The 57,671-nt window shown below is 38.0% G+C and carries 48 protein-coding genes and 2 pseudogenes (2 of these 50 only partly in view); 18 read left to right on the top strand and 32 right to left on the bottom strand.

What is annotated here, in order from left to right; genetic code table 11:
- Positions 1–305: the 3' portion of a hypothetical protein gene (locus CVS84_RS02035; RefSeq protein ID WP_021090968.1), read on the top strand. It extends 91 nt beyond the left edge of the window; only the last 305 of its 396 coding nucleotides appear in the window; its start codon lies beyond the left edge, outside the window; its stop codon occupies positions 303–305.
- 9 nt (positions 306–314) lie between these two features.
- Entirely contained in the window at positions 315–857 is a 543-nt protein-coding gene (locus CVS84_RS02030; RefSeq protein ID WP_107690950.1) for an SCO family protein, read from the top strand.
- A gap of 41 nt (positions 858–898) precedes the next feature.
- Here CVS84_RS02030 and CVS84_RS02025 read toward each other — a convergent pair whose 3' ends face one another.
- The 15 genes and pseudogenes from CVS84_RS02025 to CVS84_RS01955 form a co-directional block, all read right to left on the bottom strand.
- Positions 899–1,942, bottom strand: a complete 1,044-nt coding sequence (locus tag CVS84_RS02025; protein WP_107690949.1) for a TerB family tellurite resistance protein — start codon at positions 1,940–1,942, stop codon at positions 899–901.
- A gap of 218 nt (positions 1,943–2,160) precedes the next feature.
- Complete coding sequence (locus CVS84_RS02020; protein WP_107690948.1) at positions 2,161–2,502, bottom strand: chaperone NapD; 342 nt, start codon at positions 2,500–2,502, stop codon at positions 2,161–2,163.
- Positions 2,499–3,434, bottom strand: coding sequence for a WD40 repeat domain-containing protein (locus CVS84_RS02015; protein ID WP_107690947.1), 936 nt, complete (start codon positions 3,432–3,434; stop codon positions 2,499–2,501). The genes CVS84_RS02020 and CVS84_RS02015 overlap by 4 nt, the downstream gene beginning before the upstream one ends.
- Positions 3,431–3,898: a 4Fe-4S ferredoxin gene (locus tag CVS84_RS02010; RefSeq protein ID WP_107690946.1), complete on the bottom strand. Its 468-nt coding sequence runs from the start codon at positions 3,896–3,898 to the stop codon at positions 3,431–3,433. The genes CVS84_RS02015 and CVS84_RS02010 overlap by 4 nt, the downstream gene beginning before the upstream one ends.
- Positions 3,898–4,425, bottom strand: coding sequence for a nitrate reductase cytochrome c-type subunit (locus CVS84_RS02005; RefSeq protein WP_107690945.1), 528 nt, complete (start codon positions 4,423–4,425; stop codon positions 3,898–3,900). The genes CVS84_RS02010 and CVS84_RS02005 overlap by 1 nt, the downstream gene beginning before the upstream one ends.
- Positions 4,422–5,213, bottom strand: coding sequence for a quinol dehydrogenase ferredoxin subunit NapH (gene napH / locus CVS84_RS02000; RefSeq protein WP_107690944.1), 792 nt, complete (start codon positions 5,211–5,213; stop codon positions 4,422–4,424). Before napH ends, CVS84_RS02005 begins: the two co-directional genes overlap by 4 nt.
- Positions 5,210–5,968, bottom strand: coding sequence for a ferredoxin-type protein NapG (gene napG, locus CVS84_RS01995; protein WP_087586007.1), 759 nt, complete (start codon positions 5,966–5,968; stop codon positions 5,210–5,212). The genes napH and napG overlap by 4 nt, the downstream gene beginning before the upstream one ends.
- Before the next feature lie 9 nt (positions 5,969–5,977).
- Positions 5,978–8,758 (bottom strand): nitrate reductase catalytic subunit NapA, encoded by a 2,781-nt coding sequence (napA, locus tag CVS84_RS01990; protein ID WP_107690943.1) that lies wholly within the window; start codon positions 8,756–8,758, stop codon positions 5,978–5,980.
- A gap of 538 nt (positions 8,759–9,296) precedes the next feature.
- Positions 9,297–9,668, bottom strand: a pseudogene (locus CVS84_RS09785) (methyl-accepting chemotaxis protein); the annotation flags it as partial.
- An 816-nt stretch (positions 9,669–10,484) separates the two neighbouring features.
- Positions 10,485–11,237 (bottom strand): annotated as a pseudogene (locus tag CVS84_RS09780) (cache domain-containing protein); the annotation flags it as partial.
- Positions 11,238–11,658: 421 nt separating this feature from the next.
- The gene (locus CVS84_RS01975; RefSeq protein WP_107690940.1) at positions 11,659–14,226 is read right to left on the bottom strand and encodes a molybdopterin-dependent oxidoreductase; all 2,568 of its coding nucleotides are present in this window, start codon (positions 14,224–14,226) and stop codon (positions 11,659–11,661) included.
- A gap of 84 nt (positions 14,227–14,310) precedes the next feature.
- Positions 14,311–14,886 (bottom strand): cytochrome C, encoded by a 576-nt coding sequence (locus CVS84_RS01970; protein ID WP_107690939.1) that lies wholly within the window; start codon positions 14,884–14,886, stop codon positions 14,311–14,313.
- Positions 14,887–14,984: 98 nt separating this feature from the next.
- Positions 14,985–15,413 (bottom strand): EamA family transporter, encoded by a 429-nt coding sequence (locus tag CVS84_RS01965; protein WP_413784318.1) that lies wholly within the window; start codon positions 15,411–15,413, stop codon positions 14,985–14,987.
- A 39-nt stretch (positions 15,414–15,452) separates the two neighbouring features.
- Positions 15,453–16,376, bottom strand: a complete 924-nt coding sequence (locus CVS84_RS01960) for a Dyp-type peroxidase (protein ID WP_107690937.1) — start codon at positions 16,374–16,376, stop codon at positions 15,453–15,455.
- A gap of 20 nt (positions 16,377–16,396) precedes the next feature.
- Positions 16,397–17,092, bottom strand: coding sequence for a DUF4230 domain-containing protein (locus CVS84_RS01955; protein ID WP_107690936.1), 696 nt, complete (start codon positions 17,090–17,092; stop codon positions 16,397–16,399).
- A gap of 280 nt (positions 17,093–17,372) precedes the next feature.
- Between CVS84_RS01955 and CVS84_RS01950 the strand changes: the two genes are divergently transcribed.
- Complete coding sequence (locus tag CVS84_RS01950) at positions 17,373–20,564, top strand: S8 family serine peptidase (protein ID WP_107690935.1); 3,192 nt, start codon at positions 17,373–17,375, stop codon at positions 20,562–20,564.
- 45 nt (positions 20,565–20,609) lie between these two features.
- On the opposite strand, the gene ilvA is transcribed toward CVS84_RS01950, so the two are convergent.
- From ilvA to CVS84_RS01920, 6 genes are read right to left on the bottom strand one after another with little or no spacing between them, the layout of a single operon-like run.
- Positions 20,610–21,821, bottom strand: a complete 1,212-nt coding sequence (gene ilvA / locus CVS84_RS01945; RefSeq protein ID WP_107690934.1) for a threonine ammonia-lyase — start codon at positions 21,819–21,821, stop codon at positions 20,610–20,612.
- A gap of 22 nt (positions 21,822–21,843) precedes the next feature.
- Positions 21,844–22,947 carry a tRNA (uridine(54)-C5)-methyltransferase TrmA gene (gene trmA, locus CVS84_RS01940; protein ID WP_107690933.1) on the bottom strand — a complete coding sequence of 368 codons (1,104 nt, stop codon included), beginning with the start codon at positions 22,945–22,947 and terminating at the stop codon, positions 21,844–21,846.
- 2 nt (positions 22,948–22,949) lie between these two features.
- Complete coding sequence (locus CVS84_RS01935; protein ID WP_107690932.1) at positions 22,950–24,644, bottom strand: Na+/H+ antiporter NhaC family protein; 1,695 nt, start codon at positions 24,642–24,644, stop codon at positions 22,950–22,952.
- Positions 24,645–24,653: 9 nt separating this feature from the next.
- On the bottom strand, positions 24,654–25,400 hold the full coding sequence (locus CVS84_RS01930) for an SDR family NAD(P)-dependent oxidoreductase (RefSeq protein ID WP_072594826.1): 747 nt from the start codon (positions 25,398–25,400) through the stop codon (positions 24,654–24,656).
- A gap of 8 nt (positions 25,401–25,408) precedes the next feature.
- Complete coding sequence (locus CVS84_RS01925; RefSeq protein ID WP_107690931.1) at positions 25,409–26,620, bottom strand: ankyrin repeat domain-containing protein; 1,212 nt, start codon at positions 26,618–26,620, stop codon at positions 25,409–25,411.
- 36 nt (positions 26,621–26,656) lie between these two features.
- Positions 26,657–29,242 carry a bifunctional aconitate hydratase 2/2-methylisocitrate dehydratase gene (locus tag CVS84_RS01920; RefSeq protein WP_107690930.1) on the bottom strand — a complete coding sequence of 862 codons (2,586 nt, stop codon included), beginning with the start codon at positions 29,240–29,242 and terminating at the stop codon, positions 26,657–26,659.
- Between the two features lie 126 nt (positions 29,243–29,368).
- On the opposite strand from CVS84_RS01920, the gene CVS84_RS01915 reads away from it, so the two are divergent.
- On the top strand, positions 29,369–29,827 hold the full coding sequence (locus tag CVS84_RS01915; protein WP_107690985.1) for a methylated-DNA--[protein]-cysteine S-methyltransferase: 459 nt from the start codon (positions 29,369–29,371) through the stop codon (positions 29,825–29,827).
- A 212-nt stretch (positions 29,828–30,039) separates the two neighbouring features.
- Here the strand turns inward: CVS84_RS01915 and lon are convergent, their stop codons facing one another.
- Both lon and CVS84_RS01905 read right to left on the bottom strand, forming a co-directional pair.
- Complete coding sequence (lon, locus tag CVS84_RS01910; protein WP_107690929.1) at positions 30,040–32,457, bottom strand: endopeptidase La; 2,418 nt, start codon at positions 32,455–32,457, stop codon at positions 30,040–30,042.
- Between the two features lie 8 nt (positions 32,458–32,465).
- Positions 32,466–33,113: an outer membrane protein assembly factor BamD gene (locus CVS84_RS01905; protein WP_107690928.1), complete on the bottom strand. Its 648-nt coding sequence runs from the start codon at positions 33,111–33,113 to the stop codon at positions 32,466–32,468.
- Positions 33,114–33,225: 112 nt separating this feature from the next.
- Here CVS84_RS01905 and fliW point away from each other — a divergent pair, with 112 nt between their 5' ends.
- The 6 genes from fliW (at position 33,226) to hpf (ending at position 40,610) form a co-directional block, all read left to right on the top strand.
- Positions 33,226–33,609 (top strand): flagellar assembly protein FliW, encoded by a 384-nt coding sequence (gene fliW, locus CVS84_RS01900; protein ID WP_085657594.1) that lies wholly within the window; start codon positions 33,226–33,228, stop codon positions 33,607–33,609.
- 60 nt (positions 33,610–33,669) lie between these two features.
- Positions 33,670–37,878 (top strand): hypothetical protein, encoded by a 4,209-nt coding sequence (locus CVS84_RS01895; RefSeq protein WP_107690927.1) that lies wholly within the window; start codon positions 33,670–33,672, stop codon positions 37,876–37,878.
- A complete protein-coding gene (locus tag CVS84_RS01890) occupies positions 37,872–38,567 on the top strand; it encodes a type II secretion system protein (protein WP_103560577.1) in 696 nt (231 codons plus the stop codon). Before CVS84_RS01895 ends, CVS84_RS01890 begins: the two co-directional genes overlap by 7 nt.
- The gene (locus tag CVS84_RS01885) at positions 38,564–39,580 is read left to right on the top strand and encodes a type II secretion system protein (RefSeq protein ID WP_234411883.1); all 1,017 of its coding nucleotides are present in this window, start codon (positions 38,564–38,566) and stop codon (positions 39,578–39,580) included. The genes CVS84_RS01890 and CVS84_RS01885 overlap by 4 nt, the downstream gene beginning before the upstream one ends.
- Positions 39,580–40,002, top strand: a complete 423-nt coding sequence (locus CVS84_RS01880; protein ID WP_087579819.1) for a hypothetical protein — start codon at positions 39,580–39,582, stop codon at positions 40,000–40,002. The genes CVS84_RS01885 and CVS84_RS01880 overlap by 1 nt, the downstream gene beginning before the upstream one ends.
- 80 nt (positions 40,003–40,082) lie before the next feature.
- Entirely contained in the window at positions 40,083–40,610 is a 528-nt protein-coding gene (gene hpf / locus CVS84_RS01875; protein WP_107690925.1) for a ribosome hibernation-promoting factor, HPF/YfiA family, read from the top strand.
- A gap of 651 nt (positions 40,611–41,261) precedes the next feature.
- Here the strand turns inward: hpf and CVS84_RS01870 are convergent.
- Positions 41,262–41,804 (bottom strand): DUF1523 family protein, encoded by a 543-nt coding sequence (locus CVS84_RS01870; protein WP_107690924.1) that lies wholly within the window; start codon positions 41,802–41,804, stop codon positions 41,262–41,264.
- A 71-nt stretch (positions 41,805–41,875) separates the two neighbouring features.
- Complete coding sequence (locus CVS84_RS01865) at positions 41,876–44,107, bottom strand: nitric-oxide reductase large subunit (protein WP_107690923.1); 2,232 nt, start codon at positions 44,105–44,107, stop codon at positions 41,876–41,878.
- Between the two features lie 217 nt (positions 44,108–44,324).
- Here CVS84_RS01865 and CVS84_RS01860 point away from each other — a divergent pair, with 217 nt between their 5' ends.
- From CVS84_RS01860 to CVS84_RS01850, 3 genes are read left to right on the top strand one after another with little or no spacing between them, the layout of a single operon-like run.
- Positions 44,325–45,380, top strand: coding sequence for an ABC transporter substrate-binding protein (locus tag CVS84_RS01860; RefSeq protein ID WP_107690922.1), 1,056 nt, complete (start codon positions 44,325–44,327; stop codon positions 45,378–45,380).
- Positions 45,381–45,383: 3 nt separating this feature from the next.
- Positions 45,384–46,391, top strand: coding sequence for a FecCD family ABC transporter permease (locus CVS84_RS01855; protein ID WP_107690921.1), 1,008 nt, complete (start codon positions 45,384–45,386; stop codon positions 46,389–46,391).
- Positions 46,391–47,164 (top strand): ABC transporter ATP-binding protein, encoded by a 774-nt coding sequence (locus CVS84_RS01850; protein ID WP_107690920.1) that lies wholly within the window; start codon positions 46,391–46,393, stop codon positions 47,162–47,164. The genes CVS84_RS01855 and CVS84_RS01850 overlap by 1 nt, the downstream gene beginning before the upstream one ends.
- Positions 47,165–47,208: 44 nt before the next feature.
- Here CVS84_RS01850 and CVS84_RS01845 read toward each other — a convergent pair whose 3' ends face one another.
- Positions 47,209–47,949 carry a DUF3944 domain-containing protein gene (locus CVS84_RS01845; protein ID WP_107690919.1) on the bottom strand — a complete coding sequence of 247 codons (741 nt, stop codon included), beginning with the start codon at positions 47,947–47,949 and terminating at the stop codon, positions 47,209–47,211.
- A 160-nt stretch (positions 47,950–48,109) separates the two neighbouring features.
- Between CVS84_RS01845 and CVS84_RS01840 the strand changes: the two genes are divergently transcribed.
- Positions 48,110–48,316, top strand: a complete 207-nt coding sequence (locus CVS84_RS01840; protein WP_107690918.1) for a transcriptional regulator — start codon at positions 48,110–48,112, stop codon at positions 48,314–48,316.
- Between the two features lie 3 nt (positions 48,317–48,319).
- Here CVS84_RS01840 and recG read toward each other — a convergent pair whose 3' ends face one another.
- The 3 genes from recG to CVS84_RS01825 are packed head-to-tail and all read right to left on the bottom strand — an operon-like array spanning position 48,320 to position 52,400.
- Positions 48,320–50,134, bottom strand: coding sequence for an ATP-dependent DNA helicase RecG (gene recG / locus CVS84_RS01835; protein WP_107690917.1), 1,815 nt, complete (start codon positions 50,132–50,134; stop codon positions 48,320–48,322).
- Positions 50,124–51,353, bottom strand: coding sequence for a M16 family metallopeptidase (locus tag CVS84_RS01830; protein WP_107690916.1), 1,230 nt, complete (start codon positions 51,351–51,353; stop codon positions 50,124–50,126). Before CVS84_RS01830 ends, recG begins: the two co-directional genes overlap by 11 nt.
- Complete coding sequence (locus CVS84_RS01825; protein ID WP_107690915.1) at positions 51,354–52,400, bottom strand: dehypoxanthine futalosine cyclase; 1,047 nt, start codon at positions 52,398–52,400, stop codon at positions 51,354–51,356.
- A 131-nt stretch (positions 52,401–52,531) separates the two neighbouring features.
- Between CVS84_RS01825 and CVS84_RS01820 the strand changes: the two genes are divergently transcribed.
- On the top strand, positions 52,532–52,741 hold the full coding sequence (locus tag CVS84_RS01820; RefSeq protein WP_107690914.1) for a hypothetical protein: 210 nt from the start codon (positions 52,532–52,534) through the stop codon (positions 52,739–52,741).
- 22 nt (positions 52,742–52,763) lie between these two features.
- On the opposite strand, the gene CVS84_RS01815 is transcribed toward CVS84_RS01820, so the two are convergent.
- Together CVS84_RS01815 and CVS84_RS01810 are read right to left on the bottom strand one after the other, a co-directional pair.
- Positions 52,764–53,156 (bottom strand): NfeD family protein, encoded by a 393-nt coding sequence (locus CVS84_RS01815; protein WP_107690913.1) that lies wholly within the window; start codon positions 53,154–53,156, stop codon positions 52,764–52,766.
- The gene (locus tag CVS84_RS01810; RefSeq protein WP_054196349.1) at positions 53,153–54,067 is read right to left on the bottom strand and encodes an SPFH domain-containing protein; all 915 of its coding nucleotides are present in this window, start codon (positions 54,065–54,067) and stop codon (positions 53,153–53,155) included. Before CVS84_RS01810 ends, CVS84_RS01815 begins: the two co-directional genes overlap by 4 nt.
- A gap of 80 nt (positions 54,068–54,147) precedes the next feature.
- On the opposite strand from CVS84_RS01810, the gene CVS84_RS01805 reads away from it, so the two are divergent.
- The 3 genes from CVS84_RS01805 to CVS84_RS01795 are packed head-to-tail and all read left to right on the top strand — an operon-like array spanning position 54,148 to position 57,028.
- Positions 54,148–54,576: a copper resistance protein NlpE gene (locus tag CVS84_RS01805; RefSeq protein WP_107690912.1), complete on the top strand. Its 429-nt coding sequence runs from the start codon at positions 54,148–54,150 to the stop codon at positions 54,574–54,576.
- A gap of 48 nt (positions 54,577–54,624) precedes the next feature.
- A complete protein-coding gene (locus tag CVS84_RS01800) occupies positions 54,625–55,830 on the top strand; it encodes a copper resistance protein NlpE (protein ID WP_107690911.1) in 1,206 nt (401 codons plus the stop codon).
- 1 nt (position 55,831) lies between these two features.
- Positions 55,832–57,028: an MFS transporter gene (locus tag CVS84_RS01795; RefSeq protein WP_107690910.1), complete on the top strand. Its 1,197-nt coding sequence runs from the start codon at positions 55,832–55,834 to the stop codon at positions 57,026–57,028.
- 48 nt (positions 57,029–57,076) lie between these two features.
- Here the strand turns inward: CVS84_RS01795 and CVS84_RS01790 are convergent, their stop codons facing one another.
- Positions 57,077–57,671, bottom strand: the 3' portion of a protein-coding gene (locus CVS84_RS01790; protein WP_021090925.1) for a CheR family methyltransferase. 230 nt of this gene lie beyond the right edge of the window; the window shows 595 of its 825 coding nt (coding positions 231–825); the start codon falls outside the window, past its right edge; its stop codon occupies positions 57,077–57,079.

The raw sequence follows: 57,671 nt of genomic DNA, 5'->3' as shown, positions 1-57,671 counted from the left end.
AGATGGAATTTAAAGGCGTAAAGCTAAAAATAGACATCTCACCAAGACCTATTTATGCTATGAGGCCTTTTAGCTTTAAAATAATTAACGGTAAAAATTTAGGGCTAAAAAATCCTAGTCTTGAGATAGACGGCATAAATATGAATATGGGATCGATTAAAGCAAGGCTTGAGCCAAGAGGCGATAACTTAACTGCTCAAGTAGTGCTAAGTGCTTGTGTTGTCGAGCTTATGAGATATCGATTTAAAGTGCTTGATGACGAAAAAGAAACTGGTTTTTTTGTAGATCTTGATCTAAAATTATAGAGGGTAACGATGAAAAAGGCATTTTGGGGCTTAATAATAATCTTAATTTGTATAGGTGTTGCACTTGTGCTGATAAAGCCAAACAAGTATGATTTTAAGGCACTTTCACAAAATGGTGAAGTAAGTCTTAAAAATTATGACGGAAAGTACAAAGTTATATATTTTGGTTATCTTTTTTGCCCCGATGTCTGCCCTACTGCGCTCTCTTTGATTGGCGATGAACTAAACAAGCTAAAAAGAGATGACTTTGAGCTGCTTTTTATTACACTTGATCCTGAACGCGATACTCCTGAAAATTTAACTCTAATGGCAAAAAATTTCTACAAAGATGCCGATGGATTAAAACTAAATGCCTTAAAAGAAGTGGCAAAAACCTATGGTGTAAAATTTCAAAAAGTCCGTCTTGAAAACTCAGCCATGGGCTACTCTGTTGCTCACAGCTCTTCAATATATTTAATAGACAAAAAAGGAAATTTCTATAAAGAAATTTCAAATCTAACAAACGAAAATATTGGAGAAAATTTATTAAATTTGATTAAAGATAGACCTTAGGCTATAATTTTAGTAAGCCAAAACTGGCCTACTGAAATTCTTTATGCAAGCATCATCTCAAGATCTTCTAAACTAAAATTTAATTCACTTGCTATACTTTTTAAATATATTTTTTCGCTCATCTCTATTTTTTCATCAGCTTTAGCGATCGCCACAAGGTCTATCATCAGTGTTGAAATTTCAAGAGTATTGCCCTTAAATACATCAAGATTTACTTCTACCTTTTCGTTACTATTTGTAAGAGATAGCAATCTAGCTTTTTCATCACTATTTAATTTGGCGTCATCTATAAACTCATAAATGATTTTCTTCTCTCTTTCGTCGCAATATCCATCAATTTTCATTAAATTTATAAAAAATTCAATCTTAGACTTTACAATTTGCTGTTTCTCATCTATAAAATTTGCAAGCTCTGCATTTGCCTTTTCAAGATCATTTATAAAATTTGGAATTTGAGATAAAATCTCGTCTTTTTCTACTACTGTAAGTTCAGTTTCTACCAAATCTTCATCAAAAGCTATCTCTTTACTAAAAAGCTCTTTTGCCTTTTTGCCAATTTTATTTGTACTATATTTACTCCAAGTAGCCATTACTGTAGCACCTGCAAGGGGTATCCACTTTGCTGCCATTGATTTTAATGCTTGCTGAGTAATTTTTCCACCCAAAATTTGTATTAACTTTTGTAGAACACTAAGACTAGCACGCTTTACAATTAACTTTTGTCCTTGAATTACTATAAGACCTGTTGCTATGTTACCTGAGGCTGCAAACAAAGCCTCCATAATAATCTCTTTTGGCGGCTCTTTATAACCATAAGCCCTCGCAATATCTGCAGTCATTGCTATTTGATTTCTAATAATTGAAACAATCTCAGGTACTGCAGCTGCCATACCAAAAGGCCCAGGAATAAGTCCTGCACCACCTGAAATACTTGCATTTAGGTAGCTATATTTATCTATAATGCTTTCTATACTGCTAATTGTTGGTACACCACCTTTTTCCCAATCTGCTTGCTTACTTACAATAACACTTGAAATTGCATTTTGCAGACCTTTATTTATCCCTTCGCCTATTTTATCTAGCATTTTTGCTCCTTTAAAAGATTTACGAAGTAAATCGTTTTTTTTTTCTGAAGGGCAATTTATCTTTTTTAAAAATTTTTATATTTAAATCTATAGGCCAAACAAAGTTGATTAAATATAAGTAGTATTAGCAACAAATTTATTAAGAAAGTCTATATAAAAGGTAGGCTTTTGCACTATAAATTTTTAATCATGATGCAAAAGCCAGAAATTTGGTTTTACTATTTCACTCTATGATGCACGCTGCCGCCATAAGTAATATCCTCTGCTTTTACCTCATCACTTGTTAAAATTTCACTTATCTTGCCATTTTCTTCTAGTTTTTGCCTATTTTCTTCGGCATCTTCTTGATAGCTGTAAACCATCGCAACGCTCACTACTCCACTGATAGCTTCTATCTTTTTAAAATTTTTTATCTCATCTTCAATACTATCTGAGCTAACTACCACTACGATTCTATCGTCTGCATCAGTTATTATTTCACATTCTTTTAGCTTTTTTATTTCGTTTTTTACACTTTCATTTTTATTGTCCGTATAAACTATCAAACTTGAAATATTCATTTAATTCTCCAAAACAAAATTTTATTCTCATAGGCTGAAGTTACGACTTCGTTATCGCTTATAAAAACTATGCTATTTATCGTACTTTGTCCAGTTTTTAGCATTGCGATATTTTCTAAGCTTTTACTATCAACTAAATTTACATCGCTCATCTCATCGCTCATATAAGCCGCCACTCTACCATCATCGCTAAGGCCGACGCCATAGACCAAAAAGCCAGTATTTATCTTTTTTAGGCTTCCAGCTGAAAATATCCCCACGATCCTATCGGTGCCTCCGCTGATCATGACTCCATTTTTATATGAGATGTCGTAGATATTGTCTGTATGAATATCTAAAATTTGATCCATTTTTTTAGCTTTTATGTTATAAAAGTAGACCTTCCCACTCTCGCAAGCGATAGCTAGAGTGCTTCTATCTTCGTTTATCTCCATATCTGAGAGCATCGCAATTGAAATTTTAAAGCTATCATAAATTTCGCCATTTTGTAGATTTAAAAAGTAAATTTCATTGCTAATTGAAGCAAGCGCAACATGCTCATTATCTAAAAACAATGCCTTTTTTGTCGCTTGATTTGGTATTTTTATGCTTTTCATCTGCCCATTTTCTCTTATATAAAGCACCTTTGTAGCATAGTCACCCTCACTTAGGATGAGTATCTTGCCATTTAACTCATCAACGTTTAGAATTTTTGGTCTTTCATGATCGCTAACGTATGTTTTTATATCTTCTATTTTTATTATCTCTTCAAATTTATCTTCTTTAGGATCATAAATTTCAACCGTCCCTTCATCAGTCGCGATAAAGAGTTTGCCATTTATTAGTGTTGTGCTTAGCACATTTGCACTAGCCTCTATTTGCTTATATGGAGTGGTGATCTCACTTGCAAAGATAAAATTTAATAGACAAAAAATAAAAAACAAAGCTCTCATAAGGCCTCCATTTGAAGTGAATTTTTAAAGCAAACATCAAAGCACTCGCCACAGCTTACGCAGTTTTGATTAACAATAGGACGAAAAACGCCAAGAAATTCGACTGCTTTAAATTTGCAAGCATCAAGGCAGTTGTAGCAGATCGTATCATTCCACGCTAAACAGCTAGAAACATCGATGCTAACTTTTGCGTTTATACTTTTTGGTGAGCTTGGGCTTAATGTCTTTTTACCAAGACTCTCACAAGCCTTTGCGCACTCTTCACAAAAGTCACAGCCCAGCTTTTTAACTTTAAAAACCACCCTTTCATTTTCAAAGCTAAGAAGCTCTTTTTCACAAGCATTTACACAGTTAGCATCGCATCCATCGCAGTCAAACTCACCGCTAAAAAATGGTGGTGTTATAAATTTGGGAGCAGATTTTGCCCCCAAAATTTTACTAAAAAGCTCTCGCCTGCTTTGCATTATTTAACACCATCATTTAAAACATCTAGCAAGTTTGATTTATGAGTACCATTTTTATCTCTAAAATCAGGCTTAAATTTATTGCCAACAAGCTGCGTTACGCCATTTTGTTGCTCAACGTGGCATGTTGTGCAGTTATATCTTTCATCATCAAGCTTGCCTGCAAGATCTTTTTTGTTTCTGATATCATAAAAGTGAGATGATGGTATCGGTGTTGCTCCACTATCTTTTGCAAACTCAGGCATATGGCAGGTTACGCACATATTCATATCTTTTGTGATAGGTACTAAACCCTCAGTATCGTGTGGGATAAATGGTGGTGCATTTTCAAAAGACCTATCAAATTTCTTTGACATACCAGCTGGCTCTTTTGTGTAGTTCACATCTTTTAATACAACGTCTTTATCGTCTAACAAATCGATATTTCTAAAGCCGATTTGCGAGTCACTAATACTTGGATTATTAAAAGCACATGCCGCAAAAAACGTAGCGCACAATCCTCCAAGCATCATTATTTTTATTTTCATTTTTCTCTCCTTAAATTTCTAATACTAAATTTCAAAGCCCCGTCTCCGCAAACATCAATACACCTGCCACAGCTTATGCACTCGCTTGAGCTTACTGAGCGGCTCTCTTTACCGATCATGTCAAGCACTTGCATCTCTGGGCAAATAAGCTTACATTTCATACATTTTGTGCAAGCCTGGGCATCATGTTTTACTCTAATTAGGGCAAATTTTGAGATGGTGGCGTAAAAGGCACCAAGTGGACAAACGTGCGAGCAAATGCCACGCTTTAATACAAACATATCAAAAGCAATGATCGCAACCGCTATGCCTAAAGCACTAGCTGAGCCGTAAATAATACCGCGCTGAATAATGCCAATATAGCTAATGCTCTCAAATACTGGATAAGATAAAGCAAGGCTTAATATAAGAGCAAGAGCCAGTAAGTAATAACGTAAATTTTTACTCACATTTAAGACTTTTTCGCCCTTAAAGCCAAATTTTTCTCTTAGTTTAAAAGCGATATCGGTTAGTAAATTTATTGGGCATATCCACGAACAAAACGCTCTTGGAGCAACCAGTGCGTAAAGTGCAAAGATAATGCCAGCTCCAATAATTGCATTTATGCCGGCACTAAAGCTTGCAAGTAAAATTTGAACAAAAGCAAATGGATCGCTTAGTGGAATCTTTCCAAAAAGCAAAGATGAGCTTAAATTTCCGCTAAGTATCTTAACTCCGTAAAAATTTCCTAGGATAAATAGCGCTAGGATAGAAATTTGAGTTATTCGTCTTAAGATTAAAAATTTCATAGCTCACCACCATTTAGATAATCAGTCGCTTTTTTAATGTCAAGCTTTATTTTGCTGTCTGCATCGTCTATGCGTCTTTCATCTTCTTTGACCCAGCCTTTGACGTAGTTATCGCCTACTTTGCCAAGCACAGCGTCACGGTTTAGCACGGTAATGGCTGCTTTTTTAGTGATACAGGCTCGCTCGCATAGGCCACATCCGGTGCAGATGTCGCTATCGACCACTGGAAGTAAAAAGGCATGCTTTTGCGTCCTTTCGTTACGGCGATACTCAAGATACAAGGCTTTGTCCAAAAGAGGACAAGCCCTGTAACAAGCATCGCACTGTATACCCCAGTGTGCCACGCAGTTTTTCATATCGACCACCGCAACACCCATTTTGGCCTTATTTATGTCAAGCTTACCTTTTGTGCTTACTAAATTTACGTCCAAAGCTCCAGTCGGACAGGCTGGCACACAAGGGATATTTTCACACATATAGCAAGGAATTTTTCTAGGCTCAAAATAAGGCGTTCCAATGCTTATGCCATCTTCTAGCGATGAGAGCTTTAGCGTATCAAATGGACAAGCCTCTACGCAAAGCCCACACCTAATGCAGCTTTGTAAAAATTGCTTCTCTTCTTTTGCACCAGGAGGCCTAAGAAGCATAAGTGGCGAAGCTTTGGCACTAAGCGACCAAACAAAGCCTCCGCCAAGAGCCAAAAGCGCTACTTTTGCTCCAAATTTTAAAGCCTCTCGCCTACTTGAAAATCCCATATCGCTCACCTATGCTTTATAAATTTTAACCGCACACTTTTTATAATCAGTCTCTTTTGAGAGTGGGCAAGTAGCGTCTAGTGTTACTTTATTGATAAATACGTTTTCATCAAACCAAGGCACATAAACAAGACCTACTGGCGGCTTATTTCTACCTTTTAGATCGACTCTTGCTTTTACCTTGCCACGACGTGATTCAACCCAAACGATCTCGTTTTGCATTACGCCAAGCTTTTTAGCATCATCTTCGTGCATATAGCAAAGTGCCTCTGGAACAGCCCTGTAAAGCTCAGGAACACGCATAGTCATAGTGCCTGAGTGCCAGTGTTCTAGAACACGACCAGTACATAGCCAGAATGGATACTCTTTGCTTGGCATCTCGCATGGATCCATATAAGGGCGGAAGAAAATTTTTGCTTTATTTGCAAGAGATGTTTTATCTTTATTTGTAACGCCTTTTAGATCACCTGTTGGAAGTGCTGCATTTTTGTTGCCATAGAATGCAAATTTCTCATTTGGAGCAGCTTTTTTAGCATATGGGTCAAATTTGGTGTTAAATCTCCACTGAGTCTCTTTACCATCAACTACTGGCCATCTTAAACCTCTTACCTTATGGTATGTGTCAAAGTCAGCTAGGTCGTGGCCGTGGCCAACGCCAAATTTTCTATACTCTTCCCAAAGATATTTGTGAACGAAAAATCCATATCCTTTAAATTCTTTGCCATCTGAACCGATCACTTTTCTGCTATCGCCAAATACTTCTGTATTGTCGTAGTTTTCCATAATAGGATCGTTTGCACTAAATTTCTTAGCCTCTTCGTTAGCAAAAAGTACATCAAATAGCGTATCTTCCTCGCTATATCCCATAGCTTTTGCAGCATCGAGCACATTTGGAAGTGTAACTTTGTCATTTACTTTTTTCTCACCCCAAACGTCTTTTAGCTTAAAGCGCTTACTAAACTCCATCATTTGCCAAATATCAGGCATCGCTTCACCAACAGGAAGTACTTGCTGTCTCCAGTGCTGTGTTCTTCTCTCAGCGTTACCGTAAGCACCCCATTTTTCATATATCATCGCAGTTGGAAGGATAAGGTCAGCAACTTTTGCAGAAATTCCTGGATAAGGATCACTTACAACGATGAAGTTATCCATCTCACGAGCTGCTTTTATCCAGTGGTTTGCGTTTGCAGTATTTTGCCATGGGTTGTTTACTTGAACCCAGATAAATTTAACCTTACCATCTTCAAGATCACGCATCATTTTTACGTAGTGAGAAGCGAGTACACCACTTAGTGTTCCGGCAGGAAGTTTCCAAATTTTTTCAGTTATCTCTCTATGTTTTGGATTATCAATAACCATGTCAGCTGGCAAGCGGTGAACAAATGTTCCAACCTCTCTTGCTGTACCGCACGCACTTGGTTGACCAGTTAGAGAAAACGCTCCTGAGCCTGGAAGTGCTTGTTTGCCGAGTAAGAAGTGAACCATATAAGCTTGCTCATTTACCCATGTACCACGTTGGTGTTGGTTAAAGCCCATCGTCCAGAAACTAACAACTTTGCGGTTTTTCTCTATATAAAGATCAGCAAGTGCTTTTAGTTTTTTCTTAAATTCTTCTATATCTTCGTTTGGATCACCCTTGGCTACCTTTGCAGTAAAGTCAAGTGTGTAAGGATCAAGAGCTTTTTTAAACTCTTCAAATGTTATTTGCCAGTGATCGCCAGCCTTTGCAGCATTTTTATTTTCAAGTGTATCACCAGCTTTTAGCCCAAGATAAGAAAGCGTAACGCCCTCAGCCTCGCTTAGCACCTTTGACTTCTCAGTCGCAGCAGTATCTAGCTCGCTTGGAGCATATTTTTTATGATTAATGTCTGGGCGCAGACCATATCCGATATCAACTGGGCCAGCTGTGAAGACACAGTGCTTTTTAACAAATTCTTCATCGATCATCTCTGGGTGGTTATAAACTATCTCGCGAGCGATGTAGTTCCAGATAGCAAGGTCAGATGACGGAGCAAAAATGATCTCAATATCGGCTAAATTTGATGTTCTAGTTGAGTAGGTGCTTAAATTTACTACCTTTACTTTATCAGGATCACTAAGCTTTCTATCGCTTACACGCGCCCAAAGGATCGGGTGCATCTCAGCCATATTTGCGCCCCAAGCTACAATAGTATCAGTTAGCTCGATATCATCAAAACAGCCTGATGGCTCGTCTATACCAAATGTTTGCATGAAGCCAACGACCGCACTTGCCATACAGTGTCTTGCGTTTGGATCAATACTGTTGCTTCTAAAACCACCTTTTATAAGCTTAATGGCAGCGTAACCTTCTGGAATAGTATATTGACCAGAACCTAAAACTCCGATACCGTGAGGTCCTAGTTCATCATATGCCTTTCTAAACTGAGCTTCCATGACATCAAATGCTTGTTTCCAGCTTACTTGCTTAAATTTACCTTTTTTGTCAAATTCTCCTTTTTCGTTTACACGTAAAAGCGGATGAGTGATCCTGTCTTCGCCGTACATGATCTTAGCGTTAAAGTAGCCTTTGATACAGTTTAGACCACGGTTTACTGGCGCTTCTGGGTCACCTTTTACAGCTACTATCTTGCCCTCTTTGGTTGCAACCATAATGCCACATCCAGTTCCGCAAAATCTACAGGCAGCTTTGTCCCAACGCCAGCCTTTTTCTGCTTCGCTTGCTGCACTTAGCGAGCTTGGCACAGCTATACCAGCACTTGCGCAAGCAGCACTAGCTGCGGCACTTTTTATGAATTCTCGTCGATTCATTCTTTCTCCTTTAAAGATTTAAAACAAATTTAATTGATATTAACCTTGTAAAACTTATTTACAACTGACTTACATTTACAAAAATTTCAAAAAACTTAAGCTAAAAATGTAAATATTTTTCTACATAAAAATATTAATTTTCTCACAAAGTACGATTTTAAAAGAAAATACTATTTAATAAAATTTAAAAATTTTAGAGTAGTTATCAAAAAGCTAAAGAAAACAAAGTAAAATTGTTTTTAAATATTTGAGTAAAAAAGTAACATAAAGTATTATTAAAAATTTTATATCCTTACTGAAATATCAATAATTACAAGGATAAATTCTAATAATTTTCATTACATTACAGCAAACATAATCTATAAAAATTTAACTAGTAATATCACTATAAAGCTATAAATATTAGATTATTTTTAAAAACTTTATTATATTTATAAAACAAAAAATAATTTTAAGATTAGAGATAAAAAGGAGTTATTTTCATCCTCAAATTTTGAGGATGAAATATTAATGAAATTTTAAATATCAAGCCGCAAGGTTAAAATTTATTCTTTTTAACATCAGCTACTATTGTCTTAGCCATGTCGTCTATTTGATCAGTAATTTCGTTTGTTGTACCAACAATATCAATATTTTGTTTTGTAATACTGTCAATCTGGCTTACACTTTGATTTATCATATTTATGCCTTCGCTTTGCTCTCTGATGCTCTCACTCATCTCATTGATACTTTGAGCTAGAACATTTGCATTAGCTTCGATCTCACCAAGTGACTTTTGAGTTCGCTCAGCTAGTTTTCTAACCTCATCTGCAACGACTGCAAAGCCACGTCCATGCTCGCCTGCACGTGCTGCTTCTATAGCCGCGTTTAGAGCAAGTAGATTGGTTTGGTCGGCTATATCTCTAATAATAACGATGATGTTTTTAATCTCTTCGCTTTGTCTTGTTACGTCGCTAGCTTTTTGGCTAATGGCGTTCATAGAACTGCTCATCTCTTCTATAGCAGCCGCACTTTCTTGGATAGAGTCGGCTTGTTTATGAGCTCCGTCGGTTAGGGTTCTCATAGATTCTGCTAGGATTTTAGCTTTTTCTTCTAGGACCTGAGCTTCTTTTAAATTTTCCCTTAGCATATTGCTTACGGCATCGCCCGCGCTTTGAAGGCCTACTATCATATCTCTTAGATCGCTTTCAAGCTCGGGTTTTAGCTCTAGTCTAGGAGTGTAGTCGTTTTTATTGTAAGAAGCTAAAACTACCGCTATTCCTTTTAAATTTTCAGAAATAGAAGTAAAGAATTTATTTAGCAGGTCTTTTAACTGAACTAAAGCCGGATTATTAGGGACGGAGTTAATCTTAGCTCCCATATGGCCTTTTATCATAAGATTTGCTATACCGTTCATCTCGTCTATTAGGGCGCTGTCTTTTTTAACGCCGTTAAGGACTTTTTCTATATTCTCGTTAATAGATTCGCTCATTCTGCCGAATTCGTCTTGCGTAGTTACTACTAGCTTTTCCGGAGCGTTAGTGGTTTCGTAAGTGATAAATTTAAACGCGTCTTCAAGCTTGGTTTGAATGGTCCTAATAGGGCTAAGGGATTTTTTAAGAAGAGTAAATACGATAGCCGAAAGTATAACTATAAAAGCTACGGCTAGGATTATTTGAGCTTTTAATAAAGGCAAGGTATTAGACGAAAAAGTATCTGCTCCGATAGCGGCTACGGCTAACCAGCCTTGGTCGTTTATAGGAAGGACTTTGGCGGTTACGTTCTCGCCTTTATAGTTTGTATAGGGAATAAGTCCATTTTCATCAAATTTTTTAGCCGCAAAAGCCTCAGCAATATATTTGCTAGCAGGAACGGTTTTGCCAACATTGTTTGGGTCATTGTGCATTAGCATTACGCCGTCTTTGTTCATTAAAAAGACGTAGCCGTATTTTGTTTTACCCATTTCAAGAATTTTTTTACTTAAAGTATCTATCTTTAAATCAAGTCCCAAAACACCAGCAAAATTTCCATTTTTATTTACAGGAGCGGCAAAACTAACTACCAAAGCATTATATGTAGCTGCTAAATAAGGCTCGGTATAGATAGCACCATTTGCGCTCTTGGCTGCTTTGTACCAACCTCTGGTTCTAGGATCGTAGTTATCAGCTGGAGTCATTCTAGTGCCGTCAGACTGGAAAAAATGTCCATCGCTTTCACGTCCATAAAATACATAAGAAACTAGCGAGCTAGCGTTATCTTTTTGCATTTTTGTTTTTTCCATATACAAGTCATCATTATTTGGTGTATTTTCTATGTCTGAAGCTAACTTTTTGGCTACACCTAAATATTCTTCAAAAAAAGAATCCGTAGTAGCTTTGATGTCACTTAGAATCTGTTCCTGGGTCTGGCTGACCAACTCTACTACCTTACTTTCCGCTGTATAGTAGCTAACTGCTGAAATAGCAGCAAACGAAATAACTAGCAATGAGATGATAATCATCGCTATCTTTGAAGTTATGGACTTCATCTTTCCTCCTTTAAAAAGTTAAAATCACTTTAATTTATCGAAAAAGAATTAAAACTAAAATTAATTTTATACTACATTTAACGCCTTTTAAACAATTAATCAAAAATTGTATTCATTAAGGTAAAAAAGTGAGTTTTTTTAGTGATTATTTTATCTTTAAAAGTCCGGTGACTTGGCTTTTCAAAAGACTTTATAAATTTAATATAACTGGTCATTCAAATGTAGAAATTTTATTTAACAATCAACAAAAATATACCTATCACCTCAACATCCATTGTAAAATAAAAATTTATAGAGCTATAGGCCTTAAATATAAATTTAAGCTTTTTGTGAATAGAAGATTTGTTTTAAATTTTAAGTTCAAAAGCAGGAGAAGACTCCCCTGCTTTTAATATTATTTAGAAATTTTTGGCTCAACAAAAGCTGTAAGCTTTAACGCCTCGCCACCTTTATATTTCTCGATATTTACAAGAGCTGTGTGGCTGATGTTACCGTTTGCTAGCTTGCTTGTTGGGATATCTATGGTTAGCACATTTGCAGAGCCATTTTTGCAGATACCACTATCAAAGCCGTCATACCAAGCGCCCTCAGCTAGTTTTACAACGCCCTCTTTGATGTTTTTAGTCACATGAGCACCTGCTAAAACCTCGCCACGTGCATTAAATACACGTACCAAGTCGCCACTTTGTACACCAAGCTCTTTTGCGTCTTTTTCGTTGATCCAGATAGGCTCGCGATTTGCGATAGCGTAGTTGTCACGAAGTGAAGTTTGGCTTAGCTGTGAGTGCAAGCGGTCAGTTGGGTGAGCACTTATCATGTGGAATTTAGCCGGTTTATCTTTCATGCCTAGCCACTCGATTGGCTCAAACCACATTGGGTGCGCCTTGCAGTCGTCGTAGCCCATTTTTTCAATAGTCTCTGAGTAAATTTCTATAAGACCGCTTGGGGTTCCAAGAGCATTTAGTACAGGATCTTCTCTAAATTCGCCAAATCTTACCCAGCTATCGCTATCTTGAGATGAGGCAAATGTAACTGGCTTGTTCTCGTTCCAAAACTCTTCAAATGGCTTCATATCAGTTGTGAGCTCTGGCACAGCCTTGACCTGAGCGTAGGCTGCGTCATAGTACTCTTTGATCCAGTCAAACTCATCCTTGCCGTTATCTGTGTAGGCAATGACCAAATTTTTAGCATAAGCCTTGCAAAGATCAGTGAAAATTTGGTAGTCGTCTCTTGCCTCGTGGTATTTCTCAACGACTTGTTTCATCGGCACTATGTTCATATTTGAGTAGTCACCAGTCATGGTGATATCGTTTCTCTCGTACTCTGTAGTGACTGGAAAGACAATATCAGCCATTTTTGCTGTCGGTGTCCAGTATGATTCATGTACGACAACTGTTCTTGGCTTTCTCCACGCTTTTAAATTTGTATTTGTATCTTGATGGTGCACAAGTGGGTTGCCGCCGACCCAGTAGATAAAATCAATATCTGGATAGGTGATCTTTTTGCCGTCGTGGTCGATCACTTTACCAGGATGTAGCAGCGCATCAGCAATCCTTGCTACCGGGAAGGCATAGTTGGTTGCTTTTTGTAGCCAACTTTGGCCTGTGCCTGCTGCTGCAGCTGCCTTTGCGACGAAGCGACCTCGTTTATCAAACTCGCCTGTGTCTGTGCCGATAAACTCACCTTTTTCGTTAAATTTACCCACACTTGCGCTATTTATGCCGCCGATGACTGCACCCTTGCAAGTCGGAGCGCCGCCGTTTGAGTAGTGATAGCTAAGGCCAAATCCCCCACCAGGAAGGCCGATCTGTCCTAGCATCGCCGCCAAAGTCACCATCGCCCAGTGTGGTTGCTCGCCGTGGTGAGCGCGCTGCATGCCCCAGCCGCTCATTATCATAGTGCGGTTTGCGATAAATGTATCAGCTAGCTCTTTTAAAGTATCTTTATCGATGCCACAAATTTTGCTCGCCCACTCTAAATTTTTAGGTGTGTTGTCTGTTTTGCCAAGTAGATATGGGAGGAATTTATCAAAGCCAGTTGTGTAGGTTTCAATGAAATTTTTATCATACTTGCCGCTCTCATATAGGTAGTGCATCATACCAAGCATCATAGCTGTGTCGGTGTTTGGCACCGGAGCGATCCACTGAGCATTATCAAAGTATTGCGCTGTGTCACTCTTGATAGGATCGATGATGATCACTTTGATATCTTTTTTATTTTTGAGCTCTTCAAAGTATTTAAAGCCCTGCTCGTCGGTGCTAGTCCAAGCTATGCGAAGTGTCGCAAGTGGGTTTGCACCCCAGATGACTACGACTTTTGAGTTCTCAAGTACGACTGGCCAGCTGGTTTGCTGCTCATAGACCTCGATACTACCCACGACGTGAGGCATGATAATTTGGCTAGCACCTGTTGAGTAATCTCCTAGTGAGCCAACAAAGCCACCACTAAGGTTCATAAATCTATGAAGTAAAATTCTTGAGTTATGTACGTTACCGCTTGATTTCCAGCCATAGCTGCCCGCAAATACACTTTGTAAGCCTTTTTGTGCTCTTGTTTTTTTCAGCTCTCTTGCAACTAGCTTGATCGCCTCTTCGTAAGGCACCTCAACCCACTCATCCTTACCGCGAAGCTCTGGCTTTGGACTATCTGGATTTTCAAGGTAGCTCTTTCTAACTGCTGGACGCTTGATACGACATTTGTAGATCATATCTGGTGTGTAGTGCTGAAGCGGGTTGTAAATTTCACTTGTTTTTTGGATAGGCTCTGACTTTACTGCTACGCCGTTTTTGGTTGTCACTTTTAACATACCCCAGTGGGCAGCTGTGATGACCTCGCTATCTCTTAAAACACTCTTTTTTACGCCATCAGCAAATAAATTTGATGCTGTTACGCTTGAAAGCAAAGGTGTCGCTGCAATTGCTGTAGCACCTTTTTTTAGAAATTCTCGTCTGGTCTCGTTCATCTTATCTCCCTTTCATTTTTAAGTTTTCTTTTGAATAAGCTAAACTTTAATATTTGTTTTTACTCGCCGCTACAAAAGTTTTGCTTATTTACCTAGGTTTACGTCAGATGAGTGTTTTTGAAGGTATTCAACAACCAACCACTCGTCTTTTTTCTCTATTGCGGTTCTGCCGATCATTGATTTTAGAAGTGACGGCCATTGGTTTGCGTTGAAATGTGTGGTTTGAGGCAACGCATGGCAAACACCACAGCTCTCTTTATACATCTTGTCAGCTTTTGCAAACATTGCGTTCACGTCAGTGCTAAAGCCATCTTTTTGAACAAAAACTGTTGTTTCTACCTCGTTCCATTTGCCGTTTTTGCCCTCTTTGATCACTTTAATATCAAAAGGTGCAGTTTTTGCAAATGCCACCGAGATAATCCTCGCGCCATCAGCAAAATAAACTACGTTGCTAACGGCTGGATTTTGATAGCCTTTTACTTTAATTTGCGCTCTGTCACCGCTTGTTTGTAAAATTTCAACTGCGTTGGTTGGTAGCAGTCTGCCTATACTTTTTGTTGAGCTAGCATCACCGTAAACATCTTTTACAACATCTGTGTAGTTTATACTAGCACCAAATGCCGCACAAGCCACGATGGCTGAAAAAATGATTTTTTTCATATTTCTCCCTTCGAAATGAAATCGTTCAAATTTTAGGAGCTTTTTGATTAATTACAAATTAAAATTAAAAATATATTTTAAGAATAATGCAGAAAATTTTATTTAAAAATGAGTAAAAATACGCCAGACACGATAAGGCAGACGGCTAAAATTTCTTTTAAATTTAACCTCTCGCCAAGAAAAATGACAGCCAAAATAATAGCAAGCACAACGCTAAATTTATCAACCAGCGCCACTTGGTAGACCTTGCCAACTTGCATCGCTTTAAAATACATGAGCCAAGATAGCCCAGTTGCCATACCACTTAGTATGAGAAAGAGCCAGTTTTTGGGACTTAGAGAGCTTAGTGGCTGCCATTTTTTAGCCACGCTTAAAAGTAAAACAAGCATAAAAATAACAACGATCGTTCTTATAAATGTCGCAAAATCGCTGTCAATATCCTTTACACCAAGCTTTGCAAATATCGCGGTAAGTGCAGCAAAAACAGCTGAAAGAGCTGCGTAGATAAACCACTCTGGCATTTTTATTTAAAATTTAAAAGGGCAAGTTGCCTCACCCATTTAAATTTATCCCTCGTAATCGCCAAGCATATCAACTGTTGGCACAAAATATAGGGCACCAGTTACTGGTGTACTAAAGTCAAGTAGCCTATCTGAGTTGCCCTTTGGCTCTCCGATAAACATCTTTTTAAGCATAAGCTCAACCGTTGAAAACGTGCTCGCATAAGCGATGAAGTAGGTGCCTGTTTTACTACCTTCAGTAAATGGCATATTACCACGTACGACCTTTTTATCGTCTCCTACGTTTGCAGCAGCTGAGTGTGAATTTGTAGGTTTTACATCCTCGCTCATCTCGATGTCAAGCTCTTTTGAGCGGCCTATTACCTTTTCTTGCTCACTTACGCTTGTAGCGTTCCAATCTTTCATATTGTGAAAGTATTTTTGTACAAAAACGTAGCTGCCGCCTTTAAATTTAGCGTCCTCATCGCCAACTTTAGCAAAGAAATCTCTCTCCTCGCCCTCAGGATTTTCAGTACCATCAACAAAGCCAATTATCGCCCTGCCGTCATGATACTTAAAGCCTTGCGTCTCATCTGTAAGCTCTGCAAATTTAAAAAGCACAGCTTTTATTGCTTGAGCCATATCGAAGCAATCAGGTGCATTTAAAGCACGGATATGGATGTGGATATCGCCCTTTGTGCTAACAGCCTCGTGCTTGTCGCCCTTGATCGCTTTAAAATTTACAAGCTCTTTTGGCAGATCTTTTGAAATTTCAAGCTTTTTCCAAGCATCATGACCCACGCCAAGGACGCAGTTTACATTTTCATTTGCGCCAAATCTAATCTTGGCAGTTTTATTTAAATTTACAACCAAGGCGCAAAGCTCGGCAAAACCCTCTTTACAAGCCTTTTTATCAGCTGTTAAAACCCATGTTTGAAAGACTGTGTTGTTGCCTGGTGTCTGCGTGACCTCTTGTGAATTTACGCTCATTTTTTCTCCTTTTTGAAGTTTTATGCGATATTTTCTAAATTTAGTTGCGAGCTTATCTGCTCATCATTATCGTCAAAAATAAACTCAACTTTGTTTGCCCCAAAGCTTTTAGCTATCGCTTCAAGCGTATCGCGAGCCGATTTATGGATCTTGCCTTGAAGCTGTGAGATAAGACGAACGCTCATCTTTTTTACTTCACTTCTGGCCTCTTCTATAAGTCTGTTTTTGTCCTCTTCTGTAAATGTGCTACCAAAAAAGCCATTTAGCGAGTCAGGCAGCAAAAATGGTATAAATTTGCCATTTTTCTCATCATAAAATTTCATATCTGCGATCGAAAATTTATACTTGCAAGGAGGCATTTTTATCTTATAGCTAGAGTTTGCTATCTGCATGATCTCGAGCTTTGGGCTAGTTAGATCGTAGATGAAATTTATCTCAAACTCAAATATCATCGAAAGCTTCTTCTCGCTTATAAGCCATCTTAGATACTCTTTGCCAAAATTTCCAAACGCATGATCTGTCTTTGTGACGATCTCTTTGCTATAAACTTGAAAAACAGATAGCTCGCTGATGCTTTTAAGCTGTGAAATTTCGGTGCTGACTGAGAGATTTTCGCTATCATCTTTTGCTTTTTTTAACGCCTTATTTGACCTATAAAATGCAAATGCCAAAACAGCTAGTAAGATAGCTAATATCAAATTTGCATATTCGCTCATTTTTTCTCCTTTAAAGCTTGCTATTTTAGCTTAAATTTGTAAAGCAAAGGTGAAATTCTATTTTTATTAAAAATTATATTTAAATAATTGTTTTAAAGTAAAATAGTAATTAATAATATTTAAGTGATATTATCTTGATCATTTTTCCATATCTTATAGTAAAAATAGCGTAAAAATGGGATTATTAAAGTAAATTTTTATCATAAATTTTAATATTTTAATTAATAATTTATTTTAAGGATATTACAATCCATTTAAATTTTATGCAAAAGGATAAGATGTGAAAAGATCCATTTTAAATAAAAAATGTATTTTGATAAGCGCAGCTTGTTGTACTCTTTTGTTTGCAAATTCACTAAATGCTAACGATCAAGAAAGTGGTAAATTTGGCGACATAAGCAGCTGGCAGAGCGCTGAATATGAAGCATACTGGGGACTAAAGCGTATCAATGCAGCTATCGCGTATGCTCTTGGAGTAACGGGCAAAGGTGTGACGCTTGGCGTTATGGACTCTGGCGCATTACTTAGCCATCCTGAACTTAGCGATAGTAGGATAAGCGCGCTAAAAATTTCTGGCAGCTACTACAAAGACGGACAAAAATATCCAGATACTGAGCACGGCAACTCTCCTTTTTTAAAAAAAGGAAGCACTGATAAAAATAGAGCTGACTTTGGCGACTTTAAAAAAGGTGAAAAATTTGAAGCTGATGGCAACTGGATCGCTGGCGTAAACGACTCACACGGCACACACGTAGCTGGTACAATTGCTGGTTCAAGAGATGGAAAAGGGATGCATGGTGTAGCATTTGGCTCAAAACTTATAGTAGGAAATACTGGCGGAACCGACGGTATGACATATGGACCAAACCAAGACTACAACTTCTTTTTAGCATCTTATGAGGGACTAGCCAAAGGTGGCGCAAGAGCTATAAATAATAGCTGGGGTTCAAACCGAAAATTTTATAAAGCTTATGAGGGAGCAACTGGATTTGATGGTGGCAATAGCTTAGATATAAAAGACCTTGACGCAGCCTATAAAAGCTACTATCCATTTGTTACAAAAGGCAAAAATTTCATGGATGCCGCTTATGAAGTCGCCAAAAAATACGGCATCATTCAAGTCTTTACTGCCGGAAATAGAAATGGCATGAAAGAGTCATACACAAGAGCAATGCTTCCATATTTTCGTCCAGATGCTGAAAAATACTGGATAAACGTTACTGGAATGACAGATGGCGATGCACAACATTTTAACACCGCAGGACACTCAAAATGGTGGAGTATCGCAGCACCTGGTAAAAGTATAAAATCAAGCACAGTTGATCCTAAAAATGGAGAGGCTGGTTATGATAGCTGGGATGGTACATCAATGGCGGCTCCACACGTCACTGGCGCACTTGGTCTTGTCATGCAAAGATATCCATATATGAGCAACTCTCAAGCAAGAGATGTTTTGCTAACTACCGCAAGACAAGTTAGAGATGAGTTTAAAAAGCCAGCCGATACAAGAAGAATTTCTGGCTTTACTGCGCCACTTGGCGTACCTGATGAGCGCTGGGGCTGGGGAGCACTTGATATGTCAAAGGCTATGTTTGGACCAGGACAGCTACTAGGCGTATTTGATGTAAGTCTAGATACAGACGATCTTTACTCAAATAATATCAGCGATGTAGCTATAAAATACAGAAAGACTGAAGATGAAGCAGAAGGACAAATTTGGGCTAATCGCAAGGCTAAGCTTGAGAAAATGTCAAATTTAACAGCCGAGCAAAGAGCTGAACTTGATATAGGCAACGCTAGAGAAAAGGCAAGAGAACAAAGAGCTAGAGAAGGCTATGAAGGAACTCTTATTAAGAGAGGTCTAGGCACTCTAAAACTAGCAGGCACCAACTCATACACTGGCAAAACCATAATAAAAAGTGGCAAGATCACAGCACTAAATCAATCACTAAAATCAAGCGAAGTAGTAGTCGAAAATGGGGGTGCGCTTGAGATTGTTAAAGAGATGAGTGTTAGAGAGATTGATAAAAGTAGACTTTCTCAAAAGCTATCTTTTAAAGATGTAACTAGAAAAAGCACAAATGACGCAGTAAAAGCTACTATAAAAACAGGCGGTAGTTATATCATCTCAAATAATGCAGCAAATTTAAATCTAAATTTTGAGAAGAACTCTATCATAGGTATAAGCGAGCCAGATGTAGATGTCATGAAAAGACTATATGATGATAGCTCAAAAGCAAAAACTTACACCGTAACTGGAAATTTTAGTGGCTATAATGACACCATCTTAAGAAAATATGCATTTTTTGATCTTAGTAGAAATTATAGTGACAACAAGCTAGAATTAACACTTAAAAAATCAAAAAACACGATAACAAGTATTGCAGCTAGCGATAACCAAAAAAGAGTAGCACAGCTCATAGAGAGTACAGCTAGCAGACCAGCACTCCTTGCTTCGCCGTTTAGAAGTAGACCAGCAGTCATCACGAGTGATCTATATAGACACTTCATCTACGCTACACCAAAAGAAGCAAGTGATACGCTAAAAACATTTGCAAATAATGCAAATTTAGCTCAACATAATGCATTTTTACTAGAAAACATCTTACTCAAAAATGCAATCATCAACCATGAATTTGATCCATTCAGTGCAAAAGCAATCGATGCGAGTGGTATGAATTTTTGGTCAAATACCATGGCTAATGCTATAAAATTTGATGATGTAAAAGCAAACTCACTCACTCAGCTTTTTGGATTTGACGGTAGCATAAATGATGTTTTCACACTTGGTGGCGTGCTTGGTGCTAGCAGTGAAAAAGTAAAAGAAGATGGCGATGATGCTTATAAAACAAAAGGCACAAGTATAGGCATCTACGGAAAAAGCCAGATCGCTAGCACAAAACTAGACCTTGGTCTCATATATACAAATTCTAAACGAAAAACGCAAAATGGTGCTACGATCGTTAGTTTCTACTCAGATGAGCATGTAAAAAGCAAGGAAAAAGCACTTACTGCTTACGCAAATTTGGCACTAACAGCATTTAATAGTGCGAATTTCTCACTAAATCCTTATGTAGGTGCAAGCTATCTACATATGAAAACTGATAGCACTAGCCAAAATGTAGGAATTTTCAGAATGGATGTTGATGAAAAAACTAGAAATTTAGGTGTATTGAGCATAGGCCTAAACCCTAGTGTGCCATTTAGTCTTGGTAATACAAAGATGAAATTTGAAGCTGATATAGCCTACAATAGACTAGTTGGCGATACGAGACCAAATATCGGCGTAAATATCGCAAATGCTGGATACTTGGAACTTGAAGGAAAAGAGGTGCGCGATCTTGGCACAGCTAGCCTTGGTGTAAAAGCTAATGTTTATAAAAATATAAATTTAGGTTTATCTTACACAGGTGCTTTTACTAAAGACGTGAAGTCAAACAGCGTAAATGCGAAATTTGAAATTTTGTTTTAATAGGTAAATCATGCTCGCTACTTTAAATAGTAGCGAGCCATTAAATTAAAATAGTTGAGTGAAAGAAAAACCGTTTTTAGCAAGCACTTCTTTGATCTTTTCTTGATGTTCAAGACCCTTTGTCTCAAGTGTGATCGTGATATTAGCATCACCGTAATCAAGCCTTGTTGAGAAGCGATCGTAATCAATCTTTACGATGTTCGCATTTGCTGATTTTAGGCTATCAGTTAGGCTCATGAGCGCTCCTGGCTTATCCACAAGTGTTATTTGTAGTGTCATCTTGCGGTGAGACTTGATAAGACCCTTTTCGATGATGATAGAAAGTACCTGAACATCGATATTTCCGCCACTTAGCACCACGCCTATCTTCGCACCTTTTTTAAATTTGATCTTATCATGCATAAGTGCTGCCACACCAGCTGCGCCAGCTCCTTCTACAACAATCTTTTGCGTCTCTAGCAAAAACAAAATCGCAGTTGCAATCTCCTCGTCATCAACTTGCACAAACTCATCAACACACTCAATAATATTTGCTAGCGTGATCTCACTCGCATCACGCACAGCGATACCGTCAGCTATAGTGCGAACTGATTTTGAGTTTATGCTTTTTTTAGCGCCGTAGCTATTAAACATCGCTGGAGCGCCTTTTGCACCGACACAGATTACTTTTGTCTTTGGATTAACTTGTTTTATACAGCTTGCCACACCGCTAGCTAATCCGCCGCCGCCAACTGGGACGATGACTATATCAAGATCGCTTATCTCATCAAGCATCTCAAGTCCCACAGTGCCCTGCCCTGCCATGACGTACTCGTCGTTAAATGGATGAACAAAGGTCATACCCTTATCTTTGGCGTAATTAACCGCAAAAGCGTACGCCTCGTCAAAATTATCACCTTTTAAAATAACCTCTGCACCAAGGTCTTTAGTACCAGCAACCTTTAGAAGCGGGGTTGATTCTGGCATGATGATACAAGCATGCACGCCAAATTCTTTCGCACTTATCGCTACACCTTGAGCATGATTGCCAGCACTTGCAGCCACGACTCCACGCTTTCTCTCCTCATCACTTAGGCTAGCTATTTTATTGTAAGCGCCTCTTATTTTATAAGCTCCGGTTCGTTGTAAATTTTCCTCTTTTAGATAGATGCTTGCTCCCAAATTTTTACTAAGTTTCGCACTCAAAGCAAATGGAGTTTTATTTACAAAATGACCGATCGTAATCTTTGCTTGGATGATTTTATTTAGTGAAACCATTTTTTATTTTTCCTTTTTTAAATTATTCTTTTGCCCTTAGTAGCACGCCACACTCGATGTGATGAGTATTTGCAAACTGATCAAAAATGGCAAATTTTATCACTTCATGGCTTTTACAAAGCTCTTTTAAATTTTCTTTTAGAGTCTCTGGATTGCACGATATATAGATGATATTTTTAAAATTTTTGATGAAATTTACGACACTTTCGCTTAGTCCTGCACGAGGCGGATCGACAAGGACGTGAGAGAAGTTAAAGTCGCTTAAATTTATATCCTTTAGTCTATTAAATTCCCTAACGCCAGCAAATGCACTCATTAGCTCGTCGGCGTCCATACGTAAAAATTTGATATTTTCTACCCCATTTAGCTCGCAGTTTTTAATGGCATTTGCGATCGAGCTTTTTGAAATTTCAGTGGCAAGAACGTTTTTAAATTTAAACGAAAGCGGGATAGTAAAATTTCCATGTCCGCAGTAGAGCTCAAGAAGGTCAGCACCGCCTTGCACGCACTCTTTTGCCCAAGCTATCATCTTTTCATTTACGGCTCTATTTGGCTGAATAAAGGCATTTTCAGATAGGCTAAATTTATAAATTTGACCTCCAATATTTAGCTCGTCTATCAAATTTAGCTCACCACTTAGCAGCTTTTGCCCGCGAGATCTAGCAAGTATGGTGACCTCAAGCTTGCTAGCTAGAATTTTCATCGCCGATTCAAAATCACCATCAAGCCTTTTATGATAAAGAAGCGTGACCAAAATACCACTTTTACAAGAGATAAATTCTACGCCAAAAAGCTTTGTGTGTAAATTTTCATCATTTTGTAAATTTTCAAGTAGCCTTGGCATGAGATCTGAAATTTCCTCGCAGACCTTTGGGCACTCATCTATAAAAATTCTCTTTCCCTTTTCTTTTGCATGCATAGTGTAGTAAAGCTCGCTGCCCTCGTGCCAGATGCCAAACTCAGCTCTTGTGCGGTAATGTTTTGGTGTTGAGCTAAAAACATCAAACTCACCATCATAAAACTCTGAAAAATTTTGTTTTACAAGGTCAGTTTTAAATAGAATTTGCTCATCATAAGGAGTAAAAAGAGTGCAAGAGCCGCACTCTTTTAAATAATTGCAATCCAAATTTATGCTTCTACTTTCTTTCCAACAAATCTAACTAGCGCCCAAATCGCTAAAAATCCGCAAGGAAGCGCGATCCAAACACTAAGACCAAGAGCAACTGGTAAGTAACCAACTAGCACACAAACTGCACAAACGCTAAGCGCATAGACCATTTGAGTTGAGACGTGATCGATATGGTTACATCCTGCGCCCATTGATGAAAGTATCGTAGTATCCGAGATCGGTGAGCAGTGATCGCCAAAGATCGCACCTGTAAGCACGCCTGAGATATTTACGATCATATATGCATGCATCGCATCGCCCTCTAGTCCGTAGTTTTTGCCGACCGCATAAGCTAACGGGATAGCCAGAGGCATCAAAATTCCCATTGTTCCGTAGCTCGTTCCAGTCGAGAAGCTAATAAATGAACCAAGGATAAAAACAGCCACTGGCAGGATAAATTTAGGTGTTGAAGAGCTTAATAGATCAACCAAATATCTTGATGTGCCAAGCTCTTTGATAACAGCACTAAGGCTCCATGCAAGAAGTAAGATCACAACTGTAATTATCATAGTTTTCCAGCCTTTTACCCATGTGCTGATAGCCTCTTTTACGTCAAAAATTTTACGCCAAACACCCATTGTGATAGCTACGATACTAGCAAGTAACGCTGCTTGAAATAACGATGTAGCTGAGTCTGCCTCACCAAAAGTATCTTTAAATGTAGAAAATGAAAGCGGATTAGCAAGTGCATTTTTAAGAGCATCACCCTCAAGTGCAGCAAGACCACTAAAATAAAAACTAGTAAATGCGCCAATAACCAACACAAGAAGTGGCACAACAGCATTTGAGGCACTTAGTTTTACGCCCTCTTTTGGCTCAAGTGTTTTATCTTCTAGGTCTTGAATTTGAGTTTTACCTGAGTGAAGTTCGCCCTTTCTGGCACGTCTTTCAGCTAATAGCATTGGGCCGTATTCACGTTGCATCAAGGCAGTACAAACTATGAAAAACAGTATAAAAAGGTTGTAAAATCTATATGGAATTGTCTCGATAAATACAGAATAAGCGTTAATACCAGTCTCTCCAACTAGTTCATAGCCCTTTTCGATGAGTGAAACCTCAAGGCCAACCCATGTCGAGATGATAGCAATACCAGCGATCGGTGCCGCAGTAGCATCGATGATAAAAGCTAGTTTTTCGCGGCTTATTTTAAATTTATCGCTTATTGGTCTCATGATAGGACCTACTATTAAGGCATTTGCGTAGTCATCGAAAAATACAAAAATTCCCATGAGCCAAGTTGAAATTTGAGCAGAGATACCAGTCTTTGCTTTTTTGCTAAGCCAAAGAGCAACCGCCTTTGTACCGCCCATCTTTGTGATGAGTGCGACCACACCACCGATACAAAGCACTTGAAGCAAAATACCTGAATCAGTCTTATCAGCCATTGATTCAACGACCCTTGAGACGATACCTGTAAAGCCTTTTACGATACCCATAAAGATGTTTTCATTGATGATATTTATGAGAAATGTTCCGCTAAAAACACCTATAAATAGCGACAAGATGACGTCTTTTGTGATAAAAGCAAGTGCTATTGCCACAACAGGTGGTATAAGCGTAAATACGCCATAAATTTCAGCGTTTCTCTTTGCCACTTCTGGATCGACACCAAAAAGCGCAACGCTAAAAAAAAGTAATAATAAAATTTGTCTCACAAGAACTCCTTAAAATTTTTCTATCGCAAGCCCAGCCCAAGTCTGCGTATTTGCCATGACTTCGACTCTATTTATATTGACACTTCCGGGCATATTTAGACAATTTACCAAAATAGTCGCGATATCCTCAGATGTGATGAAATTTGTATTTTCATAAAGGCTATCCGCCTTTGCCTTATCTCCCCTAAACCTAACCTCGCTAAATTCAGTCTTGCAAAGCCCTGGCTCGATGTTTGTGACTCTAATATTTGTACCGACTAGGTCGTTTCTTAAATTTAAGCTAAACTGCTTCACAAAGGCCTTTGTAGCACCATAAACGTTACTTCCAGGATATGGCCATGAGCCAGCTGTCGAGCCAATATTAAAGATATAGCCCTTTTCTTGCTTGTAAAGTAGCGGCAAAACCGCCTTTGTTGAGTAGATAAGACCCTTGACGTTGGTGTCTATCATCGCCTCAAAGTCCTCCACCTTCGCATCTATCGTCTTTTCAAGTCCAAGAGCCATACCAGCGTTATTTACAAGCACTTCGATGTCTTTAAAATTTTCAGGCAAGCTATCAACTGCGTCAAAAACAGCTTCTTTATCGCGTATGTCAGCTACAATAATATGCGTATCGCCAAGCTCGCTTGCAAGCTTCTTTAACCTATCTTCGCGCCTTGCAAGAGCGACTATCTTGTAGCCCTCTTTTGAGAGTCTTCTGGCGATCGCCTCGCCAAATCCAGATGTTGCACCAGTTACAAAAGCTGTCTTTTTCATGATTTTTCCTAATTGAAATTTGGCTTTAAACCCAAATTTTCTAAAAATTTGATCGTCTTTTCGTTTTGTTCTTTCATGGCATAGTCAAGCGCATTAAATCCAGCGTCATCAGTCGCGTTTATATCAGCACCACTATCTATCAAAAGCTTTAAAATTTCTGGCGTTGCGTGAGCTGCTGCATGCATAAAAACGCTTCTGTTCGTATGCTCTAGACCGCATGTATCTTCAACTTGCGTCACACCCAAATTTATCATATTCATCTTGGCATTTTCATCTATATAGCTCTCGTTGGCATTGGCACCATTTTTTAGCAAAAGCTCACAAAGTGGCTTATCGCTAAACTGCACAGCATAAAAAAGTACACTTTTCCCAAAGAAATTTTTGTGATTTACATCGGCCTTATTTGCAAGTAAAATTTTTACGTTTTCTATATTTTTTAAAGCAAAAAATAGCGGCGTCTCATCGCCCAAATTCACATCGGCCCCACGCCTTATAATCTCTTTTATCATATCGCTACTTTTTTCGTTTAAAAGTGCGATATTAAGCAAATTTGTAAGCTCAGCGGTACTGAAATTTTTTGAGTAAAGTAAATTTGCTAGCTCATCGGAATTTATCCTTTGAGCCATCATACTTTGCTCAGGTGTTAAAATTTTAGCTTTATTTACATTTTTACCAACACCAAAAGTCAAAAACTCATTTACCACGCTAGTTGCGTAGTAAGCGGCACTTGGCGTATCAAGTCCAAGGCTTTCATAAAATTTTACAAGCGGAGTTTGAGCATTTTTGTAAGCTTCGATAAATTTTTTATATTTTAAAAAATTAAATAAGCTTTCATTTGCCCAGTACCTAAGATACTCCATTCTGGCGTCTTTTTCTCCCTCAGCAACCTTTGGCTCTGCAAGCTCTTTTGCGTAAAACTCGGGTGCGAATGACGCTTTTAGTAAAAGCCATCTAAGCTTGTTTAAATTTTCTTTATAAACTCTATCACCAACGCAGCTTTGAGACTCACTTCTCACAGCCACACTCGCATCAAAAAGCTCTTTTACCTCTTTTAAATTTAAAAGCGAACCATCACAGTAAAATAGCCCCTCATTCGTGTAAGCAAGATCGTTTGGAGTAGTTTTAAAGCTCTCTTTTTTAGCAAGATCACTGCACTCTAAAGCGTGTAAATTTATAAAAGAACAAACGCTAAAAAAGAGAAAAAAAACTACTTTTTTCATCAAAGCTCCTTAAAATTTCGCGATATTGTAACAAATTTATATGCTAAACTCGCTTATTTCATTAAAATTTAGATATTTATAAATTTCATCTTTATTTAAGCTAAGGCTATCTTTTACTATCTTTTTATATTCATCTACACTTGGCAAACGCCCAAGTAGCGCACAAACAGCGGCTAGCTCGGCACTTCCTAGATAGACCTTCGCGCCCATACCCATTCTGTTATCAAAATTTCTAGTTGAAGTAGAAAATACCACTGCATTATCGTTTACTCTTGCTTGATTACCCATACAAAGTGAACAGCCTGGCACCTCTGTCCTCGCGTTTAATCTTTTAAAAATTTCATAAACACCTTCATCTTCAAGTGTGCTTTTATCCATCTTTGTCGGCGGTGCTATCCAAAGCCTAGTTGTAAGCTTGCTCTCATGCTCCAAAATTCTAGCAAGTGCTCTATAATGGCCGATATTTGTCATACAGCTTCCCACAAAAACTTCATCAATTTTATGCACTCTTTTGTTATCAGCTAAAATTTCACTTAGCGTTGCCACATCGTCTGGGTCATTTGGACACGCCAAAATAGGCTCATCTATCTGCGATAAATCGATCTCCAAAATTTCAGTGTATTTTGCATCTTTATCGGCTCTTAAAAGAGTTGGACTTTCAAGCCATTTTTGCATTTTTTCTTTTCGTCTAAGCAGAGTCTCACGGCTCTCGTAACCAGCTTTTACCATTGCGTCTATTAGCGCAACGTTTGAGCGAACGTACTCCACGACACTATCAACGCTCAAATTTACCACACAAGCCGCAGCCGAGCGTTCAGCCGAAGCGTCACTTAGCTCAAACGCCTGCTCTACTTTTAGACTCTCAAGCCCTTCTATCTCTAAAATTTTACCCGCAAAAATGTTCTTTTTGTTTTTCTTCTCAACGCTTAAAAGCCCTTTTTTAATGGCAAAATAAGGTATAGCATTGACAAGATCCCTAAGCGTCACGCCCTCTTTTAGCTCGCCTTTAAATTTGATCAAAACCGACTCTGGCATATTTAGTGGCATCATTCCAAGTACCGCTGCAAACGCCACTAGACCACTTCCAGCTGGAAAACTAATACCGATAGGAAATCTCGTGTGACTATCGCCGCCAGTGCCAACGCTGTCAGGCAGTACCATGCGGTTTAGCCACGAGTGGATGACGCCATCGCCTGGCTTTAGACTCACACCGCCACGTAAATTTATAAATTTTGGCAAGCTCTCATGCATCACAAGATCACTTGGCTTTGGGTAAGCAGCCGTATGGCAAAAGCTTTGCAGAACAAAATCCGCGCCAAAACTAAGGCTTGCAAGCTCTTTTACTTCATCTCTAGTCATCGGACCTGTCGTATCTTGCGAGCCAACAGTTAAAATTTCTGGCTCCACGTATGCCCCAGCTCTAACGCCAGCTACGCCGCAAGCCTTGCCGACCATCTTTTGAGCCAGTGTATAGCCACCGCTCTGCTCTTTTGGCTGATCTGGCTTTACAAAAATTTGCTCCTCGCCAAGCCCTAGAGCCTCTCTGGCCTTTTTGGTCACTTGGCGTCCTATCATAAGCGGTATCCTTCCACCTGCTCTTATCTCATCGCTTAGTGTGTTTGGGCTTAGCTTGAAATTTGCCACGAGCTTTTTCTCACCGCCAACAAGCTTATAAATTTCTCCTTTAAATGGCCAAATTTCTATCTCATCGCCCATCTCAAGCTCATTTACATTTGCAACTATCGGCAACGCACCGCTATCTTCCGCGGTGTTAAAAAATATCGGAGCTATGGTTGTGCCGATCACGATGCCGCCCGTTTTTTTGTTTGGCACACCCTCTATCTCATCGCCCAAATGCCACTGGATCGAGTTTATACCGCTCTTTCTGCTGCTGCCGGTGCCAACCACGTCGCCAACATACGCCACTTTTTTACCACGAGCTTTAAGTTCTTTTAAAATTTCTAGACCATCAGGCATCTTTTTAACAAGCATTGCTTTTGCGTGAAGTGGTATGTCAGCCCTTGTATAGGCCTCGCTCGCTGGACTTAGGTCGTCAGTATTTGTCTCACCAGGTACTTTAAAAACGACTGCGTTTATACAGGTTTCGATTGGCTTTTTATGCGTAAACCACTCCGCATTTGCCCAAGAAGCAAGTACATCTTTTGCAAATTTATTGCTACTTGCTAGCTTTGCAATCTCGTCAAAATATTCATGCACCAGGATGATATTTTTTAGCTCATTTGCCGCAGCGCGAGCGATATTTTCATCGCTATTTTTTAGAGCTCGCACCAAAACTTCCACGTTATATCCGCCAAGCATCTTACCTAAAATTTTAATAGCACGCATAGCGTCAAGGCCGTTAACAGCAAGCCCATCAATCACTTCACTAAGAAATTCTGCCTTTATCTTCGCTGCATCATCAACGCCGGGATTGATACGAGTTTCAAGCAAATTTATAAGAAATTTTAGCTCGCTTTGTGCCTTTTCATCGCCACTAGGCTTGCTGGCAAGTTTTATTAGCTCGCAAATTTCGCTTGTTTGCTTGGCATTTAGCGCAAGCGGTGGCACGCCCTCTTTTTCTCGCTCGCTCACATGTTTTTCGTAGTCGGTAAAAAAGCTCATGAAATTCCTTTGTGGTTTTTGCTCGTTATTTTTAGTCTAAAATCGCTAGTTTTGCTTGCATTTTATCAAAAAGCAAAACAAACTAAAGTAAAATTTGTCCAAATTTTCAAATTTCAAGGAGCAAATGTGTCAAAAGCTTACCTAAAATCGCCTATCGGAATTTTGGAGATCATCGCTAGCGAAAATGGAATTTGTGAGATAAATTTTGTAGATAAATTTGAAAAAATTTCAGTAAAAGATAAAAATTTAAAGCTTTGCTTAAATGAGCTAGAGGCTTATTTTAATGGCAAGCTTAAAAAATTTAGCGTAAGGCTTGATATAAAAACAACTAATTTTAGAGCAAAAATTTACGAGGCTTTACAAAAAGTACCATACGGGGAAACGACCACATACGCAGCCCTTGCACTTGCCGTAGGCCACAAAAATGCCTACCGAGCAGTAGGATCAGCCAATGCTAAAAATCCAGTGCCTATCATCGTTCCTTGTCATAGAGTGCTAGCTAGCAGTGGGCTTGGCGGCTACTCAGGTGGAGATGGCTTGCCAACTAAAATCTGGCTTTTAGAGCATGAAGCAAAGCATAAATAGCTAAAAATTTTACAGCAAATTTTAAGAGCATATCACGGCTCTAAATTTAGAAGCGAGCTTTGTAAGACCTAAATTTTATGAAAGTATCTTACAAAGTTTTAAAATTTATTTTTTATTCAAGAGTAAACAAGATAGCCTAAAATTTTTACTTCGTAGTATATTTATGAAAATTTCCTAGCCCCAAGTGAAGCTAAATGGAGCTAGGATTTGGATTATTTTTTATTTACAAGAGCGTTTTTTAAGACATCTTCTATCGTATCTACGGCAATGATCTTCATGTCGCCTTTTACCTCGGCTGGTATATCGATAAGGTCGCGGTCGTAGTTTTTGCGAGGTATCAGAGCTGTTTTGATGCCAGCTTTGTGTGCGGCAATGAGCTTCTCTTTTAGACCACCGATCGGCAACACCCTACCAGTTAGCGTAATCTCACCAGTCATTGCTATGTCGTGTCTTACCTTTGTGTCGGTTAGTATAGATGCGATCGCGGTTGCCATCGTGATGCCAGCACTTGGTCCGTCTTTTGGTACAGCGCCCTCTGGTACGTGCAAGTGAAGATCGTAGCGCCTATAAACATCGCTAGCTTCAAGCTTACGCTTATCATCATCTAGTTTTGGCACGATAGCCATCGGTACTTTTATTTTTTTGTTGTCTATTAGCACTTTAACAACGCTAAATGCGATCTGAGCGCTCTCTTTCATCACATCGCCTAGCTGACCGGTGATTTGCATGCTGCCTTTACCCTGGATCCTGATAGCCTCGATCCTTAGCACGTCACCACCGACACTAGTCCACGCGAGGCCATTTACTAGACCAATCTGATCTTTTTTATCCGCTGGCTCGATCTCATAGACCTTTTTCTCTAAAAATTCTTTCAAATTTTTAGCCGTGACGCTGATCTTGCCCTCATTTTTTTTAGTGAGGATATTTTTGGCGACTTTTCTTAATATATCAGCGATCCTGCGACGTAAATTTCTCACACCGCTCTCTCTTGTATAGTCGCTGATAATTAGCTCAAGTGCCTCTTTGCTGATACTCACATCACTTGGTTTTAGTCCGTGTTTTTTAAGCTCCTGAGGCAAGAGATATTTCTTAGCGATCTCAAATTTCTCTTGTGGAGTGTATGAGCTAAGCTCGATAAACTCCATCCTATCTCGAAGTGCGGCTGGGATCATGCTTACATCATTTGCTGTAGCGATAAAGATGATCTTGCTAAGATCGATGTTGAAATTTAAGTAGTAATCTCTAAATTTATTATTTTGCTCAGGATCTAAAATTTCAAGTAAAACCGCGGTTGGATCGCCTCTGTAGCTTCTACCAACCTTGTCGATCTCGTCTAAAACAACCACTGGATTCATCTGCTTAGCTTCTATGAGCCCTTGCACGATGCGCCCTGGCATAGCGCCTATGTAGGTGCGACGGTGGCCTCTTAGCTCGTTTACATCCTCAAGTCCACCAAGAGCGATCCTAACTAGTTCACGCTTTAACGCCTTTGCGATCGAGTTTGCAAGGCTTGTTTTGCCTACGCCTGGAGGGCCTGCAAAGCATAAAATAGCGCCATTATTTACTTTTTCACCAACGCCTCTAAGCTCCAAAAGTTCACGCAAGGCAAAATACTCCTCGATGCGCTCTTTTGGCTTTTCAAGACTGTAATGATCGGCATTTAGATGCTTGCTCACTTCGGTGATGGAGGACTTTTTCTTAGCTATATTTTCAAATGGAATTTCTAACACCCAATCAAGGTAGCTTTGTAAGGTATTTGCGTCAGCTGAGTCTGGGTGCATACGACTAAGCTTATCTATTTGTTTTTTGATCTCTTTGTAGGCGTCCTCAGCCATAAATTTCTTCTTCGCGTCAAGCTTTTTGCGGTACTCTTCAAGCTCCTCTTCACGGCTAGTATCCGCTCCTAACTCTGCTTGAATTTGCTTTAGCTGCTCCTTTAAAAAGTACTCTTTATTTGTCTTGTCGATCTTTGAATGGACCTTATTTTTTATCTCTTTTTGAAGCTTGTTTGCTTCGATCTCTTCGATAACATAGTCGATGAGCTTTAGTAGGCGTTGCTCTAAATTTTCCTCGACAAAAAAACTATAAGCGATCTGTTTTTTTAAGCGAAGTGCACTTGAAACTAGGTCACAAACCCTGATCGCTTCAGCGCTCTCTTCGATCGTCTTTAAAAGATCAGGTGGAAAAAAATGGCTAAACTGTGAAAGCTCTCTTACCTTTTCTCTTAAAACTACGATTAGTGCGTCAGTTTTGACCTGTGATGGGCGCTTGACATGGAGCATATCAACGATACCACGGAGTGGATTTATGCCTGATTGTTTTAAAATTTTACCTTTGTCTATGCCTTGAAATAGAACTTTTACACGTCCATCAGGTAGCGGCACACGGCGCATTATCGTGCCGATAACGCCAGCATCATAGATGCCATCAAAATCTCTAGCGCCGTCTTGCTGAGGCTTTGTAGGCACCACAAGGATCGGAGTCTCTTCTTGTATGGCAAGTTCGAGTGCCTTTAAATTTTCATCATCACTTAAAAAAAGCGGAGTTATCATAAATGGATATAAAAATAGCTCGTCCTCAACAATAATGGGAATTTCGGTTGGGAAGCCTTTATTTTCGTTTATTTGCAAAATTTCTCCTATTCAAACAGTTTTCTATACCATGCTACATCAGGCTTGATAAGGTCAGAATTTCTAAACGGCGAATCTTCTAGCTTTTGCTCGTAAATTTTAGCCGAAACGTCACGACCAGTCCTATTGTAAAGATCTGCTATTTGCATATCTAGGAAGTAAAGCGCGAGTTTGAATTTAATAAGCATAGTCTCAATAAGTGGCTTATATTCAGTATTTGGATACATATAAAGAAATTTCTCGATCTCTGTTACGCTATCTTCCATAAGCTTTTGGTTGCGGTTTGGCTGAGTAAATGAGTCAAAATTTGCTTTTATCTTTAGATACTGAGCAAACTCTGTTTTTGGGCCGTTGTCGCCATATCTTTTGATATACTCGTCAAGATAGTGATTTGCCATCAGATACTCTTCATCATTTGCGTGAGCTTGGGCAAGGATGAGTAAAATTTGCTCCAAAAGCGGGCTTGCTACGTGTTCGCTTGCCATTGAAACATAGTGTTTATCGGCCGCTTCAAGATCACCATCTTTTATATCAGCGATAACCTGAGCATACCACTCATCAGGAGTTAGATTGTAAAGCTCGGTATATTTTTCAGCACAACCACTAAAAAGCCCCAAAAGAGCTACAACTGCTAGAAATTTAGAAAATCTTTTCATGCTTTTCCTTAAAAAGTTTAAATCCTCGTATTCTACATTTTTTGCTATTATTTTTGTATAAATTTTTTAAAACTATGATAAAATACGGCAACTTTACAAAATAGGAGTTAGTATGATTTTTAGTGTTAAAAGCCCTATTTTAGGCTTTGAGCATATTAAGACGATGGAGTTAATTGAACTTGATAAATTTTTTGTTAAGCTAGCAAGCAAAGATGATGAGACATCTTTTACAATGATAAATCCTTTTGCATTAAGAAGCTACGAATTCGATATTCCAAACTATTATGAAGATCTTATGGAGATTAAAGAAAGCTCTCAACTCAGAATTTATAACATTATCGTTGTTGCACTCCCGCTTGAAAAATCAACTGTAAATTTTATAGCTCCTATTGTTTGCAATATGGACAATATGACCTTATCTCAAGTAGTTTTAGACATTGCCAAATATCCTCAGTATGGGCAAGCTGAAATGATAGAAAATTTTATACAAAAATAGTAGCTAAAAGCTTTTAAAAATCTAAGGAGAGATTTTTTATTGTTATTTAGAGGATTTGTTGTGAAGATAGCATACTTACTCTGTTTTATTGTCACATTTGGTTTTTGTGCACCCAGAGCTTGTACAACAGCAGAAGCAGCATCTATTGGTTGTAGTGGAGCAAACTATTCTTGCTTTATAGACGCTGAAGAGTACCAAGACAACTCTTCTAAAAATATCCCACATTGCATAAGAAAATCTGATAGAACCTGGACGATAGATACCAATAGCTTTTCTTCAGGCTTAGCACAAGATCACTATCATATTTACGTTGAGCAATTTTCTCCATGGAATCAACGATCATTAATAGGTATGTGGGATGATCACTCTAAAGGCTTAAGACAAAGATCAATAAATGGAAATCTAAATACCAGAGTAAATGGAGATATAGCTACCATTGGTGCTACTATTATGATTCCACAATACGCTGGATATAATTTTGTTCCAGATCCATCTAACGTAACAAGAACATCATCTACAGCCGATAGAATATTTTTAGATACTGGTAATTTTTCGCCTAGCAATTACACACTTTGTCAAACAACATATATTTATAATCCTAGCAAGCATCCTTATTGTAAAAATTCATCCTCTTCCACATTTGATTTTAGTGAGAAAAATACCTTTATACAAAATAATTTAAAAGGTAAAAATGTGGTCTATGCCAGACTTTACTGGGGTGGCTCTCTTTATCAAAACTGGGCCATTAAAACAAATTTATATACAAATGCTCTAAATTACATAAAAGGATATAGCAGGATTGATTTTAAAGCTCCTGGAAAAAATGTAATCACAATAGATGCTGATCCAAAAGATGTCTTTTGGTTTGGCTCATTTAGTGAATATAAACCAAAATCAATGACTCTTGAATCATATAATCAAAACGAGTCTAATAGCTACTATGTAAAGGCTGGAATAAACTACCAATATGTAGCAAGCGCTGATGTAACAGATATAGTTAGAGACTCTCTTGGTACTAGTGAGTCAGATAGGACATTTTATGCTGGCAATATCAGATCAACTACGATTCCCTTTAGTGATGAATTTATAGACCCAAATGATGGCATATATAAGGTAAACAACTCTACTAATAGAAAACTAAAAAAAACATACGGCACGCTACTATTCTCACCAGTTCAAGGGCAAAATGGTTACTGGATACAATCCATCGCACCACAATTTGCGGCTTGGAGTTTAGTCATCATTTATGACTTTGATGATAAAACCGCTGCAGCAAACAATATAGAGCCAAAGCTTGTTAGTATATTTGATGGACTAGAAAGGCTTGCAGCAGACTGGATGAAGTCAAGCGATCCATTTGGTACTGTAAAGAGCTCAACCGTAGATGTAAAATTTGAAAATATCTATACACCAAAAGCAGGCGATATAAATGCTACGCTTACAATGTTTTCTTTTGGCGGAAAGCCAGAAACAAAAGGTGAGAATATTGAAATAGAAAACGAAGGTAGCTATCTGAGTATAACCAGCAAATACAATGCAAAAGGTGATCAATTTAACTCAACCATGACAAAATTTGGACAACCTATAAATCCAGGCAAAAAATTTCACTCTCAAGCAGACTTAGATATATTTGATATATCAGACAAAATGTCACATTCTCAAAAAGAAGCAGATATAAAATTTACAGTTACAACGATTAAAAATTCAGGCAGTGCTAATGTTGTAAGCGCTGACCGTATAAATTTGGCCATGGTAGGCTTTTCTACCCGTATATATAAACCAGATGTTTGCTATATGGAATATATTTATGCAAAAAAACCTAGCGATAGTACTTTTACAAAGGTGCAAGAAAATACTCCGACGGTAGTGCCAGCAAATACTATTTTAAAAACTTTCGTTGAAGTTACAAATAATACAAATGAAGCTGCCCAAGACTTTGCACTAAAAGCTACAATAGATCCAAGCCAAATTTATAATCCAAACTCAACTTACATTTACGCAGATAAAGCATCACAAGGGCCTAGTGATCTGCTTACTATGTCAGGACAGGTACACTATAACGACAACACAGGCTTGCAGCAATTAAGCGGAAATGACTTAACTTTTTATTTGGGACAAGGTGCAGCTACAAATAAGGGTGGAGAAATGCTAATTCATCAAGGCAACTACGCTTATGCCATATATGAAACGACCCTTAAGTCTAAATTTGAGCCAAATAGCTACAAAGCCACGGTCGCAAATGCTGATATAAATTTACAGCCCTATGATACATATATAAGAAGATGTAGCAATCAAAATTACAACATTACTTTAGGCGTTAGTACCAGTCCAAATAATTTCGTCGCAAGCAATAGACAAGACGATGGCTCAGCGGCTTTTAAAACTAAATTTAAAAATAGACTTCTAACTAAAATCGTTTCTACGCCATTTAATGTCTATATCACAAACTATGATACAGATGGCAATAAAAAAGTACCAGATGCCCCAGTAGATGTAAAAGTAGAGTTGGTCGAGTCTTGCAGCGCTCCAACAAATTTATATGAACAAGATATAACATTTAATGGCGTAACTGATATTTTGTTATCAGGCATTAGTATTGATAGAGCCTATAAAAGCGTAAAATTTAGAATTTCTCATCTTGATCCAGTAACAAATACTACAAAGATTGAATGCGAAAAATTAGATGATTTTGCTATAAGACCAAGTCACTTTAGGCTATGGGATACTGACAAGAATACGGTCAATAATAACAATGTTTTAATAGGCGGCAAAGCTTATAACAACATTGCTCTTGCGGCTATGAAACCTCTTGATAGTGGCTTAGCAAATGGTTATATAAATAACATAAGTGGCTCAAATGGAGAGATAAAACTTGTACCAGCATATAGTGCGACTTGCGATCCTAGCATTATAGAGAGCGAGAACAAACTAAGCGTAGATTTTAACGATCCAAATAAAGCATTGGGTAAAATTTTCCGTCACACATCAAGTGGACCTGTTGGCTTCTCTTACTCAGATATAGGCGATACATATTTTTATGTATTAGATAAAGACTATACAATAACTGATCAACATACGCCATCAAGAGCTGATGATTGTGTAAAAAACTCAATTAGCAACGATCCATCACAAGATACTGCTCAAGAAGGAAGAATCGGATGCAATATAAAGCTAGAAGGTAATAGAGATTATTTATTTAGACCAAAAGATATACAAATAAGCAAGCTAAAGATAACAAAAGATAGCGATATAACATACCTTGATAATGAAGGCATACAAAAAGCAAAGCTTGACTTTGAAGTAACTGCTAGGCTGTTTAACGATGACCCTGCAAAACTTTATAATGAAGATTGCTATGCAAAGAATATGAACTTTGACATAAAGCTAGATAGAGTTCCTTTAAATTTTACAGATAATGATGGTAATGCCGGCACATTAGCAAAAGCAAATGAAGAAATTTTATTTTTTGAAATTCCTGGCTCAAATACTAGAAAAGCAATAGATCCAAGTGCTACAAAATCAACATTTTATGTAGAGAAAAATACTTTTGTAAATGGCGTAGGCAAAGGTGAAATATATTTTAATTTTGAAAGAAAAGTAAATCATGCCAAAAATCCTTTTACTATTTCAAGTAATGATTTTAGCTTTAGTGGCATGTCAGACAGCACTGATACAGTAAAAAAATATGAAAAACCAGCAACAGAAACATCGGCAAAATTTTACTTTGGTAGGGTTTATGCACCATTTTATGAAGGGCTTTATAGTGGCTTTTATGCCAAAATTTATTATGGTGCCTACTGCGATGGATGCAATAAAAATATCTATATGAAAGATAATGGCAAACTATGGCAAGACTTTCCAGCTGCACCATTTTGGGCTACCAATCCAAAACATAGCGCAGGAGTACTTAACTATCATGACTTTAGCTTTACAAATACTTACAGCGGCACTATTTTAAGAAATGATGTAAGCAGCATAAGCAATGGCGAGCAAATAATTTTTATAAGAAACCCTTCGGCAGTTACCGATGTGGCTAAAATGAGAGCACCTAGTTGGCTTCTTTATAGTGAATTTGATGAGAAACCTGAAACAAATAATTTCAATCTAAATTTTCTAGTACCAAATGGCGAATGGGCTGGTAAAGTCCTAAAAAGCAATAACATAGAAGATAAGACAAGCGGTGCAGTTGGAGGTTTTATAGGAGTAAAATCAAATAGCGATAGTAACCTAGATATAAGCGACAAGACAAACAGGAGAATAGAGTGGTAAAAAGGGGTGGCTTTTCATTGATAGAGCTTATCTTGTCAGTGCTTGTAGTAGCCATAGTAAGTGCAAGCCTGCCACTAGCGGTAAGAACTACTTCAAATTTAAGCGAGCAGTCCTTAATGCAAGAAGGACTAATGAATGCTAAAACTTATATGTCATTAATATTAAAAGCACCATTTAGTGATCAAGTCTTAATAGCCGGTAAAAACACCATGCCATCATCTATAACTACTCAAGAAGCTATAATTTTTCCTCTTATTATCTGCGATCAAGGGGCGAACCCGGATTTTTATGAAAAAAGTGGAGTAAAAGGTGAAGGGCATAGGATACTTGCATATCCGGTACAAAATTCATCTGCATGTGCCACAAGGCCTAGTGATTCAAAGCTTCCAGAATCAATCAAAAGCGTAAATTTTAAAGTAAAATCTATCAAAAATTTCAATACTCAAAAATCCATCTCGCCAACTGCTAGCACTACTAAACGCGACTTTATCATAGATACAGAAACAACTCCAACTATAACAAATGGAGCTGATAAATTTGTAGTTAGCACTCCTTTAAACGATAACGACGTTTTACAGATAAAGCTAGATACGACTATGAAAACTACAAAAGAGAGCAAAAGCGTACTTTATGGATATGCCTTTAACATAGGTGAAAGCAGCACTCTAAGTGTAAAAGAATGGAAATGAAAAAAACAAAAAAAGCTTTTACACTAATTGAGCTTATAATAGTTATTACAGTCCTTGGCGTTATCTCACTTATGAGCTTTAACACGCTTATGAATTTATATCAAAACTATTTTCAAAGCAAAGTAATAAACGAGCTAGAGACACAAAGCGAAATCGCTCTAGAGCAAATTTCAATGCTACTTAGCCACAGAATCAAACAAAGCGTTATCGCTAGGAAAAAAAATGGAGATTACCTAGCTCTAAATGATAGTGGCGTAAATTTAAGTAGTGACTTTGAAATTTTAGAATTTATCCCAGCTGCTTATGAGCTATTTGATGGCATAAACGAATATAAAGGAGATGATACTAACGGAGATCCCATCTTCGAAGAAGGTATATATAGCGGATATGTAGATCTTGCAAATAGTTCTATTGCAAATGGACTAAAAAGCCCTGGAAGTAAATTTAATGATGCTTTTAGAAACGGCGTAATGGACTTGACCTGCGAAAATGATAGCGATGAAGAAGATGTAAATAGTGGCTCTAGGTGCATAAACGCCAATAATGAAAATGGTGGTTTAGTAGCGATATTTTCTAGCATACTTTATAGGGTTGGTAGCAGCTTTGGCTATCAAGAAAATTTAGACCAAAGGCACTTAGATATCGCAAAAGTAGGCATACAATCAATCGATACGCTTAAAATTTCAAGTGATTTTAAAAATAAAAAAATTTCAGAGCAGTATAAGCTAGCTTACACAGCCATTGCCATAGCACCAGCTGAGCAAAGTGCCGAGGATATACAAAATGGCTCTTTTGACCTTAAAATTTACTACAACTATAGGCCATGGCTAAATGAAAGCTTTAAAAAATTTAGCTCAACATCTACAAAGGCTATCAAAGCCGAAAGTGCAACACTAGCTAAACACGTAACAAGATTTGTCTTTACAGAAAAAAATGGAGTCATCGCGCTAAAGCTTTGCCTTAAAGCAGAAAAATCAGAAATAACCATTTGCAAGTCAAAGGCGGTTTATTAATGAGAAAAGGATTTACGTTAATAGCAGCGATATTTTTTCTAGTTGTAGCAGCTTCTATCAGCACTCTTGCTCTTTCGATAGCTAGCACATCAGCTAGACAAAGCAGTGAAATTTATCTAAGAGAGCAAGCACAACTCGTTGCTCAAGCAGCAGCAGAGTATGCAATGTTTGAAATTTTTAGAACTGATTTCTCAAATAAATGCCTAGATAAAGTAAATGGAGAATTTAACGATATGTTCGACTTTAAAGTAATAATAACTTACTTTGGCGACATCGGTATATGCACTCCACCGACCATCATGCCAGGAACAAACGGAGTCGCAAGTACTGGCAATATGATCTTTGATGTTTTTGTAACATCAAAAGATAAAAAAACGCCAAATCCTATAAATTTTCACAAACGAACTCTTCAGAAACTTTAAAATTTTATAAAGATTTTAGTTTAATTTGTTTTTAGTTTTAGCGTGTTATAATCATCTTACTTTCTATAAAGGAGATTACGATGAACATAAGCATTGTAGGAAAACAATTTGAGCTAACAGAGCCAATCAAAAACTATATCCAAGACGCTTTTGATACGCTTAGCAAATACAATCTCGACATCATCTCAGCAAGATGTGTTGTAGCAGCCGATGAAAAACAAGGAAGAAAAGGCTTTAATGCAGAATTTTCTCTAAATATGGCCCATAAAGATACAATAGTCGTTCGCCAAAAAGATAAAGACCTTTACGCTGCGATCGATCTTGCTATCGAAAAAGCATCAAAAGTTTTAAGAAGAGAGCATGATAAGAAATTTACCGTAAAAGGCAAGGCTGACGACAAAGAATTTCGCTCAAGAATAGGTGAAGAAAAGATCGAAGGTGTTGAGGAGATCGTACCTATGGAGCTTGAAATTTATAAACCACTTGAAGTCGAAGAGGCACTTGATAAACTAAAATCAAGCGATAAACAATTTTACGTATTTAACGATGTTGACGCAAAAATGCGCGTGATCTACAAAAGAACAGACGGAACTTTCGGTCTTTACTAAAAACAGGGGCAGCTTTGCCCCTAAAATTTAAGCTAATTCACTATAAATTTTCTTTCTAAAATCTAAAAAACCTGTTGCAAAAACTACTGTGCCAGTAAATGGCTTTAAATTTAAAATTTTACCCAAGCGTTTGAGCGATCCTTTAAGCGTTAAAAATCCAACTATATTTTTGTAAATTTTATGAGTAATTTTTATTTAGCTTTGTTGATTAGATTATTAGAGTTATAAAAACCTTATCAAATTATCAATTTTGGTTTTTAACTCAACGTCCAAACATAATGAAAGAGTACTTTAAAATCAAAAAGTGCCTAAAATTTTACGGAATAGATACCTTTGCATAAGATAGATCTAGATACAAGAAGGCTTCCCTGTAAGCCATTTTAAGAAGATATTGGCGCGAACTAAATAGGTCAACTGATGAATGGCAAGGCAAAGAATTATATGCCCATAAAAAGCGGGTGATTTTCTTAAAAATAATATAGATGTAGAATTTTATTTTATGGACTGGGAAAGAGTAGAAGAATACGGCAATAACACAACAAAGCAAACGAGCTAAAAATGCCTGATGGCGTCAAAAATTTTCAAAGATAAAAGAGAAACAAAGCTCTCTTTTTGATTTTTAAAATATCAAATAGCTAAAACAAATGCTATCTATTTCTCTAAATTTTCACTAGTTTTTGGTCTAAAGGCCTTATTTATCTTTCTTATCCAAATGATTAGCGAGATAAACAAGATAAAGTAAAATACATAGCTAGCTACTGGCCAACTAGTATCTGTGCCACTTTCTTTTAGTGAGATGACATTTCTAAACTCTTGAAGCATAGAAATTCTATATCCATAATATTTTACAGTTACGTTTTTATCGCTATTTGCAAAGCCTTGAGCTTTGGCTTGTACATCAGCTGAGTTAAATTTAAAATAAAACGGAAATCCCCATGCAGTATCCTCATTTCTATAGGCCATGACCTTATTTGAATTATTAGAATCTTTAGTATAGATAAAATAAACATCTCTGGTAGGACCATCTGCCGGATTTTTAGCGTCGATGATACCATCTTTGTCCATACGCTTGACATCGCCACCTGTGATTTGCACATTTGCATAGTGTGGAAACGAATAATCAACTACAAGAGCCAAAAAAGCGTGTAAGAGTACGATAAAAATAACGCAAATTCTTTTAAAAAATGTAATCATTTCTTTCCTTTTAAATTTGCGTTATTTTATGAAAAGATAGCTTAATAAAGGGGCAAAATACCCCTTTAGTTTTAAGCTTTTTTATTAAGTATAAATTTTAGAAGTTGTGCAAAGAAGCTAATACCACCGATTATTAAAATCGTATCGCCAATCATTCTTACCCATCTTAAATTTTGCAAGTGTGATTGTTGTAAAAGCTCAGCGCTTCTTGCATACCACATACCATGCTCTAGGCTTGCAAATGCTTGATAAATTCCTATTGGAAGTAGTGAAAGCACGATCATTAGCATAAGGCCTATATTTAAGCCCCAAAAACCTACTTTCATAAGTTTTTCATCAAATTCTTGACCTTTGAATAGATAAGTAGCTACTAGCCAAACAAATCCAAGTGCCAAAAATCCATAAACACCAAATAGCGCAGCATGTCCGTGAACTGGAGTCGTATTTAGGCCTTGGATATAAAATAGTGAAATTGGAGGATTGATTAAAAATCCAAATACACCAGCACCTAACATATTCCAGAAAGCAACTGCGATAAAGCAGTAAAGTGGCCATTTTAATGTCTTAGCCCAAGTTTGAGCAAACTGAAGTCTGTAGTGCTCATAAGCTTCAGCACCAAGCAATACAAGAGGAACTACCTCAAGTGCTGAGAAGCTAGCGCCAACTGCCATTATAGGTGTTGTAGTGCCTGCAAAATATAAGTGGTGGAAAGTTCCTGGAATTCCGCCTACTAGGAAAAGTGATGCACTCGCAAGCGTTGAAAACGTAGCAAATCTCTTTGAAACAAGACCAAGACTAACAAACACAAAAGCAAGTGAAGCGGTAGCAAAGACCTCAAAAAAGCCTTCAACCCAAAGGTGTACAACCCACCAGCGCCAGTATTCCATTACTGGAAGTGGACTTCTTTGGCCGTAAAATAATCCTGCTCCATAAAATAATCCAACTGCAACAGCTGAAGCTGCAAAGATAGCAAGTAAATTTTTGTCACCTTTGTTCTTAAATCCGCCGATAAATCCGCGAAGTAAAAGTAGCATCCAAATGACAAGACCAACAAATAAAATAATTTGCCAAACACGTCCAAGCTCGATATATTCGTATCCTTGGTGTCCAAACCAGAAGCTTAAATTTATAGGCATAATATTTGCGATCGCTAAATACTCGCCAGCAAAACTGCCAACTACAAGAATTAGTAGTGCATAAAATAGCAAATCTACGCCAAGCTTTTGGAATTTTGGATCTTTGCCGCCATTTATAATAGGTGCTAAGAAAAGACCGCCTGCTAAAAATCCTGTCGCAATCCAGAAGATACTAGCCTGAATGTGCCATGTTCTAGCAAGCGAATATGGAATGTAGGCTGATAAATTTATACCGTAAAATTCTTGTCCTTCGACTGTATAGTGAGCTGTAAAGCCGCCTATTAAAATTTGGAATGCAAAAAGAGCCAAAGTCACAAAAAGATATTTTTTAAGAGCTTTTTGAGATGGAGTTAGGCTTAATTTACTAAGTGGATCTTCGCTAATAGCTTCCAACTTTTCATCATCTTTTTTGCCATAAAAAGAGCTAAACCAAACAAGAAATCCAATACCAGCAATAAGTATCACAACACTTGCGATTGACCAAAAAATATTTTCGCTTGTTGGTACATTATCGATTAGTGGCTCATGTGGCCAGTTGTTTGTGTATGTAGCATCGCTGTTAGGTCTGTTTGCTGCGGTTGCCCAGGCTGACCAGAAGAAAAAGTTATTAAGATCATCTCTATCAGAAGCATTTGGAAGAGTATTTTCTTTCATCGCATAAGCTTCTCTTAAAGATTTAAACTTAGGGTCATTTCCAAAAAGTGATGAATACTCTTGGCTTACTTGTTTCATAGCCTTTAATCTATCGCTGCTAAGTACGATTTTATCGTCTTTTACGCCATTTTCTCGGTACTCTTTTTTAAGTAGAACTTTTAGATTTGCTTTTTGCTCATCATTTAAGTCAGCATATTTTGAGTGATAAATTTCATCTGCTTTTAACTCTAAAAATATAACTAACTCTTTGTGAAGCCAGTCCGCACTCCAATCAGGTGCTTGATATGCGCCGTGTCCCCAAACAGAGCCAACTTGCATACCTCCTATGCTTTGCCAGGCCTCTTGACCTTTATAGATGCTCTCTTTGTCGATCACGACATTGCCATTCTCATCTGTAAAATTTACAACTGGTGGCGAGCTTCTATAAACTTCAACGCCGTAGTAGCCTAAAATACTAAAGCAAATTACTAGTACTGCAACAAGTGCTAGCCAATACTTTTTGTATTCACGCATTGATTCTCCTTTTTTTAAAAATTTTGAGGTGAAGTTTATCTCATTTTAAAAAAGCAAATAATGATATATGTCAACAAAAGGAGAGAATTTATCCTATTAGATTTATAAGAATTTACAAGATATGCAAATTTTTCATAATGTATATGCAAAATTTACATAGAATTAATATAAATATTATTAATATACATGTTTATACTTCAAAAATAAAGGAAAAAATATGCAAATAAATTTTATGCATAAAGTAACCAAATTTAGCCTTGTTGCTTCATTATTTATGGCTCTTAGCCTAAACGCAGCTGAGTCTACAAGAAGCATCACTGATATGCAAGGCGTCAAAGTAAGCGTGCCTGAGAAGGTTGAGAAGATCGCTGCACTGTGGAATGCAAACAACGAGATCATCCTAGCACTTGGCGGTATGGATAAGGTTGTAGCCACAACTGATCTGATCAAAAACAATAAGTGGTTTGAGCACGTCTATCCAAAACTTAAAAATTTACCAGCTGCACTAAATGGCAAAGACCTTCAGATCGAAGAGCTTGTTAAACTTGCACCTGACGTTATCATAGTGTATAACAAAAATTTTCAAGATGAACTTATCAAAAATGGCTTTAGCGCGGTAAATTTGATCTTTAGAGACTATCCAGATATGGAGAAAAGCATCTATGCAACAGCTGAAGTTATAGGCACTGATGATGCTAGAAAAAAAGCTGAAAAACTTGCTAATAAAATCCACGATAACTCTGAGTTTGTAACAGCAAGAACAAAAAATATCCCTGACGCTAAACGTCCAAAAGTACTTCACTTGCTTGGTGGCGCAAATTTGCTAAAAGTTGATGGCACAAACACTATCCAAAACACTTGGATCAAGCTAGGTGGCGGCGTAAATGCTATCAATACTGAGGGTTCAATGATCGAAGTTAGCGCTGAAGAGATCATCAATGCAAATCCTGATATCATCATCGTTGGCGGCAATGACACAGACGCACAGATCAAAAAGATAAAAGAGCACCCTGCATTCTCTGGCTCAAACGCTGTTAAAAACGGCAAAATTTACGGCAACCCAAAAGGTGTATTTAGCTGGGATAGATATGGTGCTGAAAACGTACTTCAAATTTTATGGGCAGCAAAAACTATCCAACCAGATTTATTTAAAGATGTCGATATGAAAGTAAAAACAAAAGAGTTTTATAAAGAGTTTTTAAATCACGATCTTAGTGACAAAGAGTATGGCTATATCTTAAAAGGTCTAAATCCAGACGGTAGTAGCAAGTAAAATATGAAAAACGCAAATTTTTCGCTAGTTGCTATATTTTTAGCCCTGCTTACCATTGTTTGCGCCTTTGTAGCTCTTGGTGTTGGTAGATTTTACATACCATTTAGCGATGTCTTTAGCGTGCTAGCTCACAGCTTTGGCTTTAGCGAGGGGGCAGCTAGCAACATCACAAATGTGATAGAAAATTTGCGTATACCTCGCATCATCGCAGCTATCTTAGTCGGTGCCGCTCTTAGCGTGAGCGGTGCTGCCTATCAAGGCGTCTTTAAAAACCAGCTTGTAAGCCCAGACCTTCTAGGTGTCTCAGCAGGTGCTTGCGTGGGAGCTGCCACTGCTATCATCTTTGATTTATCGCTATTTTGGGTGCAGGCTTTTGCATTTGGCTTTGGTCTAGCAGCTGTTGCTATCACTCTAGCCATACCAAAGATGATGGGGCGCACGAGCACACTTATGCTGGTTCTTTCTGGTATCATCGTAAGTGGCCTAATGGGCTCAATAATCGGCTTTTTAAAATATGTCGCTGATCCTGAAACAAAGCTACCTGACATCGTCTACTGGCAGCTTGGAAGCCTTGCAAAGCTTGATAGCGAAAATTTAAAATTTATAGCCCCAGTGATGATCATCTGCGCCATTTTACTAATCGCCATGAGCTGGCGTATAAATTTACTCTCTCTTGGCGACGAGAGTGCGGCTAGACTTGGCGTAAACGTAGCTTTTGAACGCGCTATCGTTATCATTTGCGCTACACTCCTTACAGCATGTAGCGTCTGCATAAGCGGTATAGTCGCTTGGGTGGGGCTCCTCATGCCACACCTAGCGCGAATGCTAGTTGGTGCAAACAACATAAAAAGCATGCCAGCAAGCATATTTATGGGTGCGATGTTTTTACTCTTTGTGGACACTTTGGCTCGTAGTATAAGCGTAAGTGAAGTGCCTCTTGGCGTACTTACTGGCTTTATTGGCACGGTATTTTTCGTCTGGGTATTGTGGCGAAATAAAAAGGTTGCATGATGCTTGAAGTTAGAAATTTAAACTTTAGCTACCCAAATGGAGCTGGCAAACTAGAAAATGTAAATTTAAAGATAGGCGCTGGGGAAATTTTAACCATACTTGGGCGAAACGGAGCTGGTAAATCAACAACTCTTGGCCTCATAAGTGGCTCACTAAAACCAGTATCTGGAGAAATTTTTCTCGATGGTAAAAACGTAGAGAGTCTAAGCAATAAAGACCGAGCAAAGATAATGGCCTACGTCGCTCAAAGCGAGGTCACAGAGTATGACTACACAGGACTTGAGTTTATAACGATGGGACGTGCAGCACATCTTGGTATCTTTGCAAGACCTAGCAAAGAGGACGAGGAGATAGCTAGAATTTACACCAAAAAGCTTGAGATCGAGTATCTTGAAGAGCGTTTTATTACGCAGATGAGTGGCGGTCAAAAGCAGATGTGTATGATCGCTCGTGCGATGGCTGCGCAGCCTAAGATGATCATATTTGACGAGCCAACGAGCGCGCTTGATTTTGGCAACCAGTATAAATTCCTACGCACCGTCAAATGGCTAAAAGAGCTTGGCTACTCAGTCGTGCTAACCACTCACAACCCTGACTTTGCCGTGCTTCTTGGCGGATATGTAGCACTCGTAAAGGGTGATGGTGAGGTTGGATTTGGCACGGTTGATGAGATCATTAGAAGCGAAAATTTAAGCAAGCTTTACGGACTAAATTTAAACGTGAGCTACATCGACGAAGTAAAAAGAGAGTGCTGCTTAACATATCCTCTTTAAATTTACACTCTCAAAAGAGAAATTCTTTTGAGAGCGCTTTGAGATTAGTTATTTTCTGAATTATTTTGTTTATTTATCAAATATTGCCTTAAAAAAGCTACTTGAATTACTGCTGGTATAGTAACCCTATAAGCAGGACCAGCTACATCCGTTAACGTCCAAAGCCCAGTTATGACCCAGCCTATTGGACCTGCAAAAATACCAATGGTTCTAGTTAAAGCCGCGTTTGCTGCAAGACCAAGTCCTCTACCAAATAAAATTCTAACAATAGTATTTGCAACGATAAGGGCAATTTTATACATAGCAAAACCACTTACCAAAATACTTGCCTGCATAGCAGCTGTTATCGCTTGTGGTTTAAAATCAGTGATATTTAAGCCAAATTCATTTGCTACTTGTTTTAGCTCTTCTTCATTCATTTTTTCCAAGCTATCAGATAGAATTTTCATGAACATATTTTGTTCTATCATTTGTGTGTTTTGAGCCTTAGAGTAATTAACTTTAAGTTTATCGCAAACATCGCATAAAATTTCTTTATACTGAACTCCACCGCCTCTAAATACATTTGCAAAGCTATTGCCACCAAAGCATTGAAGCTCACCCATAATAAGCTCTATATATTCTTTATGATCTGGATAAAATCTTTTGAACAAATCATTGTTTGTAAGATCTTGCGTAATCCTTTCATCACCTTCTTTGCCTTTTATAATATCAACAAGATCATTTAGTTCGTTGCTTTTAAGCTGTCTTAAAAACTCCAAATCTGAATCAAATTTGTAAGCCATTTCTGCTCCTTTTAAAAATAATTTCAAAATGTTATATCAATAAAGCTTAATAATTTTTAAATTTAAGTAATTATTTCTTAAATAATTATATATATAAGAAATTATTCCTTAGTTGATAAGTAAGTGCGTTTTGCAAACAATTCCCATAAAAAGGTAAAAAATGGGAAATAATCTATCAAAAAGAGATATTGCAGGAATTTTAAAAATTGATACAAAAACTCTTTATAATTGGAAGAAAAACAAGCCAGAGCTTTATCGTCTGATTATGCTTGGCTTTAAATTTGATGAGCTTTTAAAGCAAAGTGAGGAAAATTTAAATGAGTTAAAAGAGTTAGCAAAAGAAAATCAAAATTTTAGACTAAAATAGCTACTAAATGTTGTTTGCAAGCGCCGCCACTCTAGCCTTTGCTGCCTGTGTGATATCATCCTCGTAGTCGTAGAAGTTAAAGGTCGCTCCGTGCTGAAAAAAGCCATTTAGTATATCGCCACTTTGGCGGTTTTTCAGATCAAGCTCCGCCACCTTAAAGCCGTCATTTGTCGCGCAAAATTCCTTTAATCTAGCTGGTGCTTCTTTTAGCTTGGTAAATAAAAAGCAGTATCCATCGCCACCATTTCGCCCTACTCTGCCGCGCAGCTGATGAAGTGTGGCAAGCCCTAGCCGCTCAGCGCCCACGATCACTATCGTATTTAGCCTTGGCAGCGAAATGCCAACCTCAACAACGGTGGTTGAGAGCAAAATTTCGCCCTCTTCTCTAAATCGCCTTAAAATTTCTTCTTTTTCTTTATCTTTGCCGTGCGTGACAAAGACATTTTTGAAATTCTTTAGCCAAAAACCCTGCGCCTCGCTTAGACTTTGGTAGTTTGAGCTCTCGCTGCTCTCAACTAGCGGGTAGATGATGGCTACTTGAAAGCCGCCCGCAAGCTGCTTTTTGATGTGAGTTAACAAAAAGCCAAACTCGCTAGCGCCTAAAATTTGACTTGATATATTTTTTTTAAATGGCATCTGCTTTAAAAAGCTAAAATTTACGATAGATGACTGGATCAAACTTAGCGTCCTTGGTATTGGCGTGGCTGAAAACTGCACAAAATTTGCTCGCTTGTCCTCGCTTGAGGCAAGCTCCTCTATCTTTTTGCGCTGATTTGAGCCAAAGCGGTGCTGCTCATCGACCATGACAAGCGGCGAATTTGGTAGCTCGTGAAAGAGTAGCGCATGCGTGCCAACGATCAAATTTGCCCCGCTAAAGTCTATCTTTTTCTCCCCGCTTCGCACCAGCATCACGTTCATAAAAGCGGGCAGCAGCCTCTTTGCTTCATTATAAATTTGCTCACTTAAGATGCTTGTTGGCGCCATCAAAATGGCACTTTGCGGATAGACGCTAAGAGCAGCTGCTAGGATCACTAGCGTCTTGCCGCTTCCCACGTCACCCATTATGACGCGCCTTTTTGCCTGCACAGCGCTAAGGTCGTCTCTGATGTCGTTTATGGCGTTTATCTGGTCGTTTGTCGGCGTAAATGGCAAGCTCTTAAGCCAAGAGCTTATGTCAAAAAGCTTTATTTTAGGGCTTTTAAAGTAGGTTTTTTTCACACTTAGCTTTTTTATGTAGTTAAAAATTTCTACAAATTTTAAGATTTCCACGCCATCATTATCATTTTTTAGGCGGTATAAAATTTGTACACTTTGCTCGTCTAGCCTTTGCAGATCAGCTAGAAATTTAGCCTCTTTTTCATTTAAGCCCTCGGCTAGTAAATTTTGTAAATTTATATATTTTAAGATGAGTTTTTTCAGCTCTTCGTCTTTTAGCTCGGTCTTAAATTTAGGTACGATCTGGCCTATTTTTGTGGTGATTTTTGGATTTACTATCTGCCACGAGCCAAAGGCGTGCGAGCAAAGCCCATATATCGCCATCTCTTTGCCAACCTTAAAAGCGCCGTAGTGCCAAGACTTTGCGTTAAAAATAACGATCTTTACGCTACTTTGCCACAGCTCACAAAAGGCAAGCGCCGTTAGCATACCAGGGCGCGAGGCGAGCGAAGTGATCTTTACATTTATGCAGACCTGCCCTTCTCTTGGGCTCTTAGCGATCGTCGTATCCTCAAAGCTCTTTGGTAGCACAAGAGCAAGGTCAAGCAGGCTAAGCACGCCTATTTTTAGAAGTTTTGCTCTATCGCTTGCTTCAAATTTCATTTTTTAGGACGCAAAAACTTAGCTGATTGATCTCTGCGTGGGCTTTTATGAAGCTATTTAGCTCGCTTAGCGAAAGGGCTGAAATTTTATCCAGATCCTTTAAAAATGCCCCAAGCTCGCCATGCTCATAAAACTCGCTTTGTGCGATATCAAGGCGTTTAAATAGCGTCTCAAGTCTAAGCGGTAAGGAACCAAGCAAAAATTTCTTTGCCTGCTCAAGCTCGGCCTTGCTAACGCCTTTTTTACTAAATTTTAAAATTTCCTCTTTTATAACAGCGATCGCCTCATCTTTTTTCTCATTTTTTGTCTGCATGTAGCCGTAAAGCTGGCTGTAAGAGAGATTTAACAAATTTCTAGCATAGGCGCTATAAGCAAGCCCTCTTTTCACGCGGATCTCCTCCATGAGCCTCGAGCCAAAGCCGCCCTCGCCCAAGATAAATGTCGCCACTGCGGCCTTGTATTTCTCCTCAGGTCTTACGTTAAATGGCGCACCAAAGTAGATATATGCCTGCTCGCTTTGCCTTACTATCTCGCTGGTTTCGCACTTGTTGCTTGGACTAAAACGCTCTAGCTTTCGCACCTTGCCAAGCTCTAAAATTTCTAAAACCTTAGCCAGTTCTTTTGTTTGCTTCTCATCGATGTCGCCGCCTAGCACGCAAAGCAAATTTGAAAGGTCCAAATGATCATTTAAAAACTTCCTCACGTCTTCAAGCGTTATAGCTTTAATGCTCTTTTTCGTGCCGATACTTGGCAGAGAGAGCACGCTTTTTGGATATAAAAGCTCAAATAGCCCCTGCCTTGCCACGTAGTCAAAGTCATTTTCATTTGCTGCGATCTCGCCAAGTGTGACGGTTTTGCACCTATTTAGGATATCATCTGTCAAATTTGGAGCAAGTAGTAGCTCTTTTAGCTTGCCACACGCAAAGGCAAAGTGCTCTTTTAAGCAGTTTATATCTATACAAAATGTCTCAAAGCCGCAACTTGCGTTTAGGCTAATCGCCCTTACTTCAAGCTCTTTGGCAAATTTAGCCGATCCTAGCTTTATATCGCCCTCGTTTAGTAAATTTGCACTTAGTCTAGCTAGGCCTGCGAGCTTGCCATTTTGCGAGCTACCAGCTGCTTTGAAAACTAGTTTTAGGCTCACTACTGGCATCGCTTTTGAGCTTTCAAAAACGACTGGAATTTTTATATTTTTTACATTGATATCTAAAATTTTCATCTAAAATTTCTCCAAAATATCGTAGTTTGTGTTGCGCTTAGCTGGAATTTCTCCGACATCCTTTATAAGCTCGATCATCTGATCTTGATTCATCCTAAAGCTAGCACCTGCGGCCTTTACAACATTTTCTTCCATCATTGTGCTGCCAAGGTCGTTTGCGCCAAAAAGAAGCGCTAGCTGACCAACGTAGCTGCCCTGTGTAACCCAGCTGCTTTGGATATTTTTAAAGTTATCCAAAAAGAGTCTTGAGACGGCAAGTAGCCTAAGGTAGACGTTTGAGCTTTGCTTTTTTATCTCAGGGAATTCTTGCATGAGCTTTGTATTTAGCCCTTGAAAGCTCCAAAGTATAAAGGCTCTAAAGCCAGCCGTCTCATCTTGTAAATTTCTGATATGTTCCCAGTGCTCCACGATCTCACGTATGCTCTCAACCGTGCCAAACATCATCGTCGCAGTTGTCTTCATGCCAAGCTCGTGCGCCTCTTTATGTATGCGAAGCCAGTCTGCGGTGTCGCATTTTTTAGGGGCAATGATGTCACGCACCCTATCACTTAATATCTCCGCTCCAGCCCCTGGCATCGAATATAAACCTTTTTCGTTTAAGCGTCTTAAGACCTCTTTTGTGGAAATTTTTGAAATTCTTGCGATGTAGTCGATCTCAACGGCTGAGAAGCCATGTATCGTGATGCTTGGATAGTGCTTGCTGATGTAGCTTACAAGCTCCTCGTACCACTCGATCTTTAGCTTTGGATGAACGCCGCCTTGAAATAAAATTTGAGTGCCTCCAATGGCGATTAGCTCTTCGATCTTCTTGCCGATCTCCTCAAAACTTAGCACATAAGCGTCCTCTTCTTTTGCGTGGCGGTAAAATGCACAAAATTTACAATCCACCCAGCAGACATTTGTATAGTTGATGTTGCGATCTACGATAAAGGTCGTTATGCCATCTGGATGAAGCTCTTTTTTTCTAGCTAGCGCCATCTTGCCAAGCTCGTGAAGCGGTGCATTTTCTATAAGATCGATGGCTTCATTTACACTAAGTCTTTTCAAATTTAACCTTTTATTTTGCTTATTTTTGGGCGAGAGTTTAGCCAAAAATGCTTTTAAATCTGATAAATCATGTCGTTACCAAATTTTTAACTTTAGCAGATAGAATATGCAAACTTTTTTAAGGAGCAAATATGAAAAAGATAGTTTTAGCCGCAGTTGTAGGCCTATTTTTAGTTGGTTGTGCCAAAAATGAGCCAAAGCCAAACGAAGCTGCACATGCAGAATGTGGCTGCCCTCACCACCAAAACATGGCGACAAAAGATAAGGGAAGTTGCGAACACCACGGTGGCATGCAAAATGGCGGCCATGCACATGACCACCAAATGATGCATAAACATTAATTAAAGTGCCAAAATGGCACTTTTATTTTAATATCACCTTGTCACCTCTAGTGCCAAGAACCATCACTTTTTCTCCGTTAGCTAAATTTCCGTCATATTTCCAAAGTGTCCCTTTAAAATAGACCATATTTTCTCTGATCTCGCCAACTCCGGCTTCGTCTAAAAATTCCTCGTTAAAGCTCTCTTTTCTGGACATAAATTTACTCTTTAACGGCGCTTTTAAAAGCACAAGAAGTACAATCGCAATCGCTGCTGTAATTAAAATTTGATAGCTCCAAGCAAAACTAAAACCAAAATTTATAGCTCCAACTACTATAAAAGCTATGCCAAAAAATAGCAAATAAAACGAGAAAAAGATAAACTCGGTGATGCACAAAACCACACCGATTGCTATCATTATAAAAGGGCTGATCACGCCTTATCCTTAGCTAGGAAATTTTTCAAAACGCTAAGTGAACCAATAAGCTCAGTTGCTTCATAAGGGACTAAAATTTTATCTTTTGAGCTATTTTTAGCTAGCTCGCTAAATGCCCCGACTCTATCGCGAGCGAGCAAAAATTCTGCTGCATTTGCGTTTTTGCTCATACTATCATTTATCATATCCATAGCCTCTTTTTGAGCCGTTGCGATAGCGATTTGTTCGTATTTTTTCGCATCAGCCATACGCTCGATCGCCTCTGCTTGAAGCACTTTTTCTTGTTTTAATGCCTCTGCGTTGCGAATTAAAGCCTCTTTTTCAGCCAAGGCTTTTAGCTCGATGGCGCGTTTTTCACGCTCAGCTTTCATCTGCATATTCATCGCCTCTTCGATGCCAAGTGGGACAGAAATTTCAGAAATTTCTACGCGCATGATCTTTACGCCCCAGTTGCCAGCAGCGTCGCCAAGAGCCACTTGAAGTGCGGCGTTTAGGCGGTCACGTGAGCTTAGCGTGTCGTCAAGATTCATCGCGCCTATCTCGCCACGAAGCGTTGTCATGGCTAAATTTGCAATGGCACGCTTATAATTATCTACATTATAAACCGCCATTTTTGCGTCAAATACCTTTAAAAAGACGATGCCATCGACGCTTATGTTTACGTTATCTTTTGTGATGACTTGCTGTTTTGTGATGTCCACAAGCTGCTCTTTTACGGTGATTATCGCTCTTATTTGATCGACAAATGGGATGATTATGTGAAATCCGCCGTCAAGCACTTTGTGAAATTTACCAAGTCGCTCGATGAGTAGATTATCAGCTTGTGAGACGATCTTGATACCGGCCTTTAAAAACAAGAACGCAAAGATAACCAGAACTACGACTAAAACGCCAAATGCTTCGATTTGCATTTTTACTCCTTTAATTTATAATTTGTTATTTTCTTAAGTATTATAATACATTTTAAATTTTATTTTCAAAAAGGATTAGCATGAAAAATTTTATATTTGTACTAAGTGCGGCCCTACTTTTGGCAGGTTGTGCATCATCTAGCCAAAACACAAACGTCCCACAAGGCAAATGTGAAGTAAAAAGTAGCTGCGAAGCTCCAATTAGCAGCATCGAGGGCACTTATAAAGCATTTTTACCTTGCGCTAGCTGCATGGGCATAGACTCAACCCTTACACTAAAAAAAGACGGCACATTTGAAAGTGCGATGAACTACAAATCAAAAGACAACTACAAAGCCGTTAGTAAAGGCAAATACTCAATCGAAAATGGAGTGATAACAACGATTGATGAGTATAAAGAAAAGAGCTTTTATAAAATAGAGGGCGAGAACCTAAAGATGCTTGATATGGATCAAAAAGAGGTCACTGGCGAGCTAAAAGATAAATACATCTTTAAACGCGTAAAATAAATTTTAAAGGCAAAATGATATAATTTTGCAATTTTTAAGGAGTTGCAAATGAAATATCTTTTTGCCATACTTATCTCATTTTTTATCATTGGCTGCGCGAAAAATGAAAATTTAAAGCCACAAAACCAAGAGCAAATACAAAAACCAAAAGAAGAAAAACCCCTTCTTAGAGACGAAAAACCCAAAAAACCAGAAAAACTAATACTTTCAAACTCTATCTACACGAGCTACTACACCACCTTGCCTTGCCCAAATTGCGAAGGCATAAAAACTATCATTACGCTAAATAAAGATAAAACCTACACAAAAACAATGCTTACTATGGATAAAGAAGTAAGCTTGGTTGAAAAAAATGGCACATTTGATGTTGATGATAGTGCCATCATTTTAAAAGATGAAAATGGCAATCTTAGCTACTTTGCACCAAATAAAAATTCCCTTCTTCAACTTGATGACAAGAAAAATAAGCGAGTTGGCGTGCTAGCTCAAATTTATAATTTCGAGCCGGTAAATAAAGCTTACAAAGATAGTTTTTTTGCTAAATTTTATAAATTTAAAAACAAAGATAGTTTTTTAGATATCGTAATCGCACCAAGTAAAAATGGTGCGAAAATAAGTTTTTATTCATCATTAAAAAATGGCTCGCCACTTTGCGAGTTTAGCTCTGAGCTACTTTACAATAAAGGAATTTTTTACCTTTTAGATGAAAAAGGCATCGCCCTAAGCATACACAGAATAAATAATGCAATTTTTCTAGTAGCAAATGACAAAATTTGTAAAAATGCTCACATAAGCGGACGATATAAAAAAGATAAAGATCAAAAAAATCTCTTTGGCAAAGGCTTTTTTGCAGAGCTGACAAACGAATCAGCAAATAGAGATGTGATAAAAATTTATGGATCAAAAAACATAAAACGAGATAATACAAAAAAAGAAAGCAGCTACATCGTAACAAGCAAAAATGAAAGAATTTTTGAATACACCTTACTAAACGGCATTATCACAAGCATTGAAATTTATTCAAACGAGTTTAAAACTCCAGAAAATATTAGCCTTAAATCAAATTTCAAAGATATAAAAAATTCTCTCGTTATCTCTAAATTTAGTAGTGACAAAAACAATATCTATCTAAAAATAGATAGCCACGATATGCTAATCACACTAAAAAATCCACTTGCCAAAGAGATAACAAGTCTAAACGATATCCCAGATGAAACAAAGATAGAGCAAATAACGCTAATGTGGAATCAATAAGTTGAAAGAATATCTTAAACTTTTAAAAGAAGAGAAAAATTTTCGCCTCTTAAGCATCATTCAGCTTATATGCTATTTTGGCGTATGGTTTTCGCACACAGGTATTTTTACCCTTCTTATCAAGCTTGACGCTCCTGTCTGGGCGATCACATTAAGTGCGGCGATGGCATTTATCCCAGGTGTTGTCATAGCTCCATTTAGTGGAATTTTAGTTGATAAATTTAGCCCAAAACCAATGCTTGTCATCATGATGACAGTTGAGACGATAAGCGTTTTCATGCTTCTTTTTATAGACTCACTTGATTTTTTATGGCTACTTTTACTCATCATTTTTGTTAGAAATGGCACTGGCGGAATGTATTTTCAAGTAGAGATGAGCGTGCTACCAAAAATTTTAAGCAAAGAAAATCTCAAACTCGCAAACGAGATCCACTCTATCATCTGGGCGGTATCATACACCGCTGGCATGGGGCTTGCTGGAGTTTATATACACTTTTTTGGTATTAAAAGCGCCTTTTTGCTTGATGGCATACTATACATTCTTAGCTTTGGATTTTTATATTTTTTAAATTTACAAGGTCTAAAGCCAGAATTTATAGAAAAGCCTCTAAAAATGCTCAAAAATGGGCTTAAATATCTAAAAGAAAATAGGCTCATCGTGCATCTTATATTTTTGCACGCCTTTGTTGGCATTACTGCTTATGACGCGCTTATAGCACTTTTGGCTGATTACAAATATGCAAATTTACTCTCGACATCGCTAATTATAGGGCTATTAAATACCTCAAGATCCATTTCACTTATGTTTGCTCCAGTCATACTTAGTAAATTTATAAATAAAAATACGCTTATTTTCGTATATATCGGTCAAGGCCTTGGTATCATTATTTGGGCTTTATCGCTTTGGAATTTTTATCTATCGCTTATTGGCATTATCTTTGCTGGATTTTGCACATCAAGTCTTTGGAGCTACACCTATACGATGCTTCAGCAAAACTGCAAAAAAGAATTTTATGGCCGAGTGATTGCATATAACGATATGATTTTTCTTGGCTTTAGCGCTCTCATTTCATTTATCATTGGTCTGCTTTATGATATTGGATTTAGCGTTGAGATGATTGCAAGTTTTATGGGAATCCTCTTTTTTGTAGGGGCTTTTTACTATCACATCGTATTAAAAAGCTACAAAATAAGGTGATTGATTTTAAATTAAGTCGCCCAAATTAAAAGGCGACTTGGCAAATTTTTATTTTTTTAGATAGTAGGTAGTTCCATTTGAAAAGCGCTTTTCATAAGCTGGAGTGTAAGGCACAAGATCAGCGTGCCCAGCGTAAAGCCTACCATCTGGCTTAAGCAATTTATGAAGCCTCTCAACGCATTTTAATCTAAAATCATCATCAAAATAGATCATCATATTTCTTGAAAGCACGATATCAAATTTTCCTAGATTAAAAATAGCATCATCAAAAACATTTAAAATTTTAAACTCACACCTTGGTAAAATTTCTTTTTTTATCTTAAATTTATCATCGACTTTTGTAAAAAATCTCTCTTTTTGAAAATCGCTTAACCTATGCAAGCTCCTCTCACTAAAAATACCATTTTGACAGCTTGCTATGGCTTCTGAGTTTATATCTATACCTACGATTGAAATTTCATGCTGTTTAAATCCCATCTCATAAGCAAGCATTGCAAGCGAATACGACTCATCTCCAGTAGAGCAAGGAGCACATAAAATTCTAGCTCCTCCAAGCTCCTTTGCGTAATAGATCACATCTTTAAGTTGAGGTAACTCTCTATAAAAATAAGTCTCATTTACAGTTACTAAATTTAAAATATCT

It is taken from the genome of Campylobacter concisus (assembly GCF_003048575.1).
GTDB lineage: Bacteria > Campylobacterota > Campylobacteria > Campylobacterales > Campylobacteraceae > Campylobacter_A > Campylobacter_A concisus_U.
Note: the sequence above shows the minus strand (reverse complement) of the source record. Positions and strands in the feature narration are given on the sequence as shown.

Coding starts and splice junctions, on each gene's coding strand:
- CVS84_RS01925 (WP_107690931.1), bottom strand. CDS start 26,620: ATGAAAAAAGTAGTTTTTTTTCTCTTTTTTAGCGTTTGTTCTTTTATA.
- CVS84_RS01845 (WP_107690919.1), bottom strand. CDS start 47,949: ATGGCTTACAAATTTGATTCAGATTTGGAGTTTTTAAGACAGCTTAAA.
- CVS84_RS01850 (WP_107690920.1), top strand. CDS start 46,391: ATGCTTGAAGTTAGAAATTTAAACTTTAGCTACCCAAATGGAGCTGGC.
- CVS84_RS01810 (WP_054196349.1), bottom strand. CDS start 54,067: ATGCAAATCGAAGCATTTGGCGTTTTAGTCGTAGTTCTGGTTATCTTT.
- CVS84_RS02030 (WP_107690950.1), top strand. CDS start 315: ATGAAAAAGGCATTTTGGGGCTTAATAATAATCTTAATTTGTATAGGT.
- CVS84_RS01820 (WP_107690914.1), top strand. CDS start 52,532: ATGAAAAAGATAGTTTTAGCCGCAGTTGTAGGCCTATTTTTAGTTGGT.
- CVS84_RS01840 (WP_107690918.1), top strand. CDS start 48,110: ATGGGAAATAATCTATCAAAAAGAGATATTGCAGGAATTTTAAAAATT.
- CVS84_RS02025 (WP_107690949.1), bottom strand. CDS start 1,942: ATGCTAGATAAAATAGGCGAAGGGATAAATAAAGGTCTGCAAAATGCA.
- CVS84_RS01855 (WP_107690921.1), top strand. CDS start 45,384: ATGAAAAACGCAAATTTTTCGCTAGTTGCTATATTTTTAGCCCTGCTT.
- CVS84_RS01860 (WP_107690922.1), top strand. CDS start 44,325: ATGCAAATAAATTTTATGCATAAAGTAACCAAATTTAGCCTTGTTGCT.
- CVS84_RS01930 (WP_072594826.1), bottom strand. CDS start 25,400: ATGAAAAAGACAGCTTTTGTAACTGGTGCAACATCTGGATTTGGCGAG.
- CVS84_RS02015 (WP_107690947.1), bottom strand. CDS start 3,434: ATGAGAGCTTTGTTTTTTATTTTTTGTCTATTAAATTTTATCTTTGCA.
- CVS84_RS01800 (WP_107690911.1), top strand. CDS start 54,625: ATGAAATATCTTTTTGCCATACTTATCTCATTTTTTATCATTGGCTGC.
- recG (WP_107690917.1), bottom strand. CDS start 50,134: ATGAAATTTGAAGCAAGCGATAGAGCAAAACTTCTAAAAATAGGCGTG.
- CVS84_RS01865 (WP_107690923.1), bottom strand. CDS start 44,107: ATGCGTGAATACAAAAAGTATTGGCTAGCACTTGTTGCAGTACTAGTA.
- CVS84_RS01885 (WP_234411883.1), top strand. CDS start 38,564: ATGAAAAAAACAAAAAAAGCTTTTACACTAATTGAGCTTATAATAGTT.
- CVS84_RS01960 (WP_107690937.1), bottom strand. CDS start 16,376: ATGAGCGTAAATTCACAAGAGGTCACGCAGACACCAGGCAACAACACA.
- CVS84_RS02005 (WP_107690945.1), bottom strand. CDS start 4,425: ATGAAAATAAAAATAATGATGCTTGGAGGATTGTGCGCTACGTTTTTT.
- fliW (WP_085657594.1), top strand. CDS start 33,226: ATGATTTTTAGTGTTAAAAGCCCTATTTTAGGCTTTGAGCATATTAAG.
- CVS84_RS02020 (WP_107690948.1), bottom strand. CDS start 2,502: ATGAATATTTCAAGTTTGATAGTTTATACGGACAATAAAAATGAAAGT.
- CVS84_RS01805 (WP_107690912.1), top strand. CDS start 54,148: ATGAAAAATTTTATATTTGTACTAAGTGCGGCCCTACTTTTGGCAGGT.
- CVS84_RS01920 (WP_107690930.1), bottom strand. CDS start 29,242: ATGAGCTTTTTTACCGACTACGAAAAACATGTGAGCGAGCGAGAAAAA.
- napH (WP_107690944.1), bottom strand. CDS start 5,213: ATGAAATTTTTAATCTTAAGACGAATAACTCAAATTTCTATCCTAGCG.
- hpf (WP_107690925.1), top strand. CDS start 40,083: ATGAACATAAGCATTGTAGGAAAACAATTTGAGCTAACAGAGCCAATC.
- CVS84_RS01970 (WP_107690939.1), bottom strand. CDS start 14,886: ATGAAAAAAATCATTTTTTCAGCCATCGTGGCTTGTGCGGCATTTGGT.
- ilvA (WP_107690934.1), bottom strand. CDS start 21,821: ATGGTTTCACTAAATAAAATCATCCAAGCAAAGATTACGATCGGTCAT.
- CVS84_RS01905 (WP_107690928.1), bottom strand. CDS start 33,113: ATGAAAAGATTTTCTAAATTTCTAGCAGTTGTAGCTCTTTTGGGGCTT.
- CVS84_RS01830 (WP_107690916.1), bottom strand. CDS start 51,353: ATGAAAATTTTAGATATCAATGTAAAAAATATAAAAATTCCAGTCGTT.
- napA (WP_107690943.1), bottom strand. CDS start 8,758: ATGAATCGACGAGAATTCATAAAAAGTGCCGCAGCTAGTGCTGCTTGC.
- CVS84_RS02010 (WP_107690946.1), bottom strand. CDS start 3,898: ATGCAAAGCAGGCGAGAGCTTTTTAGTAAAATTTTGGGGGCAAAATCT.
- CVS84_RS01955 (WP_107690936.1), bottom strand. CDS start 17,092: ATGAGCGAATATGCAAATTTGATATTAGCTATCTTACTAGCTGTTTTG.
- CVS84_RS01870 (WP_107690924.1), bottom strand. CDS start 41,804: ATGATTACATTTTTTAAAAGAATTTGCGTTATTTTTATCGTACTCTTA.
- CVS84_RS01880 (WP_087579819.1), top strand. CDS start 39,580: ATGAGAAAAGGATTTACGTTAATAGCAGCGATATTTTTTCTAGTTGTA.
- napG (WP_087586007.1), bottom strand. CDS start 5,968: ATGGGATTTTCAAGTAGGCGAGAGGCTTTAAAATTTGGAGCAAAAGTA.
- CVS84_RS01975 (WP_107690940.1), bottom strand. CDS start 14,226: ATGAACGAGACCAGACGAGAATTTCTAAAAAAAGGTGCTACAGCAATT.